Here is a 57,671-nt window from a genome sequence, read left to right as displayed (position 1 = left end):
GTTTCCTGTCTGGCGATAGGGGCAAGCTCTTTTAGTAACAGCTGATCATACCAGATATGGTTTCTGATCCTATCGGCAGGGGTAATATTGATGTTGTACCAGCTGAGTTTGTCGATACTGTCTACGCAGTAAATTTTTACTTTTCCCTCCTCTATAAACTGTTGTACCGAGTCTATTAATTTGAAATCTTTAGCCTCATAATACTGGCCCATACTGGTTGGAAACAGTACAATCGGATAGCCACTTTTTCCGAAGATTAATAGCTCAAAATCTGCGCTCAAATGCGGACTATACCATTTTTTATAGGTTTCAACCATAATACAGAAATTAGCTGCTTTAAGGTATAGAAAAGTATTTTTAAACACAAGATATATTTTCATTTCCACCTATAAATCTGTCGGTTGTGTAAAAATATTGGCAGTGGCAGGTTGTTTTTGTGAAGAATGGTACATTTGTCAACTATTCTATTGCTATGTTACTTTCTAAGGTCATCCATATTCAAAATACCCTTCCTTCTGCCATTTTAAAAAGAGAAGTTACGCTTGAGATTTTTATCCCTGATAATTTATTGGGGAATGAAACTTTAAACCTGTTGCTTTTAAATGACGGTCAGGATGCGAAAGCATTAGGTATTGAGGAAACTTTGAATGCGCTTTATGAAAAGAACAAACTGGAGCCATTGGCGGTGGTAGCGATCCATGCCGCAGAAAACCGTATTCAGGAATATGGAATTGCAGGCATGCCAGACTTTCTTGGCAGGGGGGCATCCGCCAAAATATATAATGATTTTGTGGTAACAGAGCTACTGCCCTATATTGAGCAACAGTTAAAATTGCGTATCAATGGAAAAAAAGGCTTTGCAGGATGCTCATTAGGGGGGATTTCAGCATTCGACATTGTTTGGAAGAATCCCGATTGTTTTGACCTCTGCGGTGTGTTTTCAGGAGCTTTTTGGTGGCGTGGAAAAGACCTTAAAGATGGATATACAGACGAGGACCGCCTGGTTCATAAAATGATACGTGAAACCAGCACAAATACGGACTCAAATCCAACGCTTAAATTCTGGCTCATGACCGGAACTGAAGATGAAACTGCCGACAGAAACCGCAATATGATCATCGACTCGATTGACGATACGATTGATGTCATCAAAGAGTTGCTAAAAAAAGGATATCAGCGTCCGGAGCACATCAGCTATTATGAAATGGTAGGCGGCAAACATGATGCATTGACCTGGTCTAAAGCGCTACCTGCCTTTTTATGCTGGGGTTTTGGCCGGAAAAGTTATTCTTAGCCATGTTTTTAGTCAGAAATTCAGGACAAGCCATTCCCTGTAATCTCCTCAATCTTATCTGAAGGATAAATAAATACCCCTTCAGTATCCTTCAATGACACTTTTAACATCGCCAAAGCCACATTTTCAATCTTTATACTCCTATATTTCCGTAGGCCGCCAATTAAAACCGGGTTTAAAACACGCATCACGGCAATCATAAAGCCTTCTGCGCTACGGTGTTCTTTACGTTCACCATCCAGTAAAGAAGGCCTGTAGATATGGATGCTTTTGAAAGGAATGCTTTGCAGATCGCGTTCAGTTTCCCCTTTGGTACGCGAGTAAAAGATGCTGGAATCGGGGTTCGCACCCATCGACGAAACCAGGTGATACTGCGACGCACCATTTGCCTGCGTAATCGAGGCAGCATCCAGCGGATATAAATAATCGATTTTACGATACTGTTCCTGATCAGGTGTTTTACTTTTTGTCGTGCCCAGACAGCAGAAAACCACATCTCCTGTCATTTCCGTCCGGTAATCATTCAGTTTTTCAAAATCCACGACCAGCTGCTGCAGTTTCGGATGTTCGCGATTCAGCTTCTTTCTAACCACAATCAGCACGGTGGCATACGCCGGACTATTGAGCAATTGCGTTAACAGACTAGATCCTATTAAGCCACTGGCGCCAAGTAATACTGCTTTTTTCTTCATATAGTAAGGGTCTCGTTTTTTATGATCAGAGGTAATGATTTGGTAACCGGGGTTAAGGTTTTTATAAATGAGCTACTAGTTTTTATTAAAATGTTGGGCAATTGTTTTTTACAACGGATCCGGCGCTTAACCAGTTTTTTTATAAAAACCAGTACTTCAACTTATCGACCTCTACAAAGTACGAATTCCCCCTTGTAGCTACAATAAACCTTAATAATAAAACGGTCATTACGATTGTATTATAAAGCACTCGTTATTTTTCATTATTTGGTCTTAACTAATTGATTGATATGTCGATAATAAACTGTATCTTTGCGCAAAAATTTACACGCATTTTATGCAAAAAATAAGAAATATAGCTATCATAGCACACGTTGACCACGGCAAAACTACACTGGTTGATAAGATCTTACACTCTTGTTCAATCTTCCGTGATAACGAACAATCGGGAGATTTAATACTTGACAATAACGATTTGGAACGTGAACGTGGTATTACCATCGTTTCCAAAAACGTATCTGTTATGTATAAAGATGTAAAAATCAACATTATTGATACCCCTGGTCACGCCGATTTTGGTGGTGAAGTAGAACGTGTATTGAAAATGGCTGATGGAGTATTGTTATTGTGTGATGCGTTTGAAGGTGCAATGCCTCAAACTCGTTTCGTTACACAAAAAGCTTTAGCTCTTGGTCTAAAACCAATCGTTGTTGTAAACAAAGTAGATAAAGAAAACTGTCGTCCGGAAGAAGTTTATGAGCAAATCTTTGAATTGTTCTTCAACCTTGAGGCTACAGAAGATCAATTAGATTTCCCTGTAATCTACGGTTCATCTAAACAAGGATGGATGAGTACAGACTGGAAAAACCCTACTACAGACATCTTCGCACTATTAGATGCTGTTGTAGCTAACATTCCTCCTGCACCAACAAATGAAGGTACATTACAAATGCAAATCACCTCTTTAGATTATTCATCTTTCGTAGGTCGTATTGCAGTTGGACGTGTTCACCGCGGTTCAATCAAAGAAAACCAACCGGTTACTTTGATCAAACGTGACGGTAAAACTGTTAAATCAAGAGTAAAAGAATTATATACTTTCGAAGGTTTAGGAAAAATCCGTGCTACTGAAGTAAGATCTGGTGATATCTGCGCTGTTGTAGGTATTGAAGGATTTGATATCGGTGATACAATCGCTGATTTTGATGCACCAGAGCAATTGCCTGTTATCAAAATTGATGAGCCAACGATGAATATGTTGTTCACAATTAATAACTCACCATTCTTCGGTAAAGAAGGTAAATTTGTTACGTCTCAACGTATCAGAGAACGTCTTTACAAAGAAATGGAGAAAAACTTAGCCCTGAAAGTGGTTGAAACTGAATCTCCTGATGCTTATTTAGTATACGGTAGAGGTATTCTCCATTTATCAGTTCTAATCGAGACTATGCGTCGCGAAGGTTATGAGCTTCAGGTAGGTCAGCCACAGGTTATCATTAAAGAAATTGATGGTAAAAAATGTGAGCCTATTGAAACTTTAATCGTTGACGTTCCTGGTGAAGTTGCTGGTAAAGTAATTGAATTGGTAACACAACGTAAAGGTGAATTGTTGATTATGGAGCCTAAAGGTGACTTACAACATTTAGAGTTTGAAATTCCTGCACGTGGTATCATCGGATTAAGAAATAACGTATTAACTGCTACAGGTGGTGAAGCGATTATGGCTCACCGTTTCAAAGCTTACGAGCCTTGGAAAGGTACAATCCCTGGAAGATTAAGTGGTGTATTAGTTTCAATGGAAAAAGGTAGTACTACTGCTTATTCAATTGATAAACTACAAGACCGTGGACGTTTCTTCGTTGATCCGGGTGTTGAAGTTTACGAAGGTCAGATTATGGGTGAGCACATCCGTGACAATGACTTAGTAGTAAACATCGTTAAAGGTAAAGCATTAACTAACATGCGTGCATCTGGTACTGATGATAGCAACCGTATTGCTCCGGCAATTAAGTTCTCTCTGGAAGAAGCTATGGAATACATCCAGGCTGATGAGTACATCGAGATCACACCTTTAAGCATGCGTTTACGTAAGATTCACTTAACTGAAGCTGCACGTAAAAACAACAAAATTGCTTAATTTATAAAATTATCAATATTTGAAAAGCCCCTGGACTTCATGTTCAGGGGCTTTTTCTATTTAGAAGTCATAAGTCGGACCCGGAATTTAAGGAGCCCTTCTTTTTTCTTAATTTTGTGCATTATTAAACATAAATACAAGATCACATGGAATCATTGAAAGGAAAAAATGCAATCATTACCGGTGCCGGAAAAGGACTTGGACGTGCCGTTGCCATCGCTTTAGCACAAGAAGGTGTGAACGTAGGTTTAGCCGCAAGAACTACCGCTGATTTAGAGAAAGTTGCCGCAGAATTGAAGCAATATGGCGTTAAAACGGCCATTGCAACCATGGATGTTTCCGACATCAATGCTGTAAATAACGCAATCGAATCTTTAAAATCAGAACTTGGTGCAATTGATATCCTGATCAATAATGCCGGTATCGGTGCCTTCGGATCTTTCATGGAACTGGAACCAGCGAAATGGGAAGAAATCATCAAAGTAAACCTTTTAGGTCCTTATTATGTAACCCGTGCTGTGCTTCCTGAAATGATTGAAAGAAAAACAGGTGATATTATCAACGTATCTTCTACCGCAGGAAAAAATGGTGCAGCAGTAACCAGTGCCTATAGTGCTTCGAAATTCGGATTAATCGGATTGTCTGAATCACTGATGCAGGAAGGCCGTAAACACAATATTCGTGTAACGACTTTGGTGCCGAGTACAGTGGCTACAGATATGGCAATCGACCTGAAATTAACGGATGGTAACCCTGATCGCGTGATGCAGGCAGAAGATTTTGCAGAACTGGTAGTTTCTCAATTGAAATTAAACCGTAGAGTTTTTGTGAAAGAAGCCGCTTTGTGGTCTACAAATCCTTAGTTTTCTAAGCGGTTAAAATCAAAAGAGTTTCTTTAACAGATCAAAAGAAATATAATAAGGGGAGGAGCGTAAGCTTTTCCCTTTTTTTATATCCTTAGTCGTTAGTGCGACGGTGGCGGATATAGTACTGCCCTAAGTTAATCGCAATAAACAGGTGATTGATGACATTCGGGACGAAACCATAATATTTGGTAAAGATTTTGAAACGCTCTTTCAGGCTCGCCATGTGTTTCTTTTTTGAAATTCCGCCAACCAGATACTTGGCCACATAACTGTGCGTATTGACAATACTAGAGGCATTTTTAGCGGCTCTGATGATCCAATCGATATCAGCGCTATACTTATATTGCAAATCGAAAGGTCCCGCCAGACTGCGTTTTACATAAATCGCCTGATGGCTGATACACATACCATATCTAAAACTTCTCCAGCTAAAAGTTTCCGGAGCGCGGTGCCTCCTTTGTCCCAGGCTATGCCAGTTTTCATCGTACATTTCCGTCTCCCCATAATAAATATCGGCAGTAGATGCACTTTCAAAAATCTCAGCAACGGTTACCGGAGCGTAAATCTCATCACCGGAATTCATGAACAATACATAATCACCGGTAGCCAGCGAAAGTCCCTTATTCATCGCATCATAAATCCCCTTATCCGGCTCAGAAATAAACTGCGCCAAACGTGATTTATAATTGTAAATCGTGTCTTTAGTGCCATCAGTGGAGGCTCCGTCGATCAAAATGTATTCAATATTCGGGTAAGTCTGATTCAACACAGAAAGCATCGTGCGCTCAATATCCTTTACATTATTATAAACGATGGTGATGACGCTGAGCTTTGGTTGCATAGTTGAATTCTAAAGTTAATGTGGGTGTAAATTAATCAGGGACTGATACAATAATAAGTGTTTTTCTGCAATAACTGCCTCCGAAAACTCAGTTAATATCGTTCTTCGGGCTTCTTTTTGAATATCAGGGGCATTTTCATCATGGTACAACCACTCAATTCCGGTGGCGAGATCTTCCGAGGACTTATAATTGGCCAGGTATCCATTTTCAAGGTGTCTCACCATGTCAGGGATACCACCCGTTTTAAAGGCCACTACAGGTGTTGCACAGGCCAGACTCTCCATGACCGTGTTCGGCAGATTGTCTTCCAGAGAAGCTGTGATAAACACATCTGCGGCAGAGTAACACTTGGCCAGGTGACTATCATTGTTGATCGTTCCCAGAAAAGTCGTTTTAAAAGGGAATTCCGGCATATCCACATGGTCTTTATTACCGAAAATCACCAATTCTATATTCTCTTTTATGATCCCCGGCCTTTTCGCCAGATCGTTTAAAGCATCAACAAGGTAAGAGGTTCCCTTGTGTTTGTCATTTTTTGAAGGCATAAAGCCGCTCATCATTACAAACTTATCCGGATTTATCTTTAATATTTTCTTTGCTTCAGATTTCACATAAGGTTTGAAAACCTTGGTTTCAATCGTGTTTGGAATCACGGTAATTGCTCTGGTCCCCAGTAAACTGCTCAACTTTACAGAGTCTGCCATCCAATGACTAGGTGCCACAATGTGACAATTTAACTCAGAATAGGCTTTTTTCTTCTGTAACCAGTTCCTGTGGGAAAAATCATGTTTTCCGCTAAACTTTAACAAGGGACAATTGCCACATTCTTTATGGTAATTTTCGCAGGAATAACGCACATGACAACCGCCCGTAAACGCATTGCTGTCATGAAAAGTCCAAACCACCGGTTTATCCAGCTCATCTATCTGTGCCAGAAACTTTGGCGATAAAAATCCATGATTGATCCAATGTAAATGAATAATATCTGCGGCTTTAACTTTTGGGTGATGAATGACAGATCTGCCAAACCATTGTAAAGAAAAAGGAGTTTTTAATGCTTTAGAGAAGGCTTTCGACAAATACCGTTCTGCCAGAATCTTAAAAATCGCAACCGCTTTCTGGAAAGGGCTCCGGTTAAAAGCAGTAGTCAGTTTGCTTTCTTTAAATTGAAAATAAACCATCACTTCAGAATCTACGTCATGTGCTTTTAGCGCATCACTTAGCCTCAGACAAGCCCTTCCGGCGCCGCCATTTCCTTCGTATGTATTTAAGTGAACTACTTTCAATCTATCAAAATTAGCTGTTATTGTTAAATTCTTCTGTATTTTCGTTCCAAACTAGAAGCGCTGGTTCGTATGCCGCTAAAATTAATTTAAAAATTGAAACAATCCTAAGCTGTAAGCTTACAAATGGTTTATGATCATAATATGACAATAAATCAGGAGTTTAAAAACAATTAATTCAGCAACAACTGGTGTAAAATACTAAAATAGCTAAAAATATCATATGGAAAACCTGTTAACCGACAGACAGTTTTGGGTAAATTATTGGGAAAGTAAAGCCGGTTTGACGGTTAATATTCCATCAAATTACTTGTTTCATCAGGAACTTGGCGACATTATCAATAAACAGGGGGTAAGAACGGCAATTGAATTGGGTGGTTTTCCGGGATACTATGCTGTGTTTCTGAAAAAGTATTTTAAACTTGATGTCACCCTGCTTGATTATTTCGTGCATCAACCGGTCACCAATGCACTATTGGAAGCCAATCAATTGAAACCAAGTGATATCAATATTATTGAAACAGATTTGTTCAACTACCAGCCAACGCAACAATTTGACCTGGTCTTGTCTTGTGGACTGATCGAACATTTTAACGATACCGCAGACATCATCAACCGCCACATCGCTTTTGTAAAACCAGGAGGAACGTTATTTATTACCCTCCCTAATTTTAAAGCGCTGAACGGCTGGTTTCAAAAGTCTTTTGACCGCGAAAATTACGATAAACACAACATCGATTGTATGGATCCAAAACTGCTGGCTAACATCTGCAAACAAGCAGGTCTGGAAGTAGTGCAAGCTAAGTACTTCGGGAATTTCAGCCTATGGCTCGAAAATGAGCAGCAAAAACCATTAAGCGTACGTATTTTAAAGAAAACTATGTGGTTTGTGGGAAAAGTTTTTACGAAAATAATCCCTTTTAATTCGAAGATGTTATCTCCTTACATTATCTTAGAAGCAAGAAAAATGTAAGGATATATGGGGTTAAGCTGGGGGTACTCGCCTAAAGTTGAGAAATACATACCATTAGGGGATTACCCCGCAGATCAGTACCTCATCATTGCGCAGCAAGCCATCGAAAATCTCGGATGGAAGTTAAGCCATATTTCTGAATCAGGCTTAATTGCTTACACCGGCCTTTCTTTTCAATCCTATAGCGAAGAAATTTCTATTCGTATCAAATTAAACTTTGCCATTTTCAAAAGCGAATGCGTAGGCGTGCAGATGCTGTTTAATGATTACGGAAAAAATGAAGAGAACCTTCAGAAATTCTTTGATGAGTTTGAGTATGTGCAGTTTCAACTGAAAGATATCTGGGAAGAGCGACTAAGCCAATTCCATGCACATATTGCGACTCAGGATGACCAGTATTTCGAAAAAGCCCCTTTAGCCGTAAAAAATAAGATCAAAAACGTACTGTATTTGTTTATACCGCGAAAGGGATATGTAGTTACGCCTATTCTTTTGATCTTGAATGTTTTATGTTTTCTGCTGATGATGGGGGTATTATTGTTTCATCTTGTGCAGGGAAGAGCTGCCGGATTAGATCGCTACGAATTAAGGGATGTCGGGAAAAAAGTTTGGATGAGCCTCGGTGTGAATTCCAGAGATCAAGTGCTGGCCGGGCAAATATGGCGGTTAATCAGTTATCAATTTGTTCATTTTACTTTCTTTCACCTGTTCTTTAATATGTTTGCGCTCATTTATATCGGCCTGATGGTTGAAAATAAACTGGGTAGCTGGAAAACATTAGCCGTTTATCTGTTAAGTGGTATCTGCGGCGGTTTGATCAGTGTCATTCCTTATAAATTTATCTTCATGGGGGGTGCGTCCGGAGCTATTATGGGGATGTTTGGTGCTTTTCTGGCCTTGCAAATCTGTAATGCTTTTGAGAAAAACGCAAATAAAGCACTCATGATCAGTACCGTTATTGTGTCTGCTTTTATGCTGGGTAATGGCCTGCTAAGTAAAGATGTAGATAATGCAGCACATTTTGGGGGGGTAGTATCTGGATTTGTGCTGGGCTACTTATTATACAATCCAGGGCTTCTTAAACGTAAAGTACACATTTACCAGCGGTCAGCCATCGCCTTTTTGTTGGTGTTCAGCCTCGGTTTTGGTGTCCTGAACTTTTCTCCAATTTATCAGGTGCAGCAATACAAGGAGCTGCGCGAGCAGTTTATCGAAAACGAAAATCTTTTCAAGGAGGTCTATAACATGACCTGGGGTATGCCCAGAGCAGAGAAACTTCAACTGATAAAAAAGAACGCTTTAGATGCCTGGGAAAGGAACCTTAAGATTGTGGCGAAAATGGAAAAACTGACGCTGATGGCCAGAGATAAAGCCGATCTGAAATATAGAGCCAAAATGGCCAGACAAGGGCAGGAGATTGGGTTTTTGATGTATAAGGACCATCAATCGGAAGAAAGACTATTAAAATTTAAGATTCAGAAGAAACTCAATGAATTCATCAGGCTGAAGGCTGATGAAAGCGATAAAATGGTCAAATGGGATTAAAATTCCCGGCAGGACAACCCGTTCTGTAGTTGTCGCTCATTTGGGCTGGACACTAGGCCAGGCGCTGTTTAACATATCTTTTGATCCTTTCCCAGAAACTTCCTTTTCGCGTCGACAGGAAACTTTTAATAGTCTCATAGGCGGCTTTACTCTCTTTAATCTCCGATGGAAACTGTTCGATTCGTTTAGGATTAATGATCACATTGTAAATGTCGTTGATTCCGGAATGAATTCCCGAACCATCATGTCCGATGTTATTGACCAGCGACTGGGAAGGATTTAAGGTTAATCCCCCTTTTAAAAAGATAGAAGCGTACCAGCGGATGGCCCAGGAATTGTTTTTTCCTTTTTTAAAATCCTGCATCTGCTTCCAGAAATTCATTTTATGTTCAATGGAGAACTCAGACTTTTTCTTTGCATCAAACTGACTCATTAAAGTATCAATGTTCGGCTCAAAATGTTGCCATGCACGTTCCCATGTTGCCCATCCCCAGCTGGTTGCTGCACGGTAAAAAAACGTCTCCGGGAGCTCGTTTTCCGGAAGGGGATACATGTAAGCACCGATGTGCATTACCTTTTCATGCTTGCGGTAACGCGATAGCCCATCATTGAAATAGGTCAGGGTGTGCGGAGAAACGATCAGGTCATCTTCCATCACAATCACCTGCTGATAATCTTTAACCAGGCGGCTAACGCCTGCAATCACCGAATTCGCCAGACCCATGTTTTCCGGACGTTCAATTACTTCTACAGATTTGAACCCCTCTATGCTTTTCAATAATTCGCGAACCTCCAATACCTTTGCCTCATCTTCTGCGGATTTAAAGCCATCAGAAAACACAAATAACCGGCTTTCTGAGGCCAGCGTATTCTGCCTGAGGAATTTTAAAGTACGTTCCGTGTGCTTCGGGCGGTTATAAACGAATAAAGCAATGGGTGCAAAAACTTGCATAATTAGAAGATCTCCAGATTTTGGTTTGACTTTTTAGTAAGAACGGTATAGGCGTTCCCAAATTGTTCCCGCTTATTTTTTCCAAGGATAGCACCAAGGATGTTTTTAATGCGGTGTTCGAGTTCAATTTTTAAGGTATTGACTAAGGTTTTTGGTGTTTTCTTTACTTTAAACTCGCAGAATTTAATCGTGTCAATAGGGGTAAGGGAAGTCTTATCGGCTTCCACCACAAAACCTTCACTTTGCAATAGAAAACGGATCAAAGTGGGCGTGTACATATTGATATGGCCGTAATCCAGGAAATGTTTCATCCTTCGGTCTACGCCAAAACGATAGTCTAAAGGCACCTCAATCACCAGATATTTCGCGACTCTTTTTAACTCCCTAAGCAACACCCGTTCATGTTCCACATGCTCTAAAACATGCGCAAGAATCACCAGATCAAAGCTGTCGTCGGCATAAGGGATGGTGTAACCATCAAAACGCTGGACTTCCTTTAACCTGTTCAACTTGCGGTTTTTGATCAGTTCAACGCCACTATCCGCAATTTCCAGCGCATAAAGCTCCTCACCAAAATTCCACTCATTTAAATAATGTAATATACTGCCATCACCCGCCCCTACTTCCAATATCTTCTTTGGCTGAATTCCCTGACACACCTCTATCAGGTTTTTTGCTTTGGATTTTGCACCAAGCATACGCCATTCTACATCGTTACTGGTGTAAAATTCGTTGTAAGAGGCTACAATATCTTCTGTGATGATGGCCATTTGATTAATCTTTTATACCGTCAATGATCAAAGAAGAATAACCCAGTGGTTCGTTAAAACGTTTATCGAACCTTCTGGACCTTAGAATATGGCCGTCCTCGCTTTTCCAGTCTATAAAATGAAACTGTTTGTTTTCATCGTAATATTCTAAAAGGTTGACGCGGAAACCTGCATCTTCCAATACTTTACTTAGTTTCTGGTAATCGTACAACAGCTTATGGTCATGCGAACCCTCACCATGTCCGCCAGGTTTTACCTGCTCGATATAAGCAGGATTAGGGTGAAACCCGTCTGGTACCGCGATTCTGATGCTGCCACCTTTCTCCATAAATGCATAACAGTTTTTTAAAGCAATCAAGGCATCAGCATAGCTGATGTGCTCAAATACATGTTCTGCAAGGAATTTTGAAGCTTTCTTATCGCCAAACAACTTCTCAAAAGAGCTTGTTTCCAATAAGTTTAAGCTTTCTATATTGGTAGGTAACCAGTTTTCATAGGCGGTATTCTCTGATCCAATGATGATGTTCAAAGGGCCTGTAGCGTTCTTGATTTTGGACTTCAACTGTATGAGGTCCAGTATGTTTTTCGGTTTGAATACGATTGATCTTACTACCTTTCTTAAGGAATTCATCTATAAATATGTGTTTTTTGTAAGATGGAACGGTCATGGTCGCACATGCTACGGTTCACCTGTATTGTTTGTTTTTATACCTTATCGGTTATGATTCCTTGACTCTACAGGTGATAGGATCACCAAATATCAGCCAATTTATACCTCATAGCTTAACCATATGAAGCAGGTCATTTGACTGTCAAAGTTAAAATGTTAAACGCAAAAAGCTAATATATCCGTATAATTATTGGGAGAGATAAATTATTTAGTTGCCTGAGGTCTCTTTTTGACCTTTTCAAACAGGGTAATCAGGAATAAAGATTTGAGCATCATGATACCTTGTTGCCGCGTTTTTGGAACGAGCAAAATCATAAAATTGGAACTGAAATAAGCAATCAGCGTGGCAACTGCGGCACCGGTAATGCCATATTCAGGAATCCACCAGATGTTTAAAACAATGTTGATAAGCGCCCCTGCACCGGTGCGGAGCATGGAAAGTTTGGTATAACCCTCCGCAATCAGGAATTGACCACTGGCAGTACCCAGAAAAGTGAAGATTCCGGCCCAGATGTGTATCGTTAATACATGCGCTGCCGGCCAGTACTCCGGAGTATAAAATAATTTGTAAATGAAAGGGGAAGCAATAGTGATAAAAAGTGCAATGCTCAGACTGATCCAGACCATCAGGTCGTACATGTTCTGCATTCTCCTTTGATACCTTTCCGGATCGTCTCTTTTGGCATTCATAATGGCCGGAAAAACAGCGGTTACAATAGCCACAGGGATAAAATACCAGGCTTCAGAAAGCTGCACAACGGAGGAATAGATCCCCTGTTGTTCGGAACCTAAATACCCCTGAATCATCAGCGCATCGATTTTCATATAGATCGAAATCAGGATGGCTGAAAAAGCCATTGGCCAGGAGTTTTTTAGTAAAAACCGCGCTAAAGGGCTTTCAAACTTCCATTCAAAGATGGATCCACCTTCTTTTTGGTAGACGTAAACGTAGCCAACGGCCAATGCAATCACATCAAATAGTAAAGCGGCAATAAACCAGTTCAGGCTCATGCCAAGCACAATCAAAAGCACTTTGAAGGCGGCAGACAGGAGGTTTCCCATCACCTGTACGCTCATGATAAACTTCCCTTGTGCTTTTGATTGGAAATAGCTGTCGATGATGTTAAAGGCCTGGAATATTCCGGTAAAGCTGACAACCATGATATAAGATAAGGGCGCATCCAGCTCGGTTATACCCATTACAATATGGTAAGCGATATAAACCAGGGGGAGCACAATGATCCCGCCAATCAGTTTCATGATAAAAGCAGTACCGAGTAACTGGTTTTTCTTTTCCGGGAAACGTAAGAGTTCCCTGGTCACAAAACCGTCTAATCCCAAAGCTGCGGCGGCAATGAAAAACGTAGCAAATACAAGCGGATAGTTGTAAACCCCAAATTCTTTGGCGCCTAAATAGTTGCCGACAGAGATGCTGACCACTATTTTTATCGCCAGACTGCCCACACGGGCAATCAACAGCCAACCTGCATTTTTTGCGTATTTTTCTATCGCTTCCTGGTCAAAACCAGGAATCCTTGGGATTTTCATGCTCGCCTGTTCCTTGCTAAATTAACCTAGAGGTGCACCAACAGGGAGCGCGCAATCGTGACCTGGAAGACCATGCGCAGGGTTTAATTTTGCTTCTTTCTGGTTAGCAGGAACCTTAGGTTCAGCGGTAACCGGTGCCGTTTGAGGAACTACAACAGGCGCAGCAGTAGCAGCAGATCCAGTTGCTGGTGCTGCCGTTTGTGCATTTAATGGTGCCCCAACTGGCAATGCGCAATCATGAAAAGGTTGTCCATGTGCTGGATTGTTTGCTGGTTTTTCTCCGCTTGCGGTTACCGGGCCAGTAGTAGGAAGACCACCAGGAGTTGGGGTAATCACATTCTGACTTTGTTTAGGTTCACTGTTACAGGCAGAAAGTGCCAGGACAAAACAACTGATATAAAGAATCCTTTTCATAATATTATACATTTATTAATTTCAAATAGAGAGAAGCAAAGATGTGAAATAAGTTGGGTTATCGTTTAAAGCTTAGGTCAATCCTATGTAATTGTTGCAGATGGTGGTCCAGGTGGATTCCGATAAAACGCAACCACTGAATAGCATTCAGGTAGCCCAGTCTGGGGTGTGCCGTCTTCAATGTTTTGTCTGCATTTTTGATCAATAGAACATCTTCTGACAGTTGTTTAAGGAACTGATCCATTAACTCATTTGCCTCTGTTTTACTGATTTTTTTAAGCCTTTCGGCGAGTCTTTTCGGCGCTTTAAACTTCTTTCCCGGAGGCAAAGTGCCAAAAAACAAGATCAGTTTTACCGCAAAAGCAGTGGGTTTCCGCTCTCCTTTGCCATTTATCGTATCCGTCATCTCCCTTAAAGAAAGGATACTGGCATCAAAAACATGAAAATACACCTCGCTATAAGACCAGCCCCTGATAGGAGGAGTTTCCTTAAAATGTTCCTCGTTTAGCCCGGCCAGTTTCTTTTGATAAGCCAATACCAATTGTTGGATCTTTTGATAATTTTTGCCGGTACCCATTGTATTTTAAGATTTTTGTTTGTCAATGAAATCAATGAAGTCTTGTTTGGTAAAGTAAGAGCTGAAAGCTGCGGATAATTTGAGCATATTCTTCTGATCAGCAATAAAAGGATAGGCGCTTTTCGCAACTTCCAGTCGTTCGCTATCATATCTTAATTCTTTTAATATCGTAGACAGCTGATCTGTAGTGACCAGGGAGCTTTTCAAAGCTATTCTGATCAGTTTTTTTCGCTCATCAAAGAAACTGGCGTTTTTTATCAATGCCACCAACTCATTCAGCTCTTTCGGAGTCATAAGCTCTCCATAGTCGCCGCCGGAACCCTGGCCTGGAGTAGGTGTGTTGTTAAATATGGGCCTGTCCCAGTTGTCCAGGGCATACTGTCCGCGGTCATACAAGTTTAAAGTAGCAATGTTTCTCCAGCCGGTTCGTGGCGAATAACTGGCCAGCAAACGCGTATTCATGGACACATTAATGCGCTTGCGAAGTAGCTCAGCATTGTCTTTCATCACCACCACAGTGGCAAAGCTATTGCGGATGTCATAAAAGCGGAACCTCCCGTAAGATGATCCTGCGAATTCATTATCGACATACACTACATAATTGCCGCGGTCAGGAATTTCAATAAATAGTTCGGAAGTACTGCGCGCATTTTGTCCAAAAGTAATCGTGGTTTGCAGGAGCACTGCAAACAGGAAGAGCATCTTTCTCATGATGTATTTATCAGGTTGTGTTTGGGTGATCGAACCTTATTCCGGAAGATATTTCTTTGAAACAAGGTTTATAGTATTTAAATGAGCTTTGTAGTATTACAAATGAGGATTAAAGTATTAAAAAACCACGAATATCACTTTAAAAATGATGTAATAGTTCTTCCAGGTGATTGATTTGCCAGGCCACATCGGTTGGTTTTTCCTTGTGCAAAGGGTTAAAAAAGATCGCTTTAATCCCGAAATCCTGTGCGCCGCGAATATCAGCTTCCAGACTATCACCAATCATGATGCTTTCCGGTTTTGTGGCTTTTGCTTTGGCCAATGCGTATTCAAAAATGGCTTTATCGGGCTTGTTCACACCTACATCTTCAGAAATGATCACATTTGAAAAGAATGGGTTTAATCCGGATTTGTCCATTTTGGTCAGGGTACTCTCTTTAAAACCATTGGAAATAATATGGAGGGTATATTTCTCTTTCAGGTAAGTCAATACCTTTTTAGAGCCCTCAAATAAATTGGTTCTGATGGGTGTAAGACGTACATAATCTTCCTCAAACTGCGCAGGAATCAGCTCTGGTTGTACACCAAGTTGTAGAAAAGTTTTGCTGAAACGCTCAGAACGCAAGGTTTCTTTAGTGATTTGTCCGAGATGATACTGTGCCCATAATAAATGGTTGTTTTCTGTATAAGTGGCAATGAATGCGGCTGGCGACTCCATGCCTAATGCGGCAAGTTCATAATGATGGTACAATTCCATCAGCGTCTCCTCGGCATTTTTGTCAAAATCCCAAATCGTATGGTCTAAATCGAAGAAAATATGTTTAATCATGCTGGTTTTTTTATGCTGGTCATCAATAATGAATGGTGATGCTGATGAGCGTTGCAAAGATAACAACAACCAGAACTTTTAAGTATCGAAGTAATCTGGTGGCCATCATATACTGACTGTGGGCATTTTCCGGGGTAATGGGCGTTAAATAATTGAAATATTGAGGGAAATTATTGACGAAGGTCAGCAGTATATAAAGCGCAGTACCCACCATCGGCAAGCTGTAAATGTCAGACCGATGACCAAAACTATCGGCTTCTCCGGAGAAATTAAAGTGAATGGGGATAGATTCCGGCAAGCCCGAGTATTGTACAAACACGCATAACCACATGGCTGTTAACAGTAAAAAACCGATTCCTTCAATTATTTTATCAAATAAAGATAGTTTTAACTTAATAACGGGTCTTTTTGTGGTAGCCATGGTCTTTTATTTAACGCTATAAGCGCTATTGTTTGACGCCATAAGCGAGGTCACCTGCATCGCCTAATCCGGGTACAATATAGGACTTACTAGTCATTTCTTCATCAATAGCGCCAAACCATAATTTTGCCTTTGGTAGGTTGGCTCTCAGGTGGTTAATGCCTTCTGAACTCGCAATTGCGCAAACAATATGGAGCTCCTTAATGCGGTATCGGTTCAACAATTCTTTGCAGCAAAGGACCATACTCAAGCCGGTAGCCAACATCGGATCGGCCATGATCACCACCTTATCATTTAAGTCAGGGGAGTACACATTTTCCACCTCAACGATAAAGTTTCCATTCTTATGTATCTTTCGGTAAGCGGTAATAAAGGCCGATTCCGCCTGATCAAAAACGTTCAGTAAGCCCTGATGTAAGGGGATTCCAGCTCTCAATATCGTCGCCAATACCGGCTGCTCGATAAGTCGGGCAGTTTTTGCCACTCCTAAAGGCGTTTGTGTTTCTTTTCTGTCGTACTCCAGGGTTTTGCTGATCTCGTAGGCGAAAAACTCACCCATTCGCTCCATATTTTTACGGAAACGCATCGCGTCTTTCTGAATGTTTTCATCACGCAGTTCGGCAAGAAAAATATTGGCAATAGAGTTGGTGGTGTCCAGGTTGAAAATCATCGGGCTAAGCATAAAAGGTGTAAGATTAAACAGCTATTTCGTAAATGGGGTAAGCATAAAAAGAACTAAAATAAACAGGTATAAAAAAAGGTAAGTATAAAAAAGGTTTAATGATTGATACGGTCTGCTGATAAAAAGATCTGCTGATAAAATGGTAGAAGTATCAAATGAGGTATTAAAAATAACAAACCGGATAGCTATATCTTACACAAGGGCGGTTACTTTATGCTGCCAAAGGCTATAAAAACTACCGTTCACAAATTTCACATGATCCATCAGTTCATTTAGTAACAGCAAAGGGTCTTTATTAGTTTTCTTTCCGGTAGTAATTCCTGCATAACTGACTGCAAAAGGAAATATTTTCAATTGAGACTGTTTCTCCATTTGTAAATCATACCAATAAAAGGAACTGCATGTTCCGGCTCTGAATCCTGGTGTATCCGAATAGTACATGCTATAATCCCGGGTAATGTTTTTCGTGGAAAGCTTGATGTAACTCTTTGGAAGCATCAATAATTCTTGCCAATTGGTTCGTTCCCGGGCATTAGGCAACAGAAATTCCGGCGGTGCTGCATGGCCGGTTTTTTCCATTTCGGCAATCAGCCGCTGGATACTTGTCATTTGCTCTGCTTTTCTTTTCCCTCCAAACCGCGCTTTGACCAGCTGATTCATGAAACCAAATACCTTTTTTACCGGATGAAAATCTGATTGAATTTCGGTTGGAATGCCAGGATAAACACTGGAAAGAACACCCTGTTGATGTTTTGGATTTAGAGAATAAGCCACCTTAAAGCTAAAAGCTCTTTTTCGGAACTGAAGGGCTGGAAAATGAAGATGTAGGATGTTTTTTAAAATGAGAGCCCATTCATCAATCACAGGGCTTTGTAACAAGCCAAGTTTATGCTGCAGACTTAAGCGCGCCTGAAATCCCGGCCCCTTTAGGTTGTCGAAAGGCAAGTACTCCTCATACCGGCTCAGAAAATAAAAAGAAGCTGCAAAAGGATCAAAGGGTAAGGTGCTTCCTTCCACCGCAAATGGCACGCGATGTTCTCCAAAATCAGTGGTTTTGATCTTTTGACGCTTAATAGCGTGCTCTGTTAGCAGTCCCGCACTCTTAAAAAACAGCGTTTTTTCTACCGGATGTTTCGCATAGCAAAGTTTTGGAACATCGGCACTGAGAAATTCCGCCAGATTTCCAGGGTATTCCAGCTCCAGGCCTAAAACTTCTTTAAACATGAAGTTGAAAATGTATTTGATACGGGGGCTGATCAATGGAGCATAAACAAGAAGCTTCATAGGTGTAATTTTTAAATTTGGTTATCACCTGGTATCTGGTCGTCAGGAACATGGATCAGGCAGACACCCTTTAACCTTAATATACAGATGAAATTTAAAATTGTTTGTGCGCCGTTATATTTTGTTTTCCTTACCTATCTCGCTGGGTGATAATCGCTTAAAACACCTTGATGTAGCCTGGTCTGTAGCCGGTTCCGGGGCCCTGCATTCTCCTGATGATGTTCAGCTTCAGCCTCCTCCTCAGCAAATAAATCGTTATCTTTGCATCTTCGAACTCAACATCACTGATAAATAGAAAACCTACACATGAAGTTTCAGCTTGTATCAGACTATAAACCAACCGGAGACCAGCCTACTGCCATTAAGCAACTGGTGGAAGGCGTAAACAGCGAAGAAAATTATCAGACACTTTTGGGCGTAACAGGATCGGGTAAAACCTTTACTATTGCCAATGTGATCGAGCAAACTCAAAAGCCAACGTTAATTTTAAGTCACAATAAAACACTGGCGGCACAACTTTACGGAGAATTTAAACAGTTTTTCCCTGAAAATGCCATCAATTACTTCGTTTCTTATTACGATTACTACCAACCTGAGGCATTTATGCCCAGCACCAATACTTATATTGAAAAAGACCTGAGCATAAATGAAGAAATAGAAAAACTCAGATTACGTACCACCTCGGCCTTAATGTCCGGACGTAGGGATGTGATCGTGGTTTCCTCCATTTCTTGTATTTATGGTATGGGAAATCCAGAAGATTTTTCCAGATCCGTATTCCGTTTTTCGGTTGGGACAAAAATCTCCAGAAACAGCTTTTTACACAGTCTGGTCGAAATCTTATACGCCAGAACGACAACCGAATTTAAAAGGGGAACATTTAGAGTAAAAGGGGATACCGTAGACATCTTTCCCGCTTACCTGGATGAAGCTTACCGCGTTTCCTTTTTCGGTGATGACATTGAAGAGCTTAGCCTGATCGATCCTGTAACCGGAAAAACACTGGATAAAATGGAAGATATGGCCGTTTATCCTGCCAATCTTTTCGTAACCCCAAAAGACCGTTTTACCTCCTCCATCTGGGGGATTCAGGAAGAACTGGAAATCCGTAAAACACAGCTTGTCAATGACGGGCACATGCTGGAAGCCAAAAGACTCGAAGAAAGAGTCACTTTCGACATAGAAATGATGAAAGAACTCGGCTACTGCTCAGGGATTGAAAACTATTCGAGATTCTTTGACGGCCGTACACCAGGAATGAGACCCTTCTGTTTGCTGGATTACTTCCCGGATGATTACCTGATGGTGATTGATGAAAGTCACGTAACCGTTCCGCAAATCCGTGCCATGTATGGTGGCGACAGGTCGCGTAAAATGTCGCTGGTAGAATACGGTTTCCGCTTGCCATCCGCATTGGACAACAGACCCCTAAACTTTGATGAATTTGAGAGCCTTGCGCCTCAAACGATATATGTAAGTGCTACACCCGCAGATTATGAGTTACAGAAAACTGAAGGGGTAGTGATTGAACAGGTGATTCGCCCTACAGGGCTATTGGATCCACTGATTCAGGTAAAACCTGCCGTAAATCAGGTGGATGATTTGCTGGATGAAATCGATAAAACCATTAAAATGGGCGATAGGATTCTGGTGACCACACTGACCAAAAGAATGGCAGAAGAGCTGACCAAATATATGGACCGCCTGAACATCAAATGTCGCTACATTCACTCCGAAGTGAAAACTTTGGAAAGGGTAGAGATTCTCCGCGGACTTCGTCTTGGTGAATTTGATGTGCTGATCGGAATCAACTTACTTAGAGAAGGACTGGATTTACCGGAAGTTTCCCTGGTAGCTATCCTTGATGCCGATAAAGAAGGTTTCTTACGTTCGGATCGTGCCTTAATCCAGACCATCGGACGGGCTGCACGTAACGATAGGGGTAGGGTAATCATGTATGCCGATCGGATTACGGACTCTATGGCAAGAACAATCAGCGAAACCAACAGGCGTCGCGATAGACAAATTGCCTACAACCTGGAACATGGCATCACCCCGAAAACAGTAGGAAAAAGCAGGGAAGCGATTATGGAGCAAACCTCTGTGCTGGACTTCTCCGGAAATGCTGCAAGGGCAAAAGCCTATGTAGAAGTAGATGAAGTGAGCATGGCCGCAGATCCGATTGTGCAGTATATGACCAAAGCGGAAATGCAGAAATCAATTGATAAGACGCGTAAAGATATGGCCAAAGCGGCCAAAGACATGGACTTCCTGATGGCAGCACGATTGCGTGATGAGATGTTTGCCATGGAAAAAGTATTTGAAGAAAGATTTAGTAAATCAGCAACAGCTGATCAATTGAAATAACAATGGACGGAAAAAATAGAAAAGACATATATCCAGGCCTGGAAGTAGAAATTATCCTTAAAAAGGATCAGCGATCAGGAAAGTTAACCAGAGGGATTGTAGCCAATCTGCTCACTTCATCGGCCTTCCACTCCAGAGGAATAAAGGTACGTCTGGAAGATGGACAGGTAGGCCGTGTGGCTGAAATCGTAGAAGATTAAGCCGCTTATTGTAATGAAAAAGCAATAATCTACGGAATTTTGTAATAATGAAATTCTAATTCCGTCTATATTTGTAAATATTAATTTAACACAATGGCATTTTTAAAATTTATTGTAGTCACCTTTTTAGTACTGTATCTCTTGCGCTTAATTTTGCGCCTGATATTTCCTATGGTATTGAAAAGTATGTTTAGCAAGGTGCAGCGTCAGGCTGAAAACCAGGCCAGACAAGCTCAGGGCCAGGCCGGACAGCAAGACAGCAAGCCCGAGGGCGCAATTACTATCGATTACATGCCGCCCCAAACTAAGGGTGGTAAAACAGATAAACTAGGTGATTTCGTGGATTACGAAGAGGTGAAATAAAGTATTTTAGTCTAATCGATAAATTTCCTTCCTAATCTGTATCAATTTTATATTTTTGGGGTTAGTTTAAATCTTAAACAAACCTTAATGAATAATTGGTTAAAAGCGAATGGCATCCACCTGGCCATCATTGGATTTTTTGTGATCATCTGTTTTGTCTATTTCAGTCCTGTAATGCAAGGAAAAGCTCCTGCACAAAGTGACGTCATCCAGGCAAAAGCTACTGCTAAAGAAATTATGGATTATAAGGCTAAAGATGGCAAAGGCCCTCTTTGGACGAATCAAATGTTTGGCGGTATGCCTGCCTATCAGATTTGGGTGCAACACCCAATGAATGTAGGTACATACGTGATCTCGACAATTAAAGCCGTTTTCCCTGATCCTGTAGATGCAGTTTTATTGTACCTGGTAGGTGCATATTTGCTGTTTTGTGTGCTCCGGGTTAACCCATGGCTCGCCGCAGCAGGCGCAATCGCTTTCGCCTTTACCTCCTATAACTTTATTATTATCGCCGCCGGACACAGCAATAAGGCTTTAGCCATTGCTTTCATCGCTCCGATTATTGCCGGTGTCATCCTCACCCTTAGGGGTAAATATTGGTTGGGAGGAAGCTTAACCGCTTTGTTCCTGGCCCTGGAAATCAGAGCCAATCACATCCAGATGACTTATTATCTGATGATTGCGCTATTGATTTTCATCGGTATCGAAGTTTATCATGCTGTTAAAGAGAAAAAACTAGCTGCGTTTGGCAGGTCAATGACTTTCTTAGGCATCGCCTTAGTGGTGGCCTTAATGGTAAATGCAGGTAAACTGTGGACTACCTACGAATACGGATTAGAGTCTAACCGTGGAAAATCTAACATCACTACCGATAAAGCCGAAGAGAAAAACGGCCTTTCTAAAGAATATGCTTACGGATGGAGCCAGGGTGTAGGCGAAAGTTTCACCTTCCTGATTCCTAACCTTTATGGTGGCGCAACAAGCATCGACCAGATTGTAAAACCAGAAAGCCATACTTATAAAGCATTACAGGGAGTTACAGGCGGTGATCCTACCCAGGCAATTCAGCAATTGGCCGGACAATTAGGTCTGCAACAATACTGGGGTGAAAAACCGGGTACTTCAGGCCCTTATTACTTCGGTGCCATCGTATGTTTCCTTTTCGTATTCGGTTTACTGATCGTAAAAAGTAGAATAAAATGGTGGATCGTAGGGACCACAGCGCTATTTATGCTATTGTCTTTCGGTAAAAACGCACCGTTTGTATCCGACTTGTTCTTCGAATACTTCCCGATGTACAACAAGTTCAGAGCAGTAGAATCTATTCTTGCCCTGGTTGGATTATTGGTGCCAATCTTAGCTGTTCTTGCGATTAAAGAAGCACAGGAAGGTAGTTACGACCAAAAAACACTGACTAAAAAACTGACGATTGCAGCTGCAATTACAGGTGGTTTTGCGCTGTTGGTGGCGATTATGCCTACCGCTTTCTTTAGCTTCACTTCTTCTACGCACCCTCAAATGTTACAGGCATTGACACAAATGCTGGATAACAACCGCGGTGTAGCAGAGAGTATCACCAATGCTTTAATTCAGGATCGTGCAGATATCGCCCGTGCGGATGCTTTACGTACCTTATTACTGATCGTGATCGGTTATGCGCTGGTATGGGCATTCATCAATAAAAAACTGAACGCACAAACCACTGTAATTATCTTAGGTCTGGTGATCTTAACAGACCTTTGGCAGGTAGATCGCCGTTATTTAAATAACAGCAACTTCGCCAGCAAAAGCGATTTAACCAACCATTTCCAGCCTCGTGATGTAGATACGTTTATCATGGCTGATAAAGACCCTAACTTTAGAGTGCTTGACCTGAGTATTTCTACGTTCTCAGACGCGAGTACTTCTCAGTTCCATAAAACAATCGGTGGTTACCATGCCGCTAAATTGAAACGTTACCAGGAACTGATCGACAGTCAGCTCTCTAAAAGCGTGAACCAGGATGTATTAGATATGTTGAATACGAAATATATCATCACTCAGGATCAACAAAACGGTTCTTATAAAATGCAACGCAATCCAACGGCTGCGGGTAATGCCTGGATCGTTCAGAATGTACAGTTTGCGCAGGATGCCGATGAAGAAATGAAAGCAATCAGTAGCTTTGATCCTAAGAAAGAAGCAATTGTGGACATTAAATACAAGTCTTTAATCGATACTAAACGTCTGGGTGCAGATCCTTCGGCATCTATTAAATTAGACAGCTACCACCCGGATCACCTGGTTTATTCTTACACTGCGCCAAGAGATGTAATCGCAGTATTCTCAGAAATTTATTACGATAAAGGATGGAATATGTATGTGGATGGGGTTAAAAAACCTTATTTCAGAGCAGATTACGTATTACGTGCAGCACAGTTAGAAGCAGGAAATCATAAAGTAGAGTTTAAATTTGAGCCGGTTTCTTACTATATGGGCGAAAATATCTCTTTAGTAGGTTCGATCTTACTACTAGCAGGTTTAGGTTTTGCTTTCTACTCAGAAAATAAAAAGAAAAAAGCAGCATAACGCTTTTAAACAAGATACCAGGCCCGATGTTGCAAAACATCGGGCCTTTTTTATGCACTGTCGCGGCCTAAAATAGGTGATGCTTAGCGTGCTGAGTAGTGGTTTTTAACCATCCGGATTTTTCTGTTGATCACCCGGCTTTACTTGCCGGCTTAACAAATAACGATTCCTTAATGATCTGTTAATCTTAGGATTGCATTTTTGCATCATAAACTGTTAAACCTATGCAGGAATTGTTGTTGATCATTTGTTTAGTCGTCGGGATTGCTTTCTTTTTCAGTCCTTACGACCTATGGCTGGAGGAAGATGATGTCTAAAAGAGCCGTCGATATCGTGGTCATTTCCGACGTTCATCTTGGAACGTATGGCTGTCACGCCAAAGAACTCTTAAAATACCTTAAAAGTATCAAACCTAAGCAGATCGTCCTCAACGGCGATATCATTGACATCTGGCAGTTTAGCAAGCGCTACTGGCCGGAAACACACATGAAAGTACTGCGGAAACTCATGAAATTTGTGGTAGAAGGCGTTCCTGTCTATTACCTGACCGGCAACCATGATGAGCTGTTAAGAAAATTCGCAGACATGCACCTGGGGGCTTTCCACCTGCAAAACAAGCTGGTTTTAGAGCTCGATGGTAAAAAAGCATGGTTCTTTCACGGCGATATTTTCGACGTCACCATGCAACATTCCAAATGGCTGGCCAAATTAGGCGCCGTAGGTTACGACTCCTTAATTCTGATCAATAGTTTCGCCAACTGGTTTCTCGAACTCTTCGGCAGGGAGAAAATGAGCTTCTCCAAAAAAATTAAAGCAGCCTTTAAAGATGCCGTTAAATTCATCAATAGCTTTGAAAGTACAGCAGCCGAACTGGCCATACAAAACGGTTATCAATATGTCGTTTGCGGACATATCCACCAGCCGGAAATGAGAACCATTACCAGCGAGGAAGGAGAAGTATTGTACTTAAACAGTGGGGATTGGGTGGAAAACCTGACAGCATTGGAATACGCTGAAAAAGAATGGAAGATCTTTAAATATGATCCGAAAGAATTTGAAGAAGAAGAACTGGAAGAGGGCGAATTGTCCGACAGTGAAGACCTCCACAGCAAACTGGATATCAATGTGCTGCTCCAAAAGATTAAATTAGAAATTGTCTAAAGCGTAAAAATTGTAGATATTCGGTGCGGATGAAAATACTATACGCTATTCAGGGTACAGGAAACGGACATATTAGCAGAGCAAGGGAAATAGTTCCACTATTGCAGCAATATGGCGACGTAGATTTACTGATCAGCGGTACCCAGGCAGATGTTCAATTGGTGCAAAAAGTGAAATACCAGCTCCATGGTTTCAGCTTTGTCTTTGGTAAAAAAGGTGGCGTAAATCATTATGAAACCTGGAAAAGCATGAATCTTCCTCGTTTTGTAAAAGACATGAAGACTATTCCTTTGAAAGAATACAACCTGATTCTGAATGATTTTGAGCCGGTAACCGCATGGGCTTGTCGTACTCAAGGACTGGAAAGCGTAGGATTAAGTCATCAGGCCTCTTTTCAATCCAAAAAAGTACCTAAACCTAAAAGTATCGACTGGGCGCAACTCGTGATGAAGTACTATGCCCCGGCAACTCATTATGTAGGTTTCCATTTCGAACGTTACGATGATTTTATCTATACACCGGTAATTCGTGCAGAAATCCGCAATATGAAGGTCAGCAATCTTGGCCATTATACGGTTTACCTGCCCGCAATTGACGATAAATATTTAGTACCTATTCTTAAACAAATTCCACTGGTAAAATGGCAGGTGTTTTCCAAACACACCAGATTGAGCTATATAGATGGCAACGTGGAAGTCTGCCCGGTCAATAACGAATTGTTCAATAAAAGTCTGGCTTCCTGCGAAGGATTGTTTACCGGAGGTGGCTTTGAAGGCCCTGCAGAAGCACTATTCCTGGGTAAAAAGCTGTTGGTTGCCCCGATGAAATTTCAATATGAACAGCAATGTAATGCTTTCGCTTTGAAGAAATTCGGACTGCCGGTAATCTGGGCGAGCAACAGGAACTGGCTGCCCATCATCAAAGAATGGGTAGCGCAACCTCAGGAACATCAGTTCCATTTCCCTGATGAAACCGCTGCAGTAATTGAAAAAGTAGTAAAGGATTTTGCCAGATAAATTGCTTTACTTTGCCCTAATATACAGGCATGATCAATCAATTTAGAAATTTAAACCCTATTAACCTGCTCCTGTTATTCGCATATACTTTTTTTATGCGCATGGCGATTTTTGCAGACCCGCCAGAACACCTGAATTTTGAATTCCTGGAACCTTATACCAAGTTTTTTATTCAGATTCCGGTTCAGAATACGTTTTCTCCCATTGGAAACGCATTTTTTGCAGCGATTATCATTTATATCCAGGCGATTTTATTCAATAGGGTAGTGAACAATCACGGCTTGCTGAACAAGCCGAATTTCCTGCCTGCCCTGATTTATGTCACCGCTGCGGGACTATTCATGCCTTTTCTGGTCTTAAGCCCCACCCTGATTTGTAATTTCCTGCTGATCTGGATCATGGATAAACTGCTGAAAGTCGGCAAATCTCCAAATGCCCTAATGATCATGTTTGATATCGGGATGCTTATTGCCATAGGTACCCTTATTTATTTCCCTTTTATTGTGATGCTGGCCATGATCTGGTTTACGCTGCTACTGTACCGTTCGTTTAACGGGAAAGAGTGGATTGCGGGTCTGGTAGGCTTTTTAACCATATTTTTCTTCGTATGGGTCTTCTATTACTGGAACGACAGCCTTTCCATGTTCTATAAAATCTGGCTGCCGTTGGGAAATAAATTCCCTTCCGTATTTAAGATCAATTACAACGATTATCTGGTGTTAGTGCCGGTATTGGTAATGATGGTTCTGGCGATTATTCAGCTTCGTGAAAACTTTTTCAGAAGCTTTATCAGCACCAGAAAGGCCTTTCAGATGTTGTTCATCATGTTTGTAGTGGCCATCCTCAGCTTTTATACGAAGCCGGATTTCAGACTTTATCATTTCCTGCTTTGCGTGCCACCGGGATCGGTGTTACTGGCCTACTATTTTTCCAACGCCAAAAAGCGCTGGTTTTATGAGAGCTTATTCCTGATTTTGGTTTTAGCAATCCAGTACTTTTTGTTTGTTTAACTTTTTTTAACAATTTGGCCCCTTGAAACTTGCTAAAGATTAATAGCTTTGTGCCATGAAGGTTGGAGTCGGAGCTCAATTATTAGAACAATTATTTGGTGCATAATCTGGTTATAGATATCGGTAATACAAACAGTAAGATTGCTGTTTTTGACGACAGAACGATTGTTTATTCGGAGGCATTCAAAGAAATTACTCCGGAACTATTGTCTGGTCTGATTGAAAAATACCAGATAAGCTGCTCCACCATTTCCAGTGTAGGACCAGAATTGGAAGAAATCATACAGGTGTTGAAAGACAAGACTGTTTACTTTCCTTTCTCTACCGGAGTGAATACCGGAATAAAGAATCATTATCAAACATTAGCTACCCTGGGACTAGATCGCTGGGCAAAAATTATTGCCGCGAATCATTATTATCAGGGGGAAAGCTGTTTCATAATAGATGCAGGGACCTGTATTACCTACGACCTGCTGAACGCCCAAAGCGAGTATTTTGGAGGAAGCATAAGTTTAGGGATAGATATGCGTTTTAAAGCATTAAACCATTATACCGGGCGTTTGCCATTGGTAGATTGGGACAGGGAAGCGGGGACCGTGCCGGATGGTACCGATACCACTACCGCCATTCAGAATGGAGTTTTACAAGGAGTAATTAATGAAGTGGAGGGCTTTATCGCTCAACAGAATAATAAAAATAAAGACCTTAGGGTACTGATCACAGGGGGTAACGGGGCTTTTTTGCTGAAACAATTAAAAAACAGCATCTTTGCGCCTCAAATTACTCACGATCCGTATCTGGTTATAAAAGGATTAAATGAAGTCATTGCTTTCGAATATGTACAAAAAAATTAATTATATAGCAGCGGTATTGGTATTGTTTACCGGCATTAATGCCCAGGCACAGATTACATCTCAATCTCCATATTCTAGATATGGTCTTGGAAATGTGAAACAATTAGTGCTTCCTCAGTTTAGGGCAATGGGTGGAATTTCTGCCGGTGTGTATAAGCCGAATGGTTACAACAATATCAACATGCAAAATCCCGCTTCTTATGTCGGAATTTCAATGACTACTGCTGATGTTGGCCTTTCAGGTACTATAAACACCCTGAAACAAGGTAGCCTTTCAGAGAAAAGCTTTAACGGATCTCTGGGTCATATCGCATTTGCATTCCCTGTGGTACAAGGAAAAACAGGATTAAGTTTCGGTTTAATGCCTTTTACGCAGGTAGGGTATGATTATCAAACCGTCTCTAAAGTAGATACCAGTGATGCCATAAGAACCTTTACAGGTCAGGGTGGTTTGTCGAAAGCTTATTTAGGTATCGGTCAGGCAATTGGTGATAACTTCAGGATTGGTGCGAACGTGGAATATATCTTCGGTGATCTGCAAAACACCAGTACTTACGAATTACAGAGACTGAACTCAGTTTATACCAGAGAACAGGATAAAAATAGTGTGGGTGGTGTAAGTTTCTCTTACGGTGCTCAATATGAAATTAAATTAGGTACCAAAAAGAGAATCACCTTAGGGTATTCTGGATCTGCCTCATCTAACATCAACTCTACCAGAACTTTTGTAGCCTCTCAGTTTTTCAGAACAGCTGATGGAGAAGATGCCGGTGTATCAGATACGCTTTCTACCATTGAGGGTGCAAAATCAAGCTTAAAACTTCCATTAACACATAACTTCGGTTTTACGATCCAAAAGGATAATAAGTGGATGATTGGTGCGGATTATAGAATGGGCGGATGGAAAAAACTAACAATTGCAGGTGTTAATCAAGGATTACAAGACAGCTGGGGAGTTTCTGCCGGTGGTCAGTACACTCCGGATATCTCTTCAATCAACAGCTACTTTAGCCGCGTAGATTACCGTTTAGGATATACTTACGATAAGACATACATTCAGAGAGATGGCCAGGATATCAAACAACAAGCCGTTACTTTCGGTTTGGGATTACCATTGGCTTCCAGCAGATATTCAATTTACAAAATGAACGTAACCGCAGAGGTTGGACAAAGAGGTACCTTGTCTAAAGGTCTGGTTAAAGAAAATTACATCAATTTGCATCTTGCATTTACACTTAATGATACCTGGTTTATTAAAAATAAGCTTTATTAAGCAGCTGATGAAATCCTCAGGCATCACCTCTGGTTTGGCTATACTGTGCTTATTCCAGCTCTGCCTGAGTTCCTGCGGGGATGACGACTTGAAAAAAGCCGTTCCCCTTGCGAAGAACGAGATCATCAAGAACCGTGACCGGACTATTGGCGTAGAGATCATTTATAGTGATTCTTCGGTGGTAAAAGCGAAGGGTACCGCACCTATCATGGATAAAATCACCCCTGTAAATGGCGCCGCCTATCAGGAAATGCCAAAAGGGGTAAAGATTGATTTCCTGAACGATAGCCTGAAGATCAAAGGTTCTATTACTTCCGATTATGCGATCTCCAAAGACGTAGAAAAAATCATCATCTTTAAACGAAATGTTGTAGTGGTCGACGAACAGCTTACTTTCAATACGGAAGAGCTGACCTGGGATCAAAACAAAAAAATGTTTTATTCGCCAAAAGGCGTCATCACTAAGCCTGATGGTACAGTAATCAATGCCATAAATTTCAGCGCTACGCAGGATTTTAGCGTTTTTAACTTCGAACAAGGCTATGGTGAGACTTACGTTGACAAAAATTTCGGCGAATAATCTGCCCTTTTAAAAGCCCATATTTCCTTAATTTTTAAATACTTAATCAAAAACAATTTTATATTTTCTTTTTTTAGCAAAAGTTGTATCTTGCGACCTCTTAAAAAAGAATTATAAATAAGGATATTATGGGATTAATGACATTTTTGCGGAATCGCGCAGGGTACATTTTGATCGGTGCCATCGGTTTTGCAATTGTTGCATTTTTAGTTGGTGATGCAGTTAACGTAGGTAAGCCTTTCTGGGCAGAATCTCAAAAGGTTGTCGGATCGATTGACGGTGAAGATATTAGCATTGATACTTTTGGTCCTAAAGTAGACCAGAGTTTAGCGCAGTTTAAACAACAATACGGTGGCTCAGGAAATGCCCAAATGCAGGCAATGGCTGTGGACAACGTTTGGAACGGTGAAATTGCAACGGTTCTTTTAGGTAAAGAGTACAGCCGTCTGGGTTTAACGGTGTCTGGTGATGAATTATTTGATTTATTGCAAGGTAATAACCCAAGTCCACTGATCGTTCAGTACTTCGGTAACCCTCAGACCGGTCAGGTAAACCGCGCTGAAGTAATCGCTTCTCTTAAACAACAGGCAAAAAACCCTCAGTTGAAACAACAATGGGATATGTTGCAGTTGGAAATCGAAAAACAAGCTTTACAACAGAAATATTCGAACCTGGTTCGTAATTCAGTATATGTAACCACACTGGAAGCAAATGATGAATATATCAACCGTAATAAATTGGCTAACTTCAAATATGTAGCCCTTGATTACGCTGGTATCCCTGATGCAAGTGTGAAATTAACAGAATCAGATTACTCTGATTATTACAATGCAAATAAAGCACGCTTTGAAAGCCCTGCAGAAACCCGTTCATTCGAGTATGTAACTTTCAGCGTTAACCCAACAAAAGATGATTCTGTTGCGGTAAAAACACAAGTAGAGAAATTAGCTGCCGACTTCAAAACTGCTGCTAATGATTCTTTATTCGCTGCTTTAAACTCAGATGTGAAAGTTCCTTACACCTACATGAGCAAAGGTAAATTAGATCCTGCTGTTGATTCAGTAGTGTTTAACCTTCCTGCAGGTACTTTCTATGGTCCTGTATTCTCTGGTAACTCTTACAAATTAGTGAAAGTTGTAGATACCCGTTTCTCTCCGGATTCAGTAAAAGCAAGTCATATCTTAATCGATCCAGCTAAATTAGGTGGCGTTGATAAAGCGATTAAAGTGGCTGATTCCTTAAAAGGATTGATTCAGGGTGGTGCAAGCTTTGCAGCATTGGCAAAACAATTCAGTGTAGATGGTTCGAAAGATAAAGGTGGTGACCTTGGTACTTTCAGCCGCGGACAAATGGTTCCTGAATTTGAGAACGCTGCCTTCAATGGTAAACCAGGCGATCTTAAAGTGGTAACTTCTCAGTTCGGTGTTCACTTAATCAAAGTGGAGAAACAAATCGGTAACTCGAAAGTAGCTAAACTAGCTTATATCGAGAAAAACCTTGCGCCAAGTAATAAAACTAAAGACGCAGCTTACAAAAAAGCAAGCAGCTTCCTTGCCGAAGCAAAAGACAATAACTTCAGCGAGCTGGCACAGAAAAAAGGTTTCACCGTTGGTGTAGCTGATAAAGTGACTGCTTCTCAAGGTTTCGCTCCAGGTTTAGATAACCCTCGTCAGTTAATACGCGATGCGTATGCTGCTGATAAAGGTGATATCCTTAAAGAAATCTACCAAATGGACAACGCTTTTGTTGTTGCCCGTGTAACTGGTGTAAATCCTAAAGGTGCTTTACCTTTAGAAGCCGTTAAAAAAGAAATCGAGCCTTTAGTGCGTAATGCAGTAAAAGCAAAACTATTGACTGAAAAAGCAAATGCAGCTTTACAAGGCGCAGCAAGTATTGATCAGGTAGCACAGAAATTAGGTAAACCGGTTAATCCAGTTCAGAATATTGTGTTTGCTAACCCAATCATTCCAGGTGGTGGTCAGGAAAATAAATTGGTAGGTTCCGTATTCGGTTCTCAACCAGCTAAAGTTTCTAAACCAGTAGATGGTGACCGTGGTGTTTATGTGTTCTCAGTAGATAATTTCATCAATCCAGCGCCTTTAGCGAATACCTACAAACAAAAAGAAGCCATGATGCAGGCAATTGCACAACGCTCTTTAGGTTCAGCTTTCCAGGCTTTACAGGATAAAGCCAGGATAAAAGACAATAGGGTGAAATTCTATTAATCTTATTTTACGTAATTTTGTAACCGGAAGTATTTTTGCTTCCGGTTTTTTTATTTTAAAAGCATGGACATTCAAGAAAACTTCGTTAACAAAGTAGCTGCAAGTGGCTTGATCACCTTCAACCTGGAAGAGTATTACCATTCCGGCGAAAGGGTGGTTTATGATATCAAAGACAATCTTTTTCATGGCCTCATGTTGAGAGAGAAAGATTTTAGAGAGTTTATTAAAACCCACGACTGGGCAGGCTATACCGGAAAAAATATCGCAGTGATCTGTAGTGCCGACGCAATCGTGCCTACATGGGCCTATATGTTGCTAGCCAATAAATTAAAACCCTTTGCCAATGAAGTGGTATTCGGGAGCCTGGAAACGCTGGAATCTGTATTGTTTACCAAAGCCCTGGCTAAAATAGACCTGAATGCCTTCGCAGGAGAACGCGTGGTGATTAAAGGTTGCGCAGATATCGATGTGCCTGTTTCTGCTTATGTGGAGATTACCAGCCTGCTTACACCGGTGGTAAAGAGCATTATGTATGGTGAACCTTGTTCTACAGTGCCGATTTATAAGCGAAAGGATTAAGTTTGGAGTGTTTTTTGATTAAACCCTGATATGAAGAAATCATTATTGTTCGTCATCGTTGCATTGTTAAGTTTCAGGGGTATGGCTCAAGAGCTTCCTTTCGTTAAAGAACCTGTTTTTCAGGTCGGGGAAGTACTGAAATATAAACTAAGGTATGGTTTCATTACCGCCGCTGAAGGCACGATAAAAGTGTTGGATTCTGACCTTAAATTTGATGGTAAACCTACTTATCGTTTATCAGTAGACGGTGAGACCTCAGGTACCTTTGATGTTTTTTATAAAATAAGAGACCATTATGATTCTTATATAGACCGGGTAAACCTTAAACCTTATTTCTACCAGGAGAAGATCCGTGAGGGCAGCTACCGGAGAGAAGATAAAGCAAGGTTCTACCAGAATGAGCAAAAGGTGGTGGCCACGAAAGGGACTTTTAAAACACCCAATAAGCAAACCTTCGACCTGGTATCGACCTATTATTTTGCCCGTAGTCTGGACATCAGCAAGCTGAATCCCGGCGATGAGGTGAACCTGAACTACTTTCTAGGCGATGAAATCAGTCAGCTGCAAATTCAGTTTGTAGGCCGTGAAGTCGTAAAAACAAAGATGGGTAAGATCAGGTGTTTGAAGTTTAGTCCTTCAATTAAGCCTGGAAGGATCTTTAGAAAAGATAGCAGGTTATACCTGTGGGTCACAGATGATGGAAACAGAGTGCCTGTAAAGGCCCAGGTGGAGATCTTAGTGGGCGCAGTGACAATGGAAATTAAATCAGCCGTAGGATTGAAGTATCCGCTGGCGATCGTAAAATAAATAAAATGATAGAAGTACAAAATACACTCGTTCACGAGGACCTGATCAGCGAAAGCTTTGTCTGTAACTTAAACAAGTGTAAAGGCATTTGCTGCGTCGAAGGTGATGCAGGTGCCCCTTTGGACGTTGCAGAAACCGCTATTTTAAAGGATATTTATCCGAAAATCAAGCACCTGCTGGAAGAAAAAGGAATTAAGGCAATCGAAGAACAAGGGACTTCAGTAGTTGATGCTGATGGTGACCTGACGACGCCTTGTGTGGATGGAAATAAGGAATGTGCCTACGTGACTTTCGAAAACGGAATCACCAAATGTGGTATCGAAAAAGGTTATGAACTGGGGCTGGTAGAATGGCAAAAGCCGATTTCCTGCCATTTGTATCCGATTCGCGTCACGCAATACCCGGAATTTGAAGTTTTAAACTATGATAGATGGCACATTTGCCATGATGCCTGTTCTTTCGGAAGAGAGTTAAAAGTACCGGTTTATCAGTTCCTGAAAGGTCCGCTGATTAGAAAGTACGGTGCCGAATGGTATGCCGAACTGGAAAATAGTGTGGCTGAAAATAAAGGAGGCTAAGCCCTGATCACCATATTTTGTTGAAGAAAAAAGAGCTAAACATATAATCACAAAAACCAAACTACAACTTGAAAGGAATAATTTTAGCAGGAGGAAGCGGTACAAGACTGCACCCTCTAACTCTGGTAATGAGTAAGCAAATGATGCCGGTTTATGATAAACCGATGATCTATTACCCATTGTCTACTTTAATGCTTGCAGGAATCAGAGAGATTCTGATCATTTCTACCCCTCATGATTTACCAAACTTTAAGAAGTTATTGGGTGATGGTAAGGACCTGGGGTGTGAGTTCTCCTATGCAGAACAGGCCGTTCCTAACGGTTTAGCACAAGCATTCGTCATCGGTGCCGATTTTATCGGTACAGATAAAGTGGCCCTGGTATTAGGTGATAATATCTTTTATGGCGATGGGATGTCAAACCTGTTACAGACGAGCTCAGATCCTGATGGTGGCGTGGTATTCGCTTACCGCGTTTCTGATCCGGAACGTTATGGTGTTGTGGAATTTGATGCAGAAAACCGCGCAATCTCTATCGAAGAGAAACCGGAAGAACCTAAGTCTGATTACGCAGTTCCAGGCCTTTATTTCTACGACAATAGTGTAGTAGAGATTGCTAAAAACATTCAGCCTTCCCCTCGTGGTGAGTATGAAATTACAGATGTGAATAAGGTATATCTGGAGCAGAATAAACTGAAAGTTGGCGTATTGAGCAGAGGCACTGCCTGGTTAGATACCGGAACTTTTGCCTCGCTAATGCAAGCCGGACAGTTTGTTCAGGTGATCGAAGAACGTCAGGGATTGAAAATCGGATGTATCGAAGAGGTCGCTTACCGCATGGGCTTTATCGATAAAGAACAGCTTCGTAAGGTCGCTACACCATTGGTGAAAAGTGGTTATGGTGCTTATTTGTTGAAAATGATCAAGTAACGAAGCGCTGAAATCAATTCTTTTGATTTAGCAATTCAGCTATATTTTATAGCATAGATTTTAGGAAACCCGGCAATTGCCGGGTTTTTTTATGCCTTTGGTTTTTCCGTATTCCGTAGTTTTTTGGGCATTTGTTATGTTTTCTAAGGTCTGTTATAAGCTCCTCTGAATCTGGTATTATGTTCCAATCCTGATGGCTCGCTTAATAAGTAACAATTTTGCTGCTGCCAAAATCGTTTAGTCTTTTGACAAATGCAGTAATTTTTCCCGCTAACAATCTGCTTACTTTGAATTTAGGTGCTTTTGGTTATCTTAACCGCTAAGACACCCGCGCTATAACCAAATAATAGATCAAATGACAACAAAACAGAAATCAGGTTTTTTGCTGCTCCTGCTCCTTTTATGCAGCAGTGTTAGTTTTTCGCAGCACGATCCTAAAGCATTAAAAGCCTGGCAAGATCAGAAATATAGTATGTTTATCCATTATGGCATTTATTCCGTGTTAGGCGGCGTATGGGAAGGTAAAGAGATCAGCAAAGGTTTAAGCGAACAGATTCAGGCCCATGCAGGGATTTATAGCGATACTTATGCAGGAGTTGCTAAAAGGTTTAATCCTAAAGACTGGAATGCAGATTCCATTGTCTCCCTGGCGAAAAAAGCCGGGATGCGCTCTATTGTGATCACTTCCAAACATCATGATGGTTTCTGCATGTTTAAAACGGCAACTACAGATTTCAATGTGGTGGATGCGACCCCTTTCAAAAGAGATATAGTGAAAGAACTTTCGGAGGCCTGTAAACGTGCCGGATTAAGGTTCGGTTTATACTTTTCTCTGATCGATTGGCATTACCCGCAAGCTTCTCCGATTTCCAGTAGCAATTCGGATTATATCACCCCGGAACATGTACAATACAATAAAAAGCAAATCACAGAATTGCTGAGTAATTACGGCCCGATCTCTGAATTGTGGTTCGATATGGGCTCTCAAAATGCCTCTGAAAGTAAAGAATTAAGAGATTTAGTGCATAAATTACAGCCTGACTGTATGATTGGAAGCCGTATCGGTAACGATATGGGCGATTTCAATGTGATGGGGGATAATCAGGAACCTGATTATGCGATTGGCGTACCCTGGCAGTCGCCAGCGTCTTTCTTTGACGATACCTGGAGTTACAGGTCATGGCAGGACAGAGGCAGTGAAGCCCTGAAAACTAAAGAAAAGTTAACCAGTTTGATTCGCGTAGTGAGTAGAGGCGGTAACTTTCTGCTGAACATCGGTCCGAAAGGAGAGGGCTCAGTAGTCGGCTTTGAAAAAGATATTTTACTCAATATTGGAAAGTGGCTGGATAAAAACGGAGAAGCGATTTATGGTACAGATGCAGATCCTTTTCATGTTGCTTTCAAATGGGGTAGCTTAACCGCTAAACCTAACAAGCTCTATCTGCATGTCATGAGTAATCCTGAAAATGGACAGATCATTTTACCGGGTCTCAAAGGAAAGATCAAAAGCATAGGTGTATTGGGCGAAAAATATCAAAAGATCAGCTTTACGCAGAACGATCAGGGTGTGAAAATCAAGATCCCATCGGGGATAAACCCGGATCAGGAGTTTAAAGTGATCAGGCTTACTTTTGCAAATGGCTATACCGTGCCACCAGCAAATGTGATTCCTTTGTCAGACGCTGCCCATAACTTGCTTGCAGGAGGCTTAAACTTGAATTCTCAGAACGCTTTTAAACATTACAGCAGCTCCGGCGTGGATTACAATACCAGATTTCAAAGTACCATCAAAGAGTCCTGGACGTTGCAACCGCTACAAAACGGTAATTATACCCCGGTCATCTATTATTCTGCACAGGAAAAAGGAAAAACCATAGACCTGGAGCTAAACGGTAAAGTCAGTCCGCTGACTTTTACAGACGGTAAAACCGAGGCGATAAAACAAAACGGAAACCTGACCTGGGGACCAATATATTTATCTGATGCGCTGGAAACCGGGATTGAAGGTTTTCCGGGGGATCCCAAAAACATAGATCCAACACAACCATGGGCCGGAAAAAGAAAAGCCTTAAACTGGACAAAGAAAACCGGTTGGAAAAACAATGAAAAGTATACGCTGGAAGCAGATCCAAGCACTGCAGTTTACCTGTTGCAGGAGATTAATGCAACCGAAGATCAGCCTTTCCTGGTAGGGATCACCAGTACCGATGGTGTGTTGATTACGCTAAACGGACTGGAGCTGGCTAAACACAACAATCCTTTCAAAGAAAACCAGTCGAATGAGCTGATTTTACTGCCGCTAAAAAAGGGTAAAAACCAATTGCTGGTAAAGCTTTATAATGGTTATCAGAAAAAGATCGACCTTGGAATTGATAACAGTCAGACACAGGAATTATACTATAAAAACCTACCTGATATCTCTTTTGAAAAGGGCAGATATTATCCTTTCAGCTGGCAGCTGAATAAACCACTTTCTCCCCATAGTACGCTCCGATTGTCAAATGTTACCCTGCTTTTTAGTGGAAAGTAGCCAAAATCATTTAATGATATGATAATATCATAAAATAAAATGTAAGAGAATTCGCGTCCTTTGAGTAACCAAATAAATTAAACCAATGACTAAAAATAAATACCTGTTTCCGTTTATCATGATTACGTCCCTCTTTTTTATGTGGGGCTTTGTTCATAATCTTGATCCGATTTTAATTCCCCATTTAAAGAAGTCTTTCAGCCTGTCTACGATGCAAGCTTCCTTAGTGGATTCGGCCGTTTTCATTGCCTATTTCCTGATGGCACTGCCTGCCGGATTTTTAATGAAGAAATACGGATATAAAGCAGGGATCATCATCGGATTGCTCTTATTTGCCATCGGTTCCTTTTTATTCATCCCCGCAGCAAATATGCAATCGTACTTTTTCTTTTTGATCGCACTTTTTGTCATTGCCTGCGGATTAACTATACTGGAAACAGCAGCAAATCCTTACGCTTCCTTACTGGGGCCTGAGGAAACTTCTACTTTCCGTTTGAATTTCGCACAATCTTTCAACGGTTTGGCCGCGACTTTAGCCCCGATTATCGGCGCTAAAATCATCCTCACCAAAGGAAATACAGAAGAAGAGTTAAACGCCATGACGGAGTCGGCCAGACAAATTGCCCTGGCTTCCGAAGCATCCAGCGTAAAAATGCCTTACCTGATCCTGGGTAGCATCATCCTGGTGATCGCGATTATTTTCGTGTTCCTGAAACTACCGGAGATTAAAGAAACAGAACAAAAAGCGGGAGAGAAAACGGGGATCATTCATGCCTTAGCCCATAAACACCTGAGCTGGGCAGTAGTAAGCCAGTTTTTCTACGTAGGTGCACAAGTATGTGTATTCAGTCTTTTCATTTTATATGCCACTAAAGCTGCCGGAATTGACGAGATGGAAGCGGCAAAATATGCCGGTTTTGGTGTTGGTATGGCCTTCATGATAGGCAGGTTCTTTGGAACATTCCTGATGAAGTTTATCGCCCCGCCAAAATTACTATCGATTTATGCGTTTATCTGTATCTTGCTTTCTGCTGTGGCGATGACCGTTACCGGTATGATTGCTATATATACCGTCATCGGGATCGCCTTTTTTATGTCAATTATGTTTCCAACGATTTTCTCGCTGGGCATCAGAGACCTTGGTAAAGACACTAAATTTGGTAGCAGTCTGATCATTATGTCGATTGTTGGTGGTGCACTCCTGCCCCTGGCAATGGGTCATATTGCAGACATTACCCACAACATTCAACTCGGATATATCGTTCCTTTAATATGTTTTGTAGTGGTATTCCTATTTGGTATTAAAGGCCATAAAGTAGTTCCAGGTACAGCAGATAGTTCAAAATAAATTTATGAGTAAAAAGTATTATTTAACGCTGGATTTAAAAGCGGACGATCAACTGATCGCAGAATATGAAGAGATGCATAAGGCCGTATGGCCGGAAATCATAGAAAGTATCACCTCATCCGGTATCGAGAATATGGAGATCTATAGGGTAGGAAACCGCCTTTTTATGATCATGGAGGTAAATGACGACTTTAGCTTTGCGCAAAAGGATGCCATGGATGCCTCAAATGAAAAAGTGCAGGAGTGGGAAACACTGATGTGGAAATATCAGCAGGCGCTACCGGGCGCTAAACCCGGAGAGAAATGGATGATGATGGATAAAATATTTCAATTATAACGGCCGATGTCAGCAAGCAATAACAACAGTTTTTTACAAATTCATCCCGATGACAATGTGCTGGTAGCCCTACAGGATTTACCAAAAGGACAGGTCATCGAATGGAACAACTCGCAGATTATCCTACAGGATGATATTCGCGCAAAACATAAATTCTTTATCCAGGATATGAAAGTGGATGATGAGGTATTGATGTATGGCGTATTGGTAGGCAAAGCAACCACCCCGATTTTAAAAGGTGGACTGATGACTACCGATAATATCCACCATGCTTCTCAGGATTATAGTTTCAGAGATGTCAATTACCAATGGCAAAAACCGGATGTTTCCAGATTTGTCAACCGTACTTTTAATGGTTACCATCGGAAAGACGGCAGAGTGGGCACCGCCAATTACTGGCTGTTCATTCCTACGGTTTTCTGTGAAAACAGGAACCTGGATGTGATTAAAGAGTCTCTATACAATACCTTGGGCTATGCCGTAACGGATAAATACAGATCCTTTACAGACCAGTTGCTAACCGCTTTCAATGAAGGTGCAACACTGGAATCTTTCCAGCTGGACCATATTTCTTCCGCGGAACCTGTTAAAAACAGGGTGTTTAAAAATGTAGACGGCATCAAATTCCTGAATCATCAGGGCGGTTGCGGTGGCACAAGACAGGATTCTGCGTTATTGAGCAATTTGCTGGCTGCTTATGCAGACCATCCAAACGTTGCCGGAATCACAGTATTGAGCCTCGGTTGTCAGCATTTACAAACGCAGGATCTGTTGAGTGATGTGAAAAAGAGAAACCCGTCATTTGATAAAAACATCCTGATCTTCGAACAACAGCAAAGTCAGAGTGAAGAACAATTGATTAAAGAAGCAATTCTGAAAACATTTGTCGGCCTCACGGAAATTAATAAGATAGAACGTGCACCAGCTCCTTTAAGCGAGCTGTGTGTAGGGGTGAAATGTGGTGGTAGCGATGGTTTTAGCGGTATTTCCGCAAATCCTTCTGTAGGTTACACTTCCGATTTACTGGTGGCACTGGGCGCGAAAGTCCTGCTGGCGGAATTTCCGGAATTGTGTGGCGCAGAGCAGAACATTATCGACAGATGTGTGGATAAGGAAACCGCAGATAAGTTTATCCGCCTGATGCAGGAATACGATGCACAGGCACATGCCGTAGGTTCCGGTTTTCATATGAATCCTTCCCCTGGAAACATTAAAGATGGCCTGATCACCGATGCCATCAAAAGCACTGGTGCCGCAAAAAAAGCGGGTACTTCGCCGGTTGTGGATGTGCTGGACTATACCGAGCCGGTTACTAAACCCGGATTGAGTCTGGTTTGTACGCCTGGAAATGATGTGGAAGCAACCACCGGAAAAGCAGCAAGTGGTGCTACCCTGATCTTGTTTACCACCGGCCTGGGAACCCCAACAGGAAATCCGGTTTGTCCGGTGATTAAAATCGCCACGAATACAGCTTTGGCTACCAGAATGGGCGATATCATCGATATCGACACCGGTGCCATCATCCGCGGAGAGAAAACAATCGAAGAAATGGGCATAGAAATCCTGGAATATTGTATCAAAGCGGCAAGTGGTGAAATCACGCCGAAAGCAGTATTACTGAATCAGGATGACTTTATTCCCTGGAAAAGAGGCGTTTCATTATAAAATTTTTCATTATTTTATCATCATATGTTTAGTTTAAAAGGAAAATCAGCAATTATTACAGGTGGAGGCAGTGGTATCGGAAAAGCAATTTCCATGCTCTTTGCTAAACAAGGGGCAAAGGTGCACATCATTGAGTTGAATGTAGAAGCCGCAGCACTGGCTGTCGCCGAAATTGAAATCGCAGGCGGTACAGCCGAAGCCCATGGTTGTGATGTGAGTAACCAGGAAGCAGTAGTCAGTGTTTTTCAAAAGATCGGTGCGATTGATATCTTAGTGAATAACGCAGGTATCGCACATATCGGGAAAGCAGACACGACTTCTGAAGATGATTTCACTAAAGTGTTCAACGTAAATGTAAAAGGGGCTTACAACTGTTTATATGCAGGAATACCGGCATTGAAGAACAGTAGTTCTGCTGTGATTCTAAATATGGCCTCTATTGCGGCTGTAGTAGGGATTACAGACCGTTTTGCTTACTCTATGAGTAAAGGTGCCATCTTCGCAATGACGCTTTCTGTAGCGCGTGATTATATGGCGGACGGTATCCGCTGTAACAGCATCTCCCCGGCCAGAGTACATACGCCTTTCGTAGATGGCTTTATCGCTAAGAACTACGCCGGACAAGAAGCAGAGATTTTTGAAAAGTTATCGAAAAGTCAGCCGGTAGGCCGTATGGGGAAACCAGAAGAGGTGGCTTCATTAGCGCTTTTCCTTTGCTCAGAAGAAGCAGGATTTATCACCGGTAATGATTACCCGCTTGATGGTGGTTTCATTAAATTGAATAATTAAAAAATAAGGATATTGCCCGGTATGCTATCTTAGCTACAGGAAGTATTAACAGAATTGAATACACACAAATTATAGATAAACAGCAATGAAATTAATCAGATGGGGAATTGCCGGACAGGAAAATACCGGTGTAATTATAAACGATATTTGGTATGATACTTCTGCTTTCGGAGCAGATTATAATGAACAGTTTTTTCAAAATGACGGCCTGACAAAACTGGCTGCTTTTGTAAAAGAAAATGAAGGTAAACTACCTGTTGTTCCTGCGGATACCCGCCTCGGATCTCCGGTAGCCCGCCCTTCGAAAATTGTTTGTATCGGCTTAAACTACGCAGATCATGCGAAAGAAACCAACGCACCTATGCCGCCTGAACCTGTAATTTTCATGAAATCTACGACTTCATTAACAGGTCCTAATGATCACATTACCATCCCTAAAAACTCTGTAAAGACGGATTGGGAAGTGGAATTAGCCATAGTAATCAGCAAAAAAGCTTCCTATGTAGACGAAGCCGATGCACTGGACTACGTAGCTGGTTATGTTTTGCACAATGATGTGTCAGAACGTGAGTTCCAACTGGAAAGAAATGGTACCTGGGATAAAGGAAAAGGTTGTGATACTTTCGCACCATTAGGCCCATTCCTTGCCACTCAGGACGAAATTGCTGATGTAAACAACCTTCGCCTGTGGCTTAGCGTGAACGGTAAAAAAATGCAGGATGGTAACACATCTAACTTTATTTTTAATATCCCTTTTGTGATTTCTTATGTGAGTCAGTTTATGACTTTACTACCAGGGGATGTGATTTCTACAGGTACTCCTGCGGGTGTTGGCTTAGGCTTTAACCCTCCGGTATACCTGAAAGCGGGTGATGTTGTGGAGCTTGGTATTGATGGCCTTGGTACTTCAAAACAGCTGCTTGTAGACTATGTTAAAAATTGATTCACACCAACATTTTTGGAATTATGATGCGGTAAGAGACAGCTGGATCACGGACGATATGGACGTGCTTCGCGATGATTTCCTCCCCCAACACCTCAAGTGTATCCTGGAGCATTATGGCTTCAATGGTTGTATAGTGGTACAGTCGGATCAAAGTCCGAAAGAGAATGATTTTCAATTGAATCATGCCGCAGCCCATCCCTTTATCAAAGGAGTGGTTGGTTGGGTAGATCTTCAGGCAGCAGATATCGATGCTCAATTGAATATTTTGAGTAAAAATGAAAAGTTAAAAGGGTTCAGGCATATCCTCCAGGGGGAGCCTGACCCTGCTTTAATGCTGAAACCAGCCTTCTTAAACGGGATCAGCAAGCTAAGCGCCTACGGTTTTACCTACGATATTCTCATTTATCCGCATCAGCTGAAATATGCAGTAGAACTGGTCTCGAAGTTTCCAAACCAGAAATTTGTTCTAAATCACCTCGCCAAACCTAATATCAAAGAAGGCTTGATCGAAGATTGGAAACAAGATATCATCGAACTCGCAAAACATGAAAATGTAAGCTGTAAGGTGTCCGGTATGGTCACAGAAGCCGATTGGAAAAAATGGAAAGTGAAGGATTTTACCCCCTACCTGGATGTGATCTTCAATGCTTTTGGCCCCAAACGGGTGATGTATGGCTCCGATTGGCCGGTATGCCTTTTAGCAGCCGATTACGGTAGAGTACTCAGCCTGGTTGGTAGCTATACCGAAAAACTCCCGAAAGAAGCTCAGGAAGACTTCTGGGGAAACAATGCAAAGAACTTTTATAACCTAAAATAAGCAGTCAATGGATTTGCAATTAAAAGATAAGGTAGTCATCGTTACCGGTGGAGCCAAAGGTATCGGCGAAGCAATTGTCAGAGTCCTGGCAAAAGAAGGTGCGATACCCGTAATCGTAGGAAGAAATGCAGCCGATAACCAAAGGCTGGCAGATGATATTACTGCTGACGGGGGTACGGTATTTCAGTTGGTCGCCGAATTAACCAACCCGTCGGACAGTGAAAAAGCCATTCAAACCGTACTCGAAAAATATGGTAGAATTGATGGCCTGGTAAATAATGCAGGCGTAAATGATGGCGTCGGACTGGAAAACGGAAACTATGAAAGCTTCGTAGAAAGTTTGCATAAAAACGTGGTTCATTATTATCTGATGGCACATCATGCCTTACCAGCACTGAAAAAATCTAAAGGTGCAATTGTCAATATCGGCTCTAAAGTGGCGGATACCGGACAAGGTGGAACTTCAGCGTATGCTGCTTCAAATGGCGGTAGAAACGCGTTAACAAGAGAATGGGCAGTGGAACTATTGCCCTACGGGATCAGAGTGAACTCCGTGATCGTAGCAGAATGTTATACGCCGCTTTATCAGACATGGATCAATTCAATCCCGAATTCGGAAGAGAAACTGGCGGAAATTAAAGCGAAAATCCCTTTTGAAAACAGAATGACTACGGCGGAAGAGATTGCGAACACAACGGTGTTTTTGCTTTCAGGGGTGTCTAGTCATACGACTGGTCAACTGGTTTACGTCGATGGTGGTTATGTGCATTTGGACCGCTCTATTAGCCCAATTTAGAAAAAGAAAATCCTTTTCCTCCTCAAATATTTGCTGAAGGGCAAACATTTGAATGTCGTCAAAGCACATTTCTTTTTTAGCTAATTGCCCACAGATCTCGCGAGTCCAATATGCTTGTGGAGGGAAAAGGGAAGGAAGAGAAGGGAAGGAAGAGAAGGGAAAAGAACGAAATAAAAGAGGGAGAAAGGAAGGGCAAAACGCCTTTCCTTTCTCCCTTTCTTTTTTTTACATTTTCCAAAGAAAAACGAGCTTTGTAGGAGAAGACATAGGAAATTTTGCCTTCTTCAGGGCAAAAGATTCCAGTCCGAGCCTATAAAACTCTTTTTTCTTAAGTCATTTAAAAACAACCTGTTTTCACAGGTCGATGTTATTTGTAAATGGCTTTAGTATAAGCTTTCAACCATTTCACCTCGTCAGCGGCTAACATTGGGCTCAATCTCTCGAATACCATTGCATTATAGCTATTCAGCCAGTCAATTTGATTTTGCTCCATTAATTCGGTTTTCACGATTTCAGTACTGATTGGGGCAATTGTTAAGGACTCAAACGCATAGAACTCATTAAATTCATTGCTGACATCAGTAATGGTGTTCACAAGGTTTTCGATTCTTACGCCGTGTTTCCCCGGACGGTAAACGCCTGGTTCAATCGAAGTAATCATACCTAATTCAATGGCTACAGGAGTTGCAGTTGGATTAAATACCTGTGGACCTTCATGAACATTCAGGAAATAGCCGACACCATGTCCGGTGCCATGACCGTAGTTAATGGCATAATCCCATAACGGTTTACGGGTGATGGCATCGATCTGGTAACCACAAGTGCCTTTAGGGAAGCGGGTTTTACAACCGTCGATCATACCTTTTAGAACCAGGGTGTAATCGGTTTTTTCTTCTCCTGTACAGTTACCCATAGGGATAGTTCTGGTGATATCGGTAGTTCCGTAATTGTATTGACCTCCCGAATCTACCAGGAATAATCCTTGTGCTTTTACTTCAACGTCGCTTTCTGCTGTCGGTCCGTAATGTGGCAAGGCACCATGTGCAGCATAGGCACTGATGGTATTGAAACTGTCGCCTACAAAACCTTCCTGTGCAGCCCTGAATTTACGCAGCTCTGCTGCGGCAGAAAGTTCAGTAATTTTGATTTTTCCGATGTTTTCTGACAACCATTTCAGGAATCTGGTGATCGCTACACCGTCTTTAGTCATCGAGATACGGGTGTTGGCTAATTCCGTTTCATTTTTTACTGCCTTTAAGCTGGTCGAAGGGTTGGTCTCTTTAATCACTTTTACTGAGGCCGGTAATTGCTTGGCAAAAGCAAAACAATTGCGCTTAGGGTCAATAAAAATGCTGCTGTTTTCAGGAATCGAAGCTAAAGCAGCTTCAATTTCTTCGTATGGCTTTACCTGTACGCCATTGGCTAACAGGGAGGCTTTCTCAGCTTCAGTAAGCTTCGCCGGATTGATGAAAATGGTCGCTTCTGTTTGGCCGATTAAAGCAAAACTCAATACTACAGGGTTGTAGCTGACGTCATTACCACGGATGTTAAACAACCAGGCCATGTCATCTAAAGAAGAAATCAAATGATAGTTTGCACCTTTATTACTTAGCTCTGCTCTTACCGAAGCAAGTTTTGAAGATACCGATTGTCCGATGTGTTTTTCGTCAATCAGGTAGGCTTTTTCTGCAGGTAAAGCAGGTCTGTTTTCCCAGATTGGGCTTAAATAGTCTTTGTCGCTTAATACAAGTCCCTTGAAAGAGAATTGTTGCGTTAGTAAATCTCCAAGAAGGATGGAAACCAGTTTTTCATTGCTGGCCACAATAGCACCCTTTTCAAGTTTGCTACCCAACCATTGTATGTATTCCGGAGCGTGTTGTATCTTTTGTTTCACCAGTTCAAAACCGCTGTTTTCCAGCTCTTCTGTCGCCTGTTCAAAGTAACGGAAGTCGGTCCATAAACCTGCAAAATCATGCGTGATGACTAATGTTCCTGCCGATCCGGTAAATCCGGAAGCAAAAGGAATGCACTTATAATGGTCTGGTAAGTATTCGCTAATGTGTGGATCTGCAGATGGGATGATATAGGCCTGTACATTGTCGGCTTTCATTTGAGAACGTATCGCGCTTAATTTTTCCTGATATGTCATGGTTTAGCTTTTTTATGTCTATCGAGTAAACGCAAAGCTATGGATTTTAATTCCTCTACAAAATGGGGAGAGAAAACAGGAGTTCAGGTCAATGGGAATATACGTTGGAAAGGTAGGAGATTGAATGTTGATCGGGTAGGAGGAATGGATCGGATAAGAAGAATGAAAATAGGGCAGCCTGGGTGAATGCCGGACGTCGAAACAATATTGTAAAGCTACGGGGAGCCAATGGCTGTAGAACAGCAGGAAACAAAGCCTTTACGGAAGGATTTTGATCAGAAATATCTTATTTTTACGGGGAAATGAAGAAAAAGGAAGTTCATCATCTGGGAATAATGATGCATAAGGATGAGCATCCTCTGATGTTAAAAGTATTTTCCGAGGAAGACTTTGCCGATCGTATTGTAGTAGGAGAGGTGTATAAAGCCACATATTTCTCCATTCTCATTGTCACAAGAGGCAGTATGTTCGTGAAACATAACCTGAGAGAATATCTGGTAAAAGAGAACTCTCTGTTTTTCATTATGCCCTCCACTATCTATGAATTTAGTGAGATTAGTGCAGATTTTGCGGTAACAGGCAGTGTTTTTTCTGTTGATTATATGAGTCAGACGGGGATCATACTGAATACTTCCAGTGTGGTAGAAGTTATGACCGGTGCTTATCAGCCTTATTATGCAATCAATATTGAAGAACGGGATTTGCTGTTAAACCTTCAGGAGATACTCAAAAAAGCATTGACCGGGGAGGAAACTATTGCCTTCCTGCCGGAGATGAAGAAGCATAGTTTCCTATCGTTATTTTACCATGCTTCCTCCATTTATGCCAGATATAATGTTTCTCACAAAGTGAAACTAAACAGAAGGGAAGAGCTAACTATCGGCTTTCTGAGGCTGCTGGCTAAGCATTATAAAGAAGAACGGAGCGTAAAATATTATGCAGACCGGTTATTTGTAACGCCCAAACACCTTACCCAAATGCTGAAAGAAGGTACAGGCCGTACCACAGGTTCTTTTATCGACCGCGCTGTTATTGTGGGCGCCAAAGTGTTACTCAGAGATCCCTTGCTAAACATCGCCCAGGTGGCACAGGAGCTGAATTTTGCCGACCAGTTCACCTTCGCCAAGTACTTTAAGAAACATACCGGAATTACCCCTTCCCAGTTTCGTGCAGATCATTAATGTTTCTTTTCTGCTCCCGGAGAATTGATTTCATTTGATACTTGATTCTCCCTTGATTGCCTGTTTGTAAGCTACTTATTGAATTTCGCTGTTTTATCCCGTTTTTAATAGCTTAAAAGGCCTCTTTTGCGCTGTTGTAGCAATGCAGCATCTCATTATACGCCATCCTGACATATTTTCCTGCTATACGGACATGGTGTAGCCTTGAGGCTATGCCGACCTTTGACCCGTGAAAAATATAATAATTTATGTGAGTGCTGTCTTCAGCATATTCTGCGCTCAAAACGCCTCCGCACAGGATACGCTTTACAAAAAGCTAAGCATTCCGGAGCTGTTTAAAATGGCAGAGACCAATAATCAGCAATTAAAAATTTCCAGAACAGGGATGACCGTAGCCGAACAGCGACTGGACGTAGTGAAAACTTTAAGAAATCCTGTATTAACCGCAGCGGCTACCGCTTCATATATTGGCGATGTCACTGTCTTTAACAACGATTTCTCCGGAAAAACTACAGTACCAATGCCGCATTTTGGCAATTCCTTTGCCGTACAGGCCAGTCAGACGATCTTTAAAGGTGGCGCGATCAATAACAACATCGCCATTGCCGGATTACAGGAGCAACTGGCCGGATTGGCTTATGAAAAGAACAGTCTGGATGTAAAAATTCTGCTTGCCGGAAACTATTTTGACTTGTTCAAGATGTACAACCAGCGTGAGGTATACCAGGAAAACATCAGACTGGCACAACTGCGTCTTTTCAACATCAACAAGATGTATAAAAGTGGCATGGTGACCAAAAATGATGTCATCAGAAATGAATTACTGATCACCAATCTGGGTACCGCAGTGCAACAACTCAATAACAATATTGATATATTAAGTCAGCAGTTGAGCATAGCCCTGGGCTTGTCGGACAATACCTATATCATGCCTGATACTTCGATATTAAGTAATAAACCCAATGCGAATGGTCTTCAGGAGTATTTAGACCTTGCCTATCAGCAGTATCCGGAATTGCTTTCTGCAGAACTGAGCAACCGCATTGCCGCACGTAATGTAGATCTGGCAAAAGCCGATCGTTTACCAACCATACAACTGAACGCCGGAAATTCCATGGTGAGGCCATTAACAACCTCCATGCCCGCACGTGACATGTATAGCAATGGCTGGCAAGCCGGAGTAGGTGTTGCTTTCAACATCTCCTCCCTGTACAATGCGCCGAAAAATATCAACCTTGCTAAAACACAGCAACGCCAGCAACTGGAAGCAACAGAGCAGTTGAGACAAAACACAGAGATCTCCGTAAAAGCAGCTTTCATCAAACATAGAGAAGCAAAACAACTGCTGCAATCGGCAGAGAAAAGTCTGCAACTCGCAACAGAAAATTTCAGGATCGTGGAAAAGAAATACCTGAACCAGATGGCCTTATTGACAGACCTGATGGATGCCACAAATGTTAGGTTAGATGCCGAACTTCAGCAGAAAAACGCTGAAATCAGTATCATTTATACCTTCTATCAATTACAAAAAACAACAGGAAACTTAAATTAATCCTCATCAAATTCATATGTCACATCAAAAGAAACCATTACATAAAAAACATTTCAGCATCATCAATGCCCTGCTTATCGGGTTGGTTAGCGGCGGATTGATCTGGGCTGGTGTCGTTTATTTTAAGCTCGATAAATCAGAATATACGAACGATGCGCAGGTAGAAGAATTCATTACACCCATCAACACCCGTGTTGGCGGTTATATCAAAAAGATATATTTCATAGAACATCAAGCCGTAAAAAAGGGAGATACGCTGGTCGTCATCGACGATAGAGAACTCAATATCGCCCTTGCACAAGCGGAAGCAGCCTATATGAACGCGCAAGCTGCAAGAAACGTGACTTCCTCGGGAGTAAATACGGTGAAAAATAATGTTGCCGTGTCCGAAGCTAATATTGCAGCTACCAGAGCAAGGCTGTTAAACGCAGAGAAAAACTATAATCGCTATGCTGCTTTATTGAAAGATGAAGTGGTGACACAGCAACAATTTGAGCAGGTGCAAACGGAATATGATGCGCTAAAAGCACAATATCAGGCCCTGAAACATCAAAAGGGAACAACGGAATTGTCGGCTGTAGAAGCAGGTTCCAGAATTGGTATCAATGAAGCAGAGCTGAAACGTAGCCAAGCGGCATTGGATATGGCCAAACTGAATCTTTCCTATACCGTAATTACCGCGCCTTATGATGGAGTTGTAGGGAGGAGAACTTTGCAGGAAGGTCAGTTGATACAACCCGGACAATCCTTACTCTCTTTTGTCAGCGGACAAGAGAAATGGATCGTCGCCAATTACCGCGAAAAACAGCTCAATAGGATCAGTGTCGGACAAGAAGTTCTGGTAAAAGTAGATGCTTTAGGAAGTAAAACTTATAAGGCCAAAATCACCGCAATTTCTCAGGCGACTGGCGCAAAGTTATCAACAGTTCCTGTGGATAACTCTACGGGTAACTTTGTTAAAGTGCAGCAACGCATACCGATACGAATTGAATTCAGTGTTGATAACAAGCCGGAAGATCTAAAGTTATTAAGAGCCGGTATGAACGTAGAAGTAGAATCTATCTAATATGCAGACCTATAAATTAGGATTATTTCACGATTGGGTGCCCAAACCGGTGCAGCTGTTACTGATCATTTTGCTGACCATTCCGATCCTCGGAATCAGTGGGGTGTACAGCACCAATATCGGAGATATGATGGGAAGTCAGGGGATGTTAACTGAAGATCTGATGATGGCCAGTTATGCCTCAGCACTTGGAATGGCACTTGTTTTTCCACTGGCATTGCGCATGAAACAGTTTTTCAGAACAAGACATATCCTGATCGTTACCCTCAGCAGCCTGATTCTACTCAGTTATATCTGTGCAACGACAGACAATGCCTGGGTATTAATCGGTGCAAATATGATCATGGGGATGATCAAAGCCTTCGCAATGATGGAAGTGATCCTACCCATCATGTTTATCATTAGTCCTACAGGAGACAGACCCAAATTTTACTCGGTATTTTATCCGCTTTCCATTGCATTGGCGCAAATAGCCAGTTATTATGCTACGAAACTTTCATTTGAAAACAGCTGGCATTACGTCTATTACTATACGATCGCGATATTGTTGTTCTGCCTGCTGCTGGTACTGATCTTCGGTCACAACTACAGAGGTTCCAAAAAGCTGCCTTTTTACCAGATGGACTGGCTTAGTTTTGTGCTGATCCTCAGTTCCATGATGCTCTTAAATTATGTATTTTCTTACGGAAGGATACTCGGTTGGTGGAATGATCAAAGTATCAAAATCACACTTTTTGGCTCCGTATTGCTGGGAGTGTGGTTTATTCAGCGTCAAATGGTGCTGAAAAGACCTTTCCTGAGCCTGGATGTATTTAAGCGTAAAACAGTATGGATGTCGCTGGTATTTATCTTTCTCATGGGGATTTTCTTTGCCAGTAGCGGGATCCAAAGTGCCTTCACTACAGGTGTGCTAAAATACAGCGCCTTAAGCAATGCCGAAATCAACCTGATGATGGCCATTGGAGCAGTCGCCGGTGGGTTTTTCTGCTTCTTCTGGTTCCGCAGGAAATGGAGCTTAAAAGGTTTGGTATGCTGCGGATTCGGTGCTTTTATCGGGTACCACCTAATTCTCTATTTTCTCTTTAGTCCGGTGATAGAAATCAATGATCTGGCTTTTCCACTGTTCTTAAAAGGACTGGGATTGACGATTTTATACATCGCGATTGGGGTGTATTGCGCAGATAAGTTGACGCTTACAGAATTGCTCGCTGCGGTGTCAATCCTGATCCTGTTCCGCTCGTTTATCGGTCCGGCTTTCTGGAACGCAGTGTATTCTTATGAGCTGTATGCAGGTCAGTTGAAACATACGGCCTTCATCGTTCAACATATGGATGCCAACAATCCTTTGCTTACAGCGCGGTTAAATCCGCTGGTCCAGGGGGCTATGGCGCAAGGGAAAAGTATAGAAGCGGCACAGTCGCTCGGAGTTTCCAGTGTTTGGGGGATGGTGCAGTTGCAGGCAACTATGGCCGCCGCAAAAGAGATTTTTGGATGGATTGTGGTTAGTGGTGGATTGGTGATCTTGTTCGTGTTGAGCTATCGGTTTGTGCCGGTGGATTTTAGGAAATTAGTAAATATTAGGAGGAGGCTTCGGGGACAGGAGATACTGAAAAGAGAAGAAGAAATGCTTGGAGCTGTCGCGCCTTAATCCTTCTTCCCATTGCCCGGTTCTTCCTTTGAAAAATCGGTTAAACTCTTCAATTCTGGAAAATATTTGTTGCTCCCTTTGAGGGGATCAACAAAATCCTCCAGGGAATTTCAAAGTTCAAACCGGTTTTTCATGACTAAGGTTCGGTAAGTATCAAAACCGGGGAGATGGGCGAGGTATTTGCGTCTTGATTTAAAGAAGGGAAGGGAAGGGAAGGGAAGGGAAGGGAAGGGAAGGGAAGGGAAGGGAAGGGAAGGGAAGGGAAGGGAAGGGAAGGGAAGGGAAGGGAAGGGAAGGGAAGGGAAAAAGGTAAAGTAGGGGAGGGTAAAGGTAGGGAGAAGGGCGAAGAGAAGATACCGACCAACCAACCAACCAACCAATCGCGGGTTGAAATGTTAGGAAACGTTAACCAAATGTGAGCTCAGAAGGGTTTTACGAAGTTGTTATCCTTGATTACTTATAGAAAAGTTAATATTAGCTGCGATCATCAAGGTTATTGACGGTTTTACGCTCCACGAATGTGGATAAGGGTTGTGGCTATGTTAGTTGACGCATAGTTATCAACAAATATTGTGGATAACTATGCGTATAACTGTGTTAACTATCAGTGCTTCTTTGTGATATGGAATTATTTTTCTGTTAATAACAATGGGAAAACACATTGGATATTCTCAGTTATGAGGATCAGATATTGAGTTTCCCAGAGGTTATTGCCCCTGAATTTAGCTTAAAGTAATGAACTGATCACCGACTTTTAGGCCGATTGCGCACATTTTCTTTCCACTAAAAATACCTTCCATAGTACCAACAACATTCAATAATAACAATGATTTATCGGAAGTAAGTACCATCGGACCGTGTTCAGGATCGATATGGAAAACTGTTCCCGGTACTACTTCTGCAGGGTCAAATTCTCCGGTTACTGCAGTTACTTCAAAAATTCTTACTTGTTGTCCGCCGATATAGGTGATTGCACCTTGGTATAAAGGATTGGCAGCATTCACTAAATGTTCAATTTCGTTAGCGGTATGTGTAGCCCAGTTGATGGTAAGGTCGGTTATTTCAGGAATGCCGTAAGTGCTTTCAATGTCTTCATCACCAACATACAGGTATTGTTCTGCTTTGATTCTTTCCAGGATCTGAGGCATGCTTTCACCAAGTAAAGCGGTTAAACGAGCTTTTGCCAGACCATAATTTTCTCCAGGATACAATTGTAATTCCTGTCTGAAAACCATCGGTCCGCTATCTACGTTTGTGGTCATTCTATGAATGGTTAAGCCGGTTTCTGTAGCTCCGTTTTTCAATTGCCAGAATAGCGGTGCCGATCCTCTATATGAAGGAAGCTTGCTGAAATGAACATTAAAAAAGCCTTTTTCTGTTGATTTGAGTAAATGTTCAGGAATGATAAATGGGAAAGTCATCACCAATACAGCTTCAATTTGTAGTTCTTGAATCCATGAAGCTACTTTTCCACCTTGTTCAAGGTCAGATTTAGCAATTTTTAACAAAGGAATTCCTTTGCTTTCCGCATAAGCGATAGTGCCTATAAGTTCATAGTTTAGTTCCTCAGGAACAACAATTCCTGCTACATCGCAATGTTCGTGAATGCTTAAAGCGGTATTTAAGTATAAAGCGCTATTTGTAAAAATTAAGGTTTTCATAAAAGAGATTTTGGAGGAGGTATTACCGTTTCCGGAAAAATCAGGAAATGTAAATACCCTCGCTTAGCTATTAAAATTATATATGTTCGTGTTAAATGTAGCGCAAATAAATTTATTTATTTAAAATAAAGCAGGGAATATAATATGTTTTGCAACGGTTAGAAAAAACCTGTCCAGAGGCAATTTTAAAGATAACTCTTGCCCGGAATGATAACCTTAGCGAATGCCCGCCTAATGAATATTAGTTTTAGGCAATTGCAGGTCCCCTTTGTTTTCAAAGATGGTTAGTCCAAATAACACGATTGCAAAGAAAAACACTGGAAAAGAACCAGAGCGGTTGCCAGATATGCAAGTTACCAGATAAGTCTGCCGCTAAATAAATATTCCGGTTACCAGATAAGTCTGTCACTAAATAAATATGCCGGTTACCAGATAAGTCTGTCGCTAGATAAATATGCCGGTTACCAGATAAGTCTGTCGCTAGATAAATAAGCCGGTTGCAGTATAAGTCGGTCGCAAAAAAAGAGGATAGGCTAGGACAAGGCCTTGGAGGATTTTAATACTCCCTTCAAGGAGTATCAAAATTTTCCAGCCATGGAGTAGTTCCTGCCTCTTTTTTCATCAAACCTTTCACCACCCCTTCCAACCTTCTTCCTCAAAAAACCATACAAACTATCCAGACTTTCTTCTAAAGTCATCACATCTGTTTCAATAACCAACCCTGCCTGCTCAGGAATTTCAAAAGTATCATTTACTCCGGTCAGGTTATAAATTTTATCCGGATGACCATCAGGTAAGTACGCTTTAAAATACAATCCTTTTGTATCTCTTTCCCTCAGGGTTTCCAGGCTACATTTGATCCAGACCAGTTTTTCAGCATCTCCGGCAATAGTCCTTCCTTTTTCAAAGGGATTGATTAATGCCATTAAGATCAGGTCATAATCAGCACTGCGACTTACGGCTTCTTCCCTGATCCGGCGTACATTTTCCAGTCTGTCGGCTTTACTAAAACCAAGATCCTTACACAACGACTGACGATAATAATCCCCATCCATGACCAGTACTTTCAGCCCTTCTTCCCTCATTTTTGAGGCAACGGCGACTGCTAGTGTCGTCTTTCCTGAGCCTGACAAGCCACAAAAGGGAATGATTACGCCCATTTTACAACTTGCTATAACTTACATACTGCACAAATCTCGGCAAGTCCGAATAGTTCACACTTGCGGCATGCGGACAAGTATTGCGCCATAAGATTAAATCTGCTTTTGCACCCGGAACCAGTACTGGTTTTCCGGTAATGCGGATATAATCATGAGCCCTTTCTAAGCTGGAAAAATCTTTTATCCATTCCTCAAAATGATGGTGAAATCCAGGAATAATCTGTAGGGGACCGCGGTTTTCAGGAACCTCATCCAGGTACACCATTCCTTGAATATGGAATTCTATAGGTTTTTCGAGATCCAGATCCCAGTGTAATTTTACCTGTCCCGGCTGCCAGTTTTCTGTTTGCGGAGGGTTATAGCCTAACTTTTCCGGTATTGGAACCAGGTAATTCGTCTGATAGAGCTCGGCAAAAATCTGCCTGATGAATGGCGACTGCCTGACCAGCTCTATATCTTCATTTTGATAAACCTGGAGCATTGTTCCCTGCCAGTCGGGATGCGGAGTATACCAGGTTGCCGGATAATCCAGATGCAGGTTCAGGTGTTTACAAATCCGCGCTTTCAGGCGATCGCAATGCGCTGCTTCAATTACCGATGGAATCCTTAAATAGCCGTTTTCTTCCCAGAATTTTAGCTGCTCATCACTGAGTACCCTTGGAAGGGGCTCTTCGGAAAGATGATCATTATCCTTGTTTTCCTGCCATTGCTGAAATTCCAGGCTTGCTTTATGAATAAAATCTGCTCCTTTTAATTCCGTTGCCCAGGTTACAAAATGGGAAAAATCGCGGGAATCATGATAGATAAAAGAATAAGTCTCAAATTTTCCGAGGCCATAAATATTGAGCCATACCTCTTCGGTTTGCTGAAAATTTTCGGGTAGCGGATTGGCTTTTCCCGTTTTGATAAGTTCGTGATGTTGGTAAAATAAGCTACTGAAAATACAGTCTTTCATGGTTATTTCTTTATTTTTTCGTAAGCCTCCATACAATCCGGATACTGGTGCCTAAGCTCCGGTTTCCGGTCTTTTTGAAAGGGTAATGTGATTGATTTACTATGGTAATTCAGGCGGTTGTTGAGCTGTTCCTGATCTCTGATGCGGACTTCCGAAAATTTGGAAAACCGGTCGATTATAGTGGATACCCCTTCCGCATAATCTGCAAATGCATTTTTGGGATGTTGTAACTGCTGAATTAAATGCGTCTGTTGGTAAAAGCCTTTTAAAACATCGGCTGTAAACCGACTAAAATTGCCGCCATAATTTAGCTGCGGATCGATTTTAAGCAACTGCTTGTTAACCATTCCCGGAACGGTATGTATTCCTGCCTGTTTCTCATGGGAAGCCAGTACCTCATCGGGTCTGCGCGACAAAAAGAAAAACGGCGTATCAGGATACCAGCTGCGCAAGATGTCATAAAAATGCAGGTGCCAGCTGTCGAGCTTTATAATATAAGCAGACTCAGTTCCATTTCTAAGCTGTCCCATCAGCGCTACTGCTGCCATAAACCACTGTTTTCTGGTCTGCTCCGTAATTTCCTTCTTTTCTGAGGCCCTTAGGATCTCATCCAGTAAAGGCGCTTCTGCAATGATAATATTTTTGGTATCCCCGGTAAAAGCCTGGCTCAGCAAGGTAGAGCCGCAGCGCGATACATGAAACACAAAAGCCGTAGGAGAAAGATGTGGAATTCCGGAGGCTACCGCGTGCAATAGGAAATCCGGGGTACTAAGACTGGGTAATCGTTTTTTTTCTCTACGCCGACAGCTGCAATAAGTAATAGTCTCATCAAAAAAAGGGTCCAGCATTTGGCGGTTTTCCAGATCCATCCAATGGAGCATCCATTCCTCATCTTCCGAAATGGAGAGTCGGTAGGGGATCCAGTTTGTTAAAAGCGACTTATTCATCAGGCCTCAGTACTTTCATTATTTCTCATGTTGCTGATCAAACTTCTGGCGGTATCGGTATCCATAAGTTCCAGTTGCGCGATGATCTTAAGTTTAGTTTCCTCATCAATAGACGAACTTTTAGGCTTCAGCTGAATTGGATAGCCCTGTGCTTTGAACAACTCGTCTGTCCAGGCATTTCTAATCCCATCTATAATCAGGTGAACCCTGGTTTCATCTCCTTCATTCACAATGCTATGCGTTTCATTGAAATCCAGATACCAGCATTCGCCTTCCTGCAAATGTAACCGTTGTTCGTTAATGATGAAATGAACTCCGGAATTGGTTACAATGGGAATATGGATCCTGAAACTCCCTTCCGGATAGGAGCAGCCCCGATCCCTATGTGGCTTGATGACACTTCCCGGGGCCAGGGCCAATAGCCGGATAGCCTCCTTCTCACACTTCCATGATTCAATTATACTACTGAAATACGGGCAGTTTTGTAATAATGGAGTATCCTGATAGCTGCCACCATGGGCATAAATATCATTGCTGCGACCGGATGAAGAGCGCAAGGAGATACTTCTCCAGTCCCCATTGAAGTCTTTGGTATTGAAATGCACCGGCCATTCCTGTTGCAGGCAATCATTCAATTCCTGCTGTAGCTGTTGCCGGTCGTAACTGAAGTTAAATTTGAGATGACTTGGGTGCATAATTTTAAGATTCTAAGCTATACAAAACAGGAGATTAAATCAATCTCCTGCTTAAATGTAAATGAACATTAATGTTTTTTAAAGCGGACTGATAGCTAATGCTACTCATGACCGTATCAGTTTTCCTTTAGCTCCCTAAGAAAGAGAATAAGCTAGTCAAGCCTAATCATGACCGTATCGGTTTTCCTTTAGCCCCCTAAGAAAGAGTTAGGCTAAGACAGGTCCCCGGAGGATTTTAATGCTCCCCTCAAAGGGAGCATTAAAGTTTTCCAGACCTGGAGTAGTCCTAACTCTTTCCCCCAACTCTGTTATTTAGTAAGGTTCAACCTCAGATTCAATTCAAAACTACCATTCGTATAACCGCTTAACGCCGAAGTCTGCGTGGTATACATTCCTGAGATCAGGTACTTATTTCTGAAGTCCATACCC

General features: G+C 41.7%; 53 protein-coding genes (1 of these 53 running past the window's edge). 32 read left to right on the top strand and 21 right to left on the bottom strand.

Features of this window, described 5'->3' with window-relative positions:
* On the bottom strand, nucleotides 1–380 hold the start of the coding sequence (locus OQX61_RS15535) for an alpha/beta hydrolase-fold protein (RefSeq protein WP_265842689.1). The gene continues 388 nt to the left of window position 1, outside the view; 380 of the gene's 768 nt are visible here — the first part of the coding sequence; its start codon is at nucleotides 378–380; its stop codon lies beyond the left edge, outside the window.
* A 92-nt stretch (nucleotides 381–472) separates the two neighbouring features.
* Here OQX61_RS15535 and OQX61_RS15530 point away from each other — a divergent pair, with 92 nt between their 5' ends.
* A complete protein-coding gene (locus OQX61_RS15530) occupies nucleotides 473–1,294 on the top strand; it encodes an alpha/beta hydrolase-fold protein (protein ID WP_265842688.1) in 822 nt (273 codons plus the stop codon).
* A gap of 20 nt (nucleotides 1,295–1,314) precedes the next feature.
* Here the strand turns inward: OQX61_RS15530 and OQX61_RS15525 are convergent, their stop codons facing one another.
* Nucleotides 1,315–1,986: an oxidoreductase gene (locus OQX61_RS15525; RefSeq protein WP_265842687.1), complete on the bottom strand. Its 672-nt coding sequence runs from the start codon at nucleotides 1,984–1,986 to the stop codon at nucleotides 1,315–1,317.
* Between the two features lie 337 nt (nucleotides 1,987–2,323).
* On the opposite strand from OQX61_RS15525, the gene typA reads away from it, so the two are divergent.
* Both typA and OQX61_RS15515 read left to right on the top strand, forming a co-directional pair.
* Nucleotides 2,324–4,123, top strand: coding sequence for a translational GTPase TypA (gene typA / locus OQX61_RS15520; protein ID WP_265842686.1), 1,800 nt, complete (start codon nucleotides 2,324–2,326; stop codon nucleotides 4,121–4,123).
* Nucleotides 4,124–4,269: 146 nt separating this feature from the next.
* Entirely contained in the window at nucleotides 4,270–4,986 is a 717-nt protein-coding gene (locus OQX61_RS15515) for a 3-ketoacyl-ACP reductase (RefSeq protein WP_265842685.1), read from the top strand.
* 94 nt (nucleotides 4,987–5,080) lie between these two features.
* Here OQX61_RS15515 and OQX61_RS15510 read toward each other — a convergent pair whose 3' ends face one another.
* A complete protein-coding gene (locus tag OQX61_RS15510) occupies nucleotides 5,081–5,830 on the bottom strand; it encodes a glycosyltransferase family 2 protein (RefSeq protein ID WP_265842684.1) in 750 nt (249 codons plus the stop codon).
* Between the two features lie 15 nt (nucleotides 5,831–5,845).
* Nucleotides 5,846–7,117, bottom strand: a complete 1,272-nt coding sequence (locus tag OQX61_RS15505) for a glycosyltransferase (RefSeq protein ID WP_265842683.1) — start codon at nucleotides 7,115–7,117, stop codon at nucleotides 5,846–5,848.
* A 220-nt stretch (nucleotides 7,118–7,337) separates the two neighbouring features.
* Between OQX61_RS15505 and OQX61_RS15500 the strand changes: the two genes are divergently transcribed.
* Both OQX61_RS15500 and OQX61_RS15495 read left to right on the top strand, forming a co-directional pair.
* Nucleotides 7,338–8,087, top strand: coding sequence for a methyltransferase domain-containing protein (locus OQX61_RS15500; protein WP_265842682.1), 750 nt, complete (start codon nucleotides 7,338–7,340; stop codon nucleotides 8,085–8,087).
* A gap of 6 nt (nucleotides 8,088–8,093) precedes the next feature.
* Nucleotides 8,094–9,632: a rhomboid family intramembrane serine protease gene (locus OQX61_RS15495; RefSeq protein WP_265842681.1), complete on the top strand. Its 1,539-nt coding sequence runs from the start codon at nucleotides 8,094–8,096 to the stop codon at nucleotides 9,630–9,632.
* 52 nt (nucleotides 9,633–9,684) lie between these two features.
* Here the strand turns inward: OQX61_RS15495 and OQX61_RS15490 are convergent, their stop codons facing one another.
* The 11 genes from OQX61_RS15490 to OQX61_RS15440 form a co-directional block, all read right to left on the bottom strand.
* On the bottom strand, nucleotides 9,685–10,584 hold the full coding sequence (locus OQX61_RS15490) for a glycosyltransferase (RefSeq protein ID WP_265842680.1): 900 nt from the start codon (nucleotides 10,582–10,584) through the stop codon (nucleotides 9,685–9,687).
* Between the two features lie 2 nt (nucleotides 10,585–10,586).
* Nucleotides 10,587–11,354, bottom strand: coding sequence for a class I SAM-dependent methyltransferase (locus OQX61_RS15485; RefSeq protein WP_265842678.1), 768 nt, complete (start codon nucleotides 11,352–11,354; stop codon nucleotides 10,587–10,589).
* A 4-nt stretch (nucleotides 11,355–11,358) separates the two neighbouring features.
* A complete protein-coding gene (locus OQX61_RS15480) occupies nucleotides 11,359–11,985 on the bottom strand; it encodes a hypothetical protein (RefSeq protein WP_265842677.1) in 627 nt (208 codons plus the stop codon).
* A gap of 243 nt (nucleotides 11,986–12,228) precedes the next feature.
* Complete coding sequence (locus OQX61_RS15475; protein WP_265842676.1) at nucleotides 12,229–13,572, bottom strand: flippase; 1,344 nt, start codon at nucleotides 13,570–13,572, stop codon at nucleotides 12,229–12,231.
* Between the two features lie 21 nt (nucleotides 13,573–13,593).
* Complete coding sequence (locus OQX61_RS15470; protein WP_265842675.1) at nucleotides 13,594–13,986, bottom strand: hypothetical protein; 393 nt, start codon at nucleotides 13,984–13,986, stop codon at nucleotides 13,594–13,596.
* Between the two features lie 58 nt (nucleotides 13,987–14,044).
* Nucleotides 14,045–14,563 carry a DinB family protein gene (locus OQX61_RS15465; protein WP_265842674.1) on the bottom strand — a complete coding sequence of 173 codons (519 nt, stop codon included), beginning with the start codon at nucleotides 14,561–14,563 and terminating at the stop codon, nucleotides 14,045–14,047.
* A 6-nt stretch (nucleotides 14,564–14,569) separates the two neighbouring features.
* Nucleotides 14,570–15,274: a DUF4476 domain-containing protein gene (locus OQX61_RS15460; RefSeq protein WP_265842673.1), complete on the bottom strand. Its 705-nt coding sequence runs from the start codon at nucleotides 15,272–15,274 to the stop codon at nucleotides 14,570–14,572.
* Nucleotides 15,275–15,413: 139 nt separating this feature from the next.
* Complete coding sequence (locus tag OQX61_RS15455; RefSeq protein ID WP_265842672.1) at nucleotides 15,414–16,103, bottom strand: YjjG family noncanonical pyrimidine nucleotidase; 690 nt, start codon at nucleotides 16,101–16,103, stop codon at nucleotides 15,414–15,416.
* A gap of 22 nt (nucleotides 16,104–16,125) precedes the next feature.
* Nucleotides 16,126–16,524: a DUF1648 domain-containing protein gene (locus OQX61_RS15450; protein ID WP_265842670.1), complete on the bottom strand. Its 399-nt coding sequence runs from the start codon at nucleotides 16,522–16,524 to the stop codon at nucleotides 16,126–16,128.
* Between the two features lie 25 nt (nucleotides 16,525–16,549).
* Nucleotides 16,550–17,194: a uracil phosphoribosyltransferase gene (gene upp, locus OQX61_RS15445; protein ID WP_265843071.1), complete on the bottom strand. Its 645-nt coding sequence runs from the start codon at nucleotides 17,192–17,194 to the stop codon at nucleotides 16,550–16,552.
* Nucleotides 17,195–17,398: 204 nt separating this feature from the next.
* A complete protein-coding gene (locus tag OQX61_RS15440) occupies nucleotides 17,399–18,490 on the bottom strand; it encodes a hypothetical protein (RefSeq protein ID WP_265842669.1) in 1,092 nt (363 codons plus the stop codon).
* Nucleotides 18,491–18,796: 306 nt separating this feature from the next.
* Between OQX61_RS15440 and uvrB the strand changes: the two genes are divergently transcribed.
* From uvrB to OQX61_RS15325, 23 genes are all read left to right on the top strand, one after another.
* Nucleotides 18,797–20,857 carry an excinuclease ABC subunit UvrB gene (gene uvrB / locus OQX61_RS15435; protein WP_265842668.1) on the top strand — a complete coding sequence of 687 codons (2,061 nt, stop codon included), beginning with the start codon at nucleotides 18,797–18,799 and terminating at the stop codon, nucleotides 20,855–20,857.
* A gap of 2 nt (nucleotides 20,858–20,859) precedes the next feature.
* Nucleotides 20,860–21,057, top strand: a complete 198-nt coding sequence (locus OQX61_RS15430) for a YwbE family protein (RefSeq protein ID WP_265842667.1) — start codon at nucleotides 20,860–20,862, stop codon at nucleotides 21,055–21,057.
* Nucleotides 21,058–21,150: 93 nt separating this feature from the next.
* Entirely contained in the window at nucleotides 21,151–21,420 is a 270-nt protein-coding gene (locus OQX61_RS15425; protein ID WP_265842666.1) for a DUF4834 family protein, read from the top strand.
* Between the two features lie 87 nt (nucleotides 21,421–21,507).
* Nucleotides 21,508–23,988: a YfhO family protein gene (locus OQX61_RS15420; RefSeq protein WP_265842665.1), complete on the top strand. Its 2,481-nt coding sequence runs from the start codon at nucleotides 21,508–21,510 to the stop codon at nucleotides 23,986–23,988.
* Between the two features lie 309 nt (nucleotides 23,989–24,297).
* Nucleotides 24,298–25,149 (top strand): UDP-2,3-diacylglucosamine diphosphatase, encoded by an 852-nt coding sequence (locus OQX61_RS15415; RefSeq protein ID WP_265843070.1) that lies wholly within the window; start codon nucleotides 24,298–24,300, stop codon nucleotides 25,147–25,149.
* Between the two features lie 29 nt (nucleotides 25,150–25,178).
* Nucleotides 25,179–26,165 carry a glycosyltransferase family protein gene (locus OQX61_RS15410; RefSeq protein ID WP_265842664.1) on the top strand — a complete coding sequence of 329 codons (987 nt, stop codon included), beginning with the start codon at nucleotides 25,179–25,181 and terminating at the stop codon, nucleotides 26,163–26,165.
* A gap of 29 nt (nucleotides 26,166–26,194) precedes the next feature.
* Nucleotides 26,195–27,175: a DUF6427 family protein gene (locus OQX61_RS15405; RefSeq protein WP_265842663.1), complete on the top strand. Its 981-nt coding sequence runs from the start codon at nucleotides 26,195–26,197 to the stop codon at nucleotides 27,173–27,175.
* 98 nt (nucleotides 27,176–27,273) lie between these two features.
* On the top strand, nucleotides 27,274–28,029 hold the full coding sequence (locus tag OQX61_RS15400; protein ID WP_265842662.1) for a type III pantothenate kinase: 756 nt from the start codon (nucleotides 27,274–27,276) through the stop codon (nucleotides 28,027–28,029).
* Nucleotides 27,992–29,302 carry a hypothetical protein gene (locus tag OQX61_RS15395; RefSeq protein ID WP_265842661.1) on the top strand — a complete coding sequence of 437 codons (1,311 nt, stop codon included), beginning with the start codon at nucleotides 27,992–27,994 and terminating at the stop codon, nucleotides 29,300–29,302. Before OQX61_RS15400 ends, OQX61_RS15395 begins: the two co-directional genes overlap by 38 nt.
* A gap of 7 nt (nucleotides 29,303–29,309) precedes the next feature.
* Nucleotides 29,310–29,882, top strand: a complete 573-nt coding sequence (gene lptC / locus OQX61_RS15390) for an LPS export ABC transporter periplasmic protein LptC (RefSeq protein ID WP_265842660.1) — start codon at nucleotides 29,310–29,312, stop codon at nucleotides 29,880–29,882.
* A gap of 128 nt (nucleotides 29,883–30,010) precedes the next feature.
* Nucleotides 30,011–32,107, top strand: a complete 2,097-nt coding sequence (locus tag OQX61_RS15385; RefSeq protein WP_265842659.1) for a peptidylprolyl isomerase — start codon at nucleotides 30,011–30,013, stop codon at nucleotides 32,105–32,107.
* A 63-nt stretch (nucleotides 32,108–32,170) separates the two neighbouring features.
* A complete protein-coding gene (locus OQX61_RS15380) occupies nucleotides 32,171–32,686 on the top strand; it encodes a DUF2480 family protein (RefSeq protein WP_265842658.1) in 516 nt (171 codons plus the stop codon).
* 30 nt (nucleotides 32,687–32,716) lie between these two features.
* Nucleotides 32,717–33,493, top strand: a complete 777-nt coding sequence (locus OQX61_RS15375; RefSeq protein WP_265842657.1) for a DUF3108 domain-containing protein — start codon at nucleotides 32,717–32,719, stop codon at nucleotides 33,491–33,493.
* 5 nt (nucleotides 33,494–33,498) lie between these two features.
* Complete coding sequence (locus OQX61_RS15370; RefSeq protein ID WP_265842656.1) at nucleotides 33,499–34,071, top strand: DUF3109 family protein; 573 nt, start codon at nucleotides 33,499–33,501, stop codon at nucleotides 34,069–34,071.
* Nucleotides 34,072–34,139: 68 nt separating this feature from the next.
* Nucleotides 34,140–35,000, top strand: a complete 861-nt coding sequence (rfbA, locus tag OQX61_RS15365; RefSeq protein WP_265842655.1) for a glucose-1-phosphate thymidylyltransferase RfbA — start codon at nucleotides 34,140–34,142, stop codon at nucleotides 34,998–35,000.
* A gap of 355 nt (nucleotides 35,001–35,355) precedes the next feature.
* Nucleotides 35,356–37,530, top strand: coding sequence for an alpha-L-fucosidase (locus tag OQX61_RS15360; protein ID WP_265842654.1), 2,175 nt, complete (start codon nucleotides 35,356–35,358; stop codon nucleotides 37,528–37,530).
* Nucleotides 37,531–37,615: 85 nt separating this feature from the next.
* Nucleotides 37,616–38,878, top strand: a complete 1,263-nt coding sequence (gene fucP / locus OQX61_RS15355; protein ID WP_265842653.1) for an L-fucose:H+ symporter permease — start codon at nucleotides 37,616–37,618, stop codon at nucleotides 38,876–38,878.
* Nucleotides 38,879–38,882: 4 nt separating this feature from the next.
* Nucleotides 38,883–39,215: an L-rhamnose mutarotase gene (locus tag OQX61_RS15350; protein WP_265842652.1), complete on the top strand. Its 333-nt coding sequence runs from the start codon at nucleotides 38,883–38,885 to the stop codon at nucleotides 39,213–39,215.
* Nucleotides 39,216–39,221: 6 nt separating this feature from the next.
* Nucleotides 39,222–40,880, top strand: a complete 1,659-nt coding sequence (locus OQX61_RS15345) for an altronate dehydratase family protein (protein WP_265842651.1) — start codon at nucleotides 39,222–39,224, stop codon at nucleotides 40,878–40,880.
* A 24-nt stretch (nucleotides 40,881–40,904) separates the two neighbouring features.
* Entirely contained in the window at nucleotides 40,905–41,669 is a 765-nt protein-coding gene (locus OQX61_RS15340; RefSeq protein WP_265842650.1) for an SDR family oxidoreductase, read from the top strand.
* 85 nt (nucleotides 41,670–41,754) lie between these two features.
* The gene (locus OQX61_RS15335) at nucleotides 41,755–42,612 is read left to right on the top strand and encodes a fumarylacetoacetate hydrolase family protein (protein WP_265842649.1); all 858 of its coding nucleotides are present in this window, start codon (nucleotides 41,755–41,757) and stop codon (nucleotides 42,610–42,612) included.
* Complete coding sequence (locus OQX61_RS15330; RefSeq protein WP_265842648.1) at nucleotides 42,599–43,432, top strand: amidohydrolase family protein; 834 nt, start codon at nucleotides 42,599–42,601, stop codon at nucleotides 43,430–43,432. Before OQX61_RS15335 ends, OQX61_RS15330 begins: the two co-directional genes overlap by 14 nt.
* 7 nt (nucleotides 43,433–43,439) lie before the next feature.
* Nucleotides 43,440–44,228, top strand: a complete 789-nt coding sequence (locus OQX61_RS15325; protein WP_265842647.1) for an SDR family oxidoreductase — start codon at nucleotides 43,440–43,442, stop codon at nucleotides 44,226–44,228.
* A gap of 367 nt (nucleotides 44,229–44,595) precedes the next feature.
* On the opposite strand, the gene OQX61_RS15320 is transcribed toward OQX61_RS15325, so the two are convergent.
* The gene (locus OQX61_RS15320) at nucleotides 44,596–46,377 is read right to left on the bottom strand and encodes an aminopeptidase P family protein (protein WP_265842646.1); all 1,782 of its coding nucleotides are present in this window, start codon (nucleotides 46,375–46,377) and stop codon (nucleotides 44,596–44,598) included.
* Nucleotides 46,378–46,679: 302 nt separating this feature from the next.
* Between OQX61_RS15320 and OQX61_RS15315 the strand changes: the two genes are divergently transcribed.
* The 4 genes from OQX61_RS15315 (at nucleotide 46,680) to OQX61_RS15300 (ending at nucleotide 51,824) form a co-directional block, all read left to right on the top strand.
* Nucleotides 46,680–47,558, top strand: coding sequence for a helix-turn-helix domain-containing protein (locus OQX61_RS15315; RefSeq protein WP_265842645.1), 879 nt, complete (start codon nucleotides 46,680–46,682; stop codon nucleotides 47,556–47,558).
* 229 nt (nucleotides 47,559–47,787) lie between these two features.
* Nucleotides 47,788–49,110, top strand: coding sequence for a TolC family protein (locus OQX61_RS15310; protein ID WP_265842644.1), 1,323 nt, complete (start codon nucleotides 47,788–47,790; stop codon nucleotides 49,108–49,110).
* Between the two features lie 16 nt (nucleotides 49,111–49,126).
* Nucleotides 49,127–50,176, top strand: a complete 1,050-nt coding sequence (locus OQX61_RS15305) for an HlyD family secretion protein (protein ID WP_265842643.1) — start codon at nucleotides 49,127–49,129, stop codon at nucleotides 50,174–50,176.
* A 1-nt stretch (nucleotide 50,177) separates the two neighbouring features.
* A complete protein-coding gene (locus tag OQX61_RS15300; protein ID WP_265842642.1) occupies nucleotides 50,178–51,824 on the top strand; it encodes a hypothetical protein in 1,647 nt (548 codons plus the stop codon).
* Between the two features lie 722 nt (nucleotides 51,825–52,546).
* Here OQX61_RS15300 and OQX61_RS15295 read toward each other — a convergent pair.
* The 5 genes from OQX61_RS15295 to OQX61_RS15275 all read right to left on the bottom strand — a co-directional run bounded on the left by OQX61_RS15295 (nucleotide 52,547) and on the right by OQX61_RS15275 (nucleotide 57,242).
* Nucleotides 52,547–53,485, bottom strand: a complete 939-nt coding sequence (locus OQX61_RS15295) for a formyltransferase family protein (protein WP_265842640.1) — start codon at nucleotides 53,483–53,485, stop codon at nucleotides 52,547–52,549.
* Nucleotides 53,486–54,063: 578 nt separating this feature from the next.
* Nucleotides 54,064–54,645 (bottom strand): adenylyl-sulfate kinase, encoded by a 582-nt coding sequence (locus tag OQX61_RS15290; RefSeq protein ID WP_265842639.1) that lies wholly within the window; start codon nucleotides 54,643–54,645, stop codon nucleotides 54,064–54,066.
* 1 nt (nucleotide 54,646) lies between these two features.
* Nucleotides 54,647–55,600, bottom strand: a complete 954-nt coding sequence (locus OQX61_RS15285; RefSeq protein ID WP_265842638.1) for a phytanoyl-CoA dioxygenase family protein — start codon at nucleotides 55,598–55,600, stop codon at nucleotides 54,647–54,649.
* A 2-nt stretch (nucleotides 55,601–55,602) separates the two neighbouring features.
* On the bottom strand, nucleotides 55,603–56,547 hold the full coding sequence (locus OQX61_RS15280; protein ID WP_265842637.1) for a hypothetical protein: 945 nt from the start codon (nucleotides 56,545–56,547) through the stop codon (nucleotides 55,603–55,605).
* A complete protein-coding gene (locus OQX61_RS15275; RefSeq protein WP_265842635.1) occupies nucleotides 56,547–57,242 on the bottom strand; it encodes an aspartyl/asparaginyl beta-hydroxylase domain-containing protein in 696 nt (231 codons plus the stop codon). The genes OQX61_RS15280 and OQX61_RS15275 overlap by 1 nt, the downstream gene beginning before the upstream one ends.
* Nucleotides 57,243–57,671 lie beyond the last annotated feature (429 nt).

It is taken from the genome of Pedobacter sp. PLR (genome assembly GCF_026239675.1).
Classification (GTDB): Bacteria; Bacteroidota; Bacteroidia; order Sphingobacteriales; family Sphingobacteriaceae; genus Pedobacter.
The sequence above is the reverse complement of the archived record's forward strand: the minus strand, read 5'-3'. Positions and strand labels throughout refer to the sequence as shown.

Excerpts from the sequence above, each read along its gene's own strand:
- OQX61_RS15530 (WP_265842688.1), top strand. The coding sequence starts at position 473 with ATGTTACTTTCTAAGGTCATCCATATTCAAAATACCCTTCCTTCTGCC.
- OQX61_RS15525 (WP_265842687.1), bottom strand. The coding sequence starts at position 1,986 with ATGAAGAAAAAAGCAGTATTACTTGGCGCCAGTGGCTTAATAGGATCT.
- typA (WP_265842686.1), top strand. The coding sequence starts at position 2,324 with ATGCAAAAAATAAGAAATATAGCTATCATAGCACACGTTGACCACGGC.
- OQX61_RS15515 (WP_265842685.1), top strand. The coding sequence starts at position 4,270 with ATGGAATCATTGAAAGGAAAAAATGCAATCATTACCGGTGCCGGAAAA.
- OQX61_RS15510 (WP_265842684.1), bottom strand. The coding sequence starts at position 5,830 with ATGCAACCAAAGCTCAGCGTCATCACCATCGTTTATAATAATGTAAAG.
- OQX61_RS15500 (WP_265842682.1), top strand. The coding sequence starts at position 7,338 with ATGGAAAACCTGTTAACCGACAGACAGTTTTGGGTAAATTATTGGGAA.
- OQX61_RS15495 (WP_265842681.1), top strand. The coding sequence starts at position 8,094 with ATGGGGTTAAGCTGGGGGTACTCGCCTAAAGTTGAGAAATACATACCA.
- OQX61_RS15490 (WP_265842680.1), bottom strand. The coding sequence starts at position 10,584 with ATGCAAGTTTTTGCACCCATTGCTTTATTCGTTTATAACCGCCCGAAG.
- OQX61_RS15485 (WP_265842678.1), bottom strand. The coding sequence starts at position 11,354 with ATGGCCATCATCACAGAAGATATTGTAGCCTCTTACAACGAATTTTAC.
- OQX61_RS15480 (WP_265842677.1), bottom strand. The coding sequence starts at position 11,985 with ATGAATTCCTTAAGAAAGGTAGTAAGATCAATCGTATTCAAACCGAAA.
- OQX61_RS15475 (WP_265842676.1), bottom strand. The coding sequence starts at position 13,572 with ATGAAAATCCCAAGGATTCCTGGTTTTGACCAGGAAGCGATAGAAAAA.
- OQX61_RS15470 (WP_265842675.1), bottom strand. The coding sequence starts at position 13,986 with ATGAAAAGGATTCTTTATATCAGTTGTTTTGTCCTGGCACTTTCTGCC.
- OQX61_RS15465 (WP_265842674.1), bottom strand. The coding sequence starts at position 14,563 with ATGGGTACCGGCAAAAATTATCAAAAGATCCAACAATTGGTATTGGCT.
- OQX61_RS15460 (WP_265842673.1), bottom strand. The coding sequence starts at position 15,274 with ATGAGAAAGATGCTCTTCCTGTTTGCAGTGCTCCTGCAAACCACGATT.
- OQX61_RS15455 (WP_265842672.1), bottom strand. The coding sequence starts at position 16,103 with ATGATTAAACATATTTTCTTCGATTTAGACCATACGATTTGGGATTTT.
- OQX61_RS15450 (WP_265842670.1), bottom strand. The coding sequence starts at position 16,524 with ATGGCTACCACAAAAAGACCCGTTATTAAGTTAAAACTATCTTTATTT.
- upp (WP_265843071.1), bottom strand. The coding sequence starts at position 17,194 with ATGATTTTCAACCTGGACACCACCAACTCTATTGCCAATATTTTTCTT.
- OQX61_RS15440 (WP_265842669.1), bottom strand. The coding sequence starts at position 18,490 with ATGAAGCTTCTTGTTTATGCTCCATTGATCAGCCCCCGTATCAAATAC.
- uvrB (WP_265842668.1), top strand. The coding sequence starts at position 18,797 with ATGAAGTTTCAGCTTGTATCAGACTATAAACCAACCGGAGACCAGCCT.
- OQX61_RS15430 (WP_265842667.1), top strand. The coding sequence starts at position 20,860 with ATGGACGGAAAAAATAGAAAAGACATATATCCAGGCCTGGAAGTAGAA.
- OQX61_RS15425 (WP_265842666.1), top strand. The coding sequence starts at position 21,151 with ATGGCATTTTTAAAATTTATTGTAGTCACCTTTTTAGTACTGTATCTC.
- OQX61_RS15420 (WP_265842665.1), top strand. The coding sequence starts at position 21,508 with ATGAATAATTGGTTAAAAGCGAATGGCATCCACCTGGCCATCATTGGA.
- OQX61_RS15415 (WP_265843070.1), top strand. The coding sequence starts at position 24,298 with ATGTCTAAAAGAGCCGTCGATATCGTGGTCATTTCCGACGTTCATCTT.
- OQX61_RS15410 (WP_265842664.1), top strand. The coding sequence starts at position 25,179 with ATGAAAATACTATACGCTATTCAGGGTACAGGAAACGGACATATTAGC.
- OQX61_RS15405 (WP_265842663.1), top strand. The coding sequence starts at position 26,195 with ATGATCAATCAATTTAGAAATTTAAACCCTATTAACCTGCTCCTGTTA.
- OQX61_RS15395 (WP_265842661.1), top strand. The coding sequence starts at position 27,992 with ATGAAGTCATTGCTTTCGAATATGTACAAAAAAATTAATTATATAGCA.
- lptC (WP_265842660.1), top strand. The coding sequence starts at position 29,310 with ATGAAATCCTCAGGCATCACCTCTGGTTTGGCTATACTGTGCTTATTC.
- OQX61_RS15385 (WP_265842659.1), top strand. The coding sequence starts at position 30,011 with ATGGGATTAATGACATTTTTGCGGAATCGCGCAGGGTACATTTTGATC.
- OQX61_RS15380 (WP_265842658.1), top strand. The coding sequence starts at position 32,171 with ATGGACATTCAAGAAAACTTCGTTAACAAAGTAGCTGCAAGTGGCTTG.
- OQX61_RS15375 (WP_265842657.1), top strand. The coding sequence starts at position 32,717 with ATGAAGAAATCATTATTGTTCGTCATCGTTGCATTGTTAAGTTTCAGG.
- OQX61_RS15370 (WP_265842656.1), top strand. The coding sequence starts at position 33,499 with ATGATAGAAGTACAAAATACACTCGTTCACGAGGACCTGATCAGCGAA.
- OQX61_RS15360 (WP_265842654.1), top strand. The coding sequence starts at position 35,356 with ATGACAACAAAACAGAAATCAGGTTTTTTGCTGCTCCTGCTCCTTTTA.
- fucP (WP_265842653.1), top strand. The coding sequence starts at position 37,616 with ATGACTAAAAATAAATACCTGTTTCCGTTTATCATGATTACGTCCCTC.
- OQX61_RS15350 (WP_265842652.1), top strand. The coding sequence starts at position 38,883 with ATGAGTAAAAAGTATTATTTAACGCTGGATTTAAAAGCGGACGATCAA.
- OQX61_RS15345 (WP_265842651.1), top strand. The coding sequence starts at position 39,222 with ATGTCAGCAAGCAATAACAACAGTTTTTTACAAATTCATCCCGATGAC.
- OQX61_RS15340 (WP_265842650.1), top strand. The coding sequence starts at position 40,905 with ATGTTTAGTTTAAAAGGAAAATCAGCAATTATTACAGGTGGAGGCAGT.
- OQX61_RS15335 (WP_265842649.1), top strand. The coding sequence starts at position 41,755 with ATGAAATTAATCAGATGGGGAATTGCCGGACAGGAAAATACCGGTGTA.
- OQX61_RS15330 (WP_265842648.1), top strand. The coding sequence starts at position 42,599 with ATGTTAAAAATTGATTCACACCAACATTTTTGGAATTATGATGCGGTA.
- OQX61_RS15325 (WP_265842647.1), top strand. The coding sequence starts at position 43,440 with ATGGATTTGCAATTAAAAGATAAGGTAGTCATCGTTACCGGTGGAGCC.
- OQX61_RS15320 (WP_265842646.1), bottom strand. The coding sequence starts at position 46,377 with ATGACATATCAGGAAAAATTAAGCGCGATACGTTCTCAAATGAAAGCC.
- OQX61_RS15315 (WP_265842645.1), top strand. The coding sequence starts at position 46,680 with ATGAAGAAAAAGGAAGTTCATCATCTGGGAATAATGATGCATAAGGAT.
- OQX61_RS15305 (WP_265842643.1), top strand. The coding sequence starts at position 49,127 with ATGTCACATCAAAAGAAACCATTACATAAAAAACATTTCAGCATCATC.
- OQX61_RS15300 (WP_265842642.1), top strand. The coding sequence starts at position 50,178 with ATGCAGACCTATAAATTAGGATTATTTCACGATTGGGTGCCCAAACCG.
- OQX61_RS15295 (WP_265842640.1), bottom strand. The coding sequence starts at position 53,485 with ATGAAAACCTTAATTTTTACAAATAGCGCTTTATACTTAAATACCGCT.
- OQX61_RS15290 (WP_265842639.1), bottom strand. The coding sequence starts at position 54,645 with ATGGGCGTAATCATTCCCTTTTGTGGCTTGTCAGGCTCAGGAAAGACG.
- OQX61_RS15285 (WP_265842638.1), bottom strand. The coding sequence starts at position 55,600 with ATGAAAGACTGTATTTTCAGTAGCTTATTTTACCAACATCACGAACTT.
- OQX61_RS15280 (WP_265842637.1), bottom strand. The coding sequence starts at position 56,547 with ATGAATAAGTCGCTTTTAACAAACTGGATCCCCTACCGACTCTCCATT.
- OQX61_RS15275 (WP_265842635.1), bottom strand. The coding sequence starts at position 57,242 with ATGCACCCAAGTCATCTCAAATTTAACTTCAGTTACGACCGGCAACAG.